The sequence below is a fragment of the Pseudomonas sp. GW821-FHT12A04 genome (assembly GCF_058807755.1).
Genome location: NZ_JBXAQZ010000009.1, coordinates 224,062 through 279,336 on the forward strand (window position 1 = coordinate 224,062; position 55,275 = coordinate 279,336).

The 55,275-nt window shown below is 61.6% G+C and carries 45 protein-coding genes (1 of these 45 only partly in view); 17 read left to right on the forward strand and 28 right to left on the reverse strand.

Annotated elements, in window-relative coordinates:
* Together AC1RS8_RS16225 and AC1RS8_RS16230 are read right to left on the reverse strand one after the other, a co-directional pair.
* A protein-coding gene (locus AC1RS8_RS16225) for a sensor histidine kinase (protein WP_057713846.1) crosses the window boundary here: on the reverse strand, positions 1–602 show its 5' portion. 292 nt of this gene lie to the left of the window's left edge; the window shows 602 of its 894 coding nt (coding positions 1–602); its start codon is at positions 600–602; the stop codon falls past the left edge of the window.
* A gap of 399 nt (positions 603–1,001) precedes the next feature.
* Positions 1,002–1,472 carry a hypothetical protein gene (locus tag AC1RS8_RS16230; RefSeq protein ID WP_057713847.1) on the reverse strand — a complete coding sequence of 157 codons (471 nt, stop codon included), beginning with the start codon at positions 1,470–1,472 and terminating at the stop codon, positions 1,002–1,004.
* A gap of 463 nt (positions 1,473–1,935) precedes the next feature.
* On the opposite strand from AC1RS8_RS16230, the gene AC1RS8_RS16235 reads away from it, so the two are divergent.
* A complete protein-coding gene (locus AC1RS8_RS16235) occupies positions 1,936–2,871 on the forward strand; it encodes a chemotaxis protein CheV (protein ID WP_007973464.1) in 936 nt (311 codons plus the stop codon).
* A 192-nt stretch (positions 2,872–3,063) separates the two neighbouring features.
* Entirely contained in the window at positions 3,064–3,870 is an 807-nt protein-coding gene (locus tag AC1RS8_RS16240) for an MOSC domain-containing protein (RefSeq protein ID WP_090457032.1), read from the forward strand.
* A gap of 71 nt (positions 3,871–3,941) precedes the next feature.
* On the opposite strand, the gene ppnP is transcribed toward AC1RS8_RS16240, so the two are convergent.
* From ppnP to AC1RS8_RS16280, 8 genes are all read right to left on the reverse strand, one after another.
* Complete coding sequence (gene ppnP, locus AC1RS8_RS16245; protein WP_007940055.1) at positions 3,942–4,226, reverse strand: pyrimidine/purine nucleoside phosphorylase; 285 nt, start codon at positions 4,224–4,226, stop codon at positions 3,942–3,944.
* A gap of 69 nt (positions 4,227–4,295) precedes the next feature.
* Positions 4,296–4,838 (reverse strand): 3'-5' exonuclease, encoded by a 543-nt coding sequence (locus AC1RS8_RS16250; RefSeq protein WP_057713849.1) that lies wholly within the window; start codon positions 4,836–4,838, stop codon positions 4,296–4,298.
* 70 nt (positions 4,839–4,908) lie between these two features.
* On the reverse strand, positions 4,909–6,870 hold the full coding sequence (locus tag AC1RS8_RS16255) for an acetyl/propionyl/methylcrotonyl-CoA carboxylase subunit alpha (protein ID WP_489339011.1): 1,962 nt from the start codon (positions 6,868–6,870) through the stop codon (positions 4,909–4,911).
* A gap of 119 nt (positions 6,871–6,989) precedes the next feature.
* Positions 6,990–7,787, reverse strand: a complete 798-nt coding sequence (locus tag AC1RS8_RS16260) for an enoyl-CoA hydratase/isomerase family protein (protein ID WP_090457028.1) — start codon at positions 7,785–7,787, stop codon at positions 6,990–6,992.
* Complete coding sequence (gene atuD, locus AC1RS8_RS16265) at positions 7,784–8,941, reverse strand: citronellyl-CoA dehydrogenase (RefSeq protein WP_057713852.1); 1,158 nt, start codon at positions 8,939–8,941, stop codon at positions 7,784–7,786. The genes AC1RS8_RS16260 and atuD overlap by 4 nt, the downstream gene beginning before the upstream one ends.
* Positions 8,942–8,966: 25 nt before the next feature.
* On the reverse strand, positions 8,967–10,583 hold the full coding sequence (gene atuC, locus AC1RS8_RS16270) for a geranyl-CoA carboxylase subunit beta (protein WP_057713853.1): 1,617 nt from the start codon (positions 10,581–10,583) through the stop codon (positions 8,967–8,969).
* Between the two features lie 3 nt (positions 10,584–10,586).
* Positions 10,587–11,456, reverse strand: coding sequence for an SDR family oxidoreductase (locus tag AC1RS8_RS16275; protein ID WP_489339010.1), 870 nt, complete (start codon positions 11,454–11,456; stop codon positions 10,587–10,589).
* Positions 11,457–11,468: 12 nt separating this feature from the next.
* A complete protein-coding gene (locus AC1RS8_RS16280) occupies positions 11,469–13,271 on the reverse strand; it encodes an acyclic terpene utilization AtuA family protein (RefSeq protein ID WP_489339009.1) in 1,803 nt (600 codons plus the stop codon).
* Positions 13,272–13,449: 178 nt separating this feature from the next.
* Here AC1RS8_RS16280 and AC1RS8_RS16285 point away from each other — a divergent pair, with 178 nt between their 5' ends.
* The 3 genes from AC1RS8_RS16285 to AC1RS8_RS16295 all read left to right on the forward strand — a co-directional run bounded on the left by AC1RS8_RS16285 (position 13,450) and on the right by AC1RS8_RS16295 (position 16,078).
* Positions 13,450–14,076 carry a TetR/AcrR family transcriptional regulator gene (locus tag AC1RS8_RS16285; RefSeq protein ID WP_218494478.1) on the forward strand — a complete coding sequence of 209 codons (627 nt, stop codon included), beginning with the start codon at positions 13,450–13,452 and terminating at the stop codon, positions 14,074–14,076.
* Between the two features lie 94 nt (positions 14,077–14,170).
* Positions 14,171–14,989 (forward strand): substrate-binding periplasmic protein, encoded by an 819-nt coding sequence (locus AC1RS8_RS16290; protein ID WP_349734900.1) that lies wholly within the window; start codon positions 14,171–14,173, stop codon positions 14,987–14,989.
* Between the two features lie 75 nt (positions 14,990–15,064).
* Positions 15,065–16,078, forward strand: a complete 1,014-nt coding sequence (locus tag AC1RS8_RS16295) for a GNAT family N-acetyltransferase (RefSeq protein WP_489339008.1) — start codon at positions 15,065–15,067, stop codon at positions 16,076–16,078.
* Positions 16,079–16,209: 131 nt separating this feature from the next.
* Here AC1RS8_RS16295 and AC1RS8_RS16300 read toward each other — a convergent pair whose 3' ends face one another.
* Positions 16,210–16,758: an RNA polymerase factor sigma-70 gene (locus tag AC1RS8_RS16300; RefSeq protein WP_057713859.1), complete on the reverse strand. Its 549-nt coding sequence runs from the start codon at positions 16,756–16,758 to the stop codon at positions 16,210–16,212.
* Positions 16,759–17,135: 377 nt separating this feature from the next.
* Between AC1RS8_RS16300 and AC1RS8_RS16305 the strand changes: the two genes are divergently transcribed.
* Together AC1RS8_RS16305 and AC1RS8_RS16310 are read left to right on the forward strand one after the other, a co-directional pair.
* On the forward strand, positions 17,136–30,134 hold the full coding sequence (locus AC1RS8_RS16305; RefSeq protein ID WP_489339007.1) for a non-ribosomal peptide synthetase: 12,999 nt from the start codon (positions 17,136–17,138) through the stop codon (positions 30,132–30,134).
* A gap of 219 nt (positions 30,135–30,353) precedes the next feature.
* Complete coding sequence (locus AC1RS8_RS16310) at positions 30,354–31,166, forward strand: alpha/beta fold hydrolase (protein ID WP_489339006.1); 813 nt, start codon at positions 30,354–30,356, stop codon at positions 31,164–31,166.
* A 94-nt stretch (positions 31,167–31,260) separates the two neighbouring features.
* Here the strand turns inward: AC1RS8_RS16310 and dsbG are convergent, their stop codons facing one another.
* The 3 genes from dsbG to dsbD are packed head-to-tail and all read right to left on the reverse strand — an operon-like array spanning position 31,261 to position 34,594.
* Positions 31,261–32,028: a thiol:disulfide interchange protein DsbG gene (dsbG, locus tag AC1RS8_RS16315; RefSeq protein ID WP_057713862.1), complete on the reverse strand. Its 768-nt coding sequence runs from the start codon at positions 32,026–32,028 to the stop codon at positions 31,261–31,263.
* The gene (locus tag AC1RS8_RS16320) at positions 32,004–32,858 is read right to left on the reverse strand and encodes a TlpA disulfide reductase family protein (protein ID WP_090457015.1); all 855 of its coding nucleotides are present in this window, start codon (positions 32,856–32,858) and stop codon (positions 32,004–32,006) included. Before AC1RS8_RS16320 ends, dsbG begins: the two co-directional genes overlap by 25 nt.
* Positions 32,858–34,594 carry a protein-disulfide reductase DsbD gene (gene dsbD, locus AC1RS8_RS16325; protein ID WP_489339005.1) on the reverse strand — a complete coding sequence of 579 codons (1,737 nt, stop codon included), beginning with the start codon at positions 34,592–34,594 and terminating at the stop codon, positions 32,858–32,860. The genes AC1RS8_RS16320 and dsbD overlap by 1 nt, the downstream gene beginning before the upstream one ends.
* A gap of 154 nt (positions 34,595–34,748) precedes the next feature.
* Between dsbD and AC1RS8_RS16330 the strand changes: the two genes are divergently transcribed.
* From AC1RS8_RS16330 to AC1RS8_RS16345, 4 genes are all read left to right on the forward strand, one after another.
* Positions 34,749–35,429 carry a response regulator gene (locus tag AC1RS8_RS16330; RefSeq protein WP_057713866.1) on the forward strand — a complete coding sequence of 227 codons (681 nt, stop codon included), beginning with the start codon at positions 34,749–34,751 and terminating at the stop codon, positions 35,427–35,429.
* A complete protein-coding gene (locus AC1RS8_RS16335) occupies positions 35,426–36,751 on the forward strand; it encodes an ATP-binding protein (protein WP_057713867.1) in 1,326 nt (441 codons plus the stop codon). The genes AC1RS8_RS16330 and AC1RS8_RS16335 overlap by 4 nt, the downstream gene beginning before the upstream one ends.
* Before the next feature lie 197 nt (positions 36,752–36,948).
* The gene (locus AC1RS8_RS16340; protein ID WP_057713868.1) at positions 36,949–38,349 is read left to right on the forward strand and encodes an aspartate aminotransferase family protein; all 1,401 of its coding nucleotides are present in this window, start codon (positions 36,949–36,951) and stop codon (positions 38,347–38,349) included.
* A gap of 81 nt (positions 38,350–38,430) precedes the next feature.
* Complete coding sequence (locus AC1RS8_RS16345; RefSeq protein WP_218494486.1) at positions 38,431–38,658, forward strand: MbtH family protein; 228 nt, start codon at positions 38,431–38,433, stop codon at positions 38,656–38,658.
* A gap of 185 nt (positions 38,659–38,843) precedes the next feature.
* Here AC1RS8_RS16345 and AC1RS8_RS16350 read toward each other — a convergent pair whose 3' ends face one another.
* The 10 genes from AC1RS8_RS16350 to soxR form a co-directional block, all read right to left on the reverse strand.
* On the reverse strand, positions 38,844–39,746 hold the full coding sequence (locus AC1RS8_RS16350) for a metal ABC transporter substrate-binding protein (protein ID WP_489339004.1): 903 nt from the start codon (positions 39,744–39,746) through the stop codon (positions 38,844–38,846).
* Positions 39,747–40,646: a metal ABC transporter permease gene (locus tag AC1RS8_RS16355; RefSeq protein ID WP_489339003.1), complete on the reverse strand. Its 900-nt coding sequence runs from the start codon at positions 40,644–40,646 to the stop codon at positions 39,747–39,749.
* Complete coding sequence (locus AC1RS8_RS16360) at positions 40,646–41,404, reverse strand: metal ABC transporter ATP-binding protein (RefSeq protein ID WP_489340639.1); 759 nt, start codon at positions 41,402–41,404, stop codon at positions 40,646–40,648. Before AC1RS8_RS16360 ends, AC1RS8_RS16355 begins: the two co-directional genes overlap by 1 nt.
* Positions 41,405–41,487: 83 nt before the next feature.
* Positions 41,488–42,414, reverse strand: coding sequence for a metal ABC transporter substrate-binding protein (locus AC1RS8_RS16365; protein WP_223503904.1), 927 nt, complete (start codon positions 42,412–42,414; stop codon positions 41,488–41,490).
* A 35-nt stretch (positions 42,415–42,449) separates the two neighbouring features.
* Positions 42,450–43,025 carry a DUF6162 family protein gene (locus tag AC1RS8_RS16370; RefSeq protein WP_223503906.1) on the reverse strand — a complete coding sequence of 192 codons (576 nt, stop codon included), beginning with the start codon at positions 43,023–43,025 and terminating at the stop codon, positions 42,450–42,452.
* Entirely contained in the window at positions 43,022–43,351 is a 330-nt protein-coding gene (locus AC1RS8_RS16375; RefSeq protein WP_057713874.1) for a hypothetical protein, read from the reverse strand. Before AC1RS8_RS16375 ends, AC1RS8_RS16370 begins: the two co-directional genes overlap by 4 nt.
* Positions 43,348–43,890: a PA2404 family protein gene (locus AC1RS8_RS16380; RefSeq protein WP_489339002.1), complete on the reverse strand. Its 543-nt coding sequence runs from the start codon at positions 43,888–43,890 to the stop codon at positions 43,348–43,350. Before AC1RS8_RS16380 ends, AC1RS8_RS16375 begins: the two co-directional genes overlap by 4 nt.
* Positions 43,887–45,089, reverse strand: coding sequence for a PepSY-associated TM helix domain-containing protein (locus tag AC1RS8_RS16385; protein ID WP_057713876.1), 1,203 nt, complete (start codon positions 45,087–45,089; stop codon positions 43,887–43,889). The genes AC1RS8_RS16380 and AC1RS8_RS16385 overlap by 4 nt, the downstream gene beginning before the upstream one ends.
* Before the next feature lie 288 nt (positions 45,090–45,377).
* Complete coding sequence (locus tag AC1RS8_RS16390) at positions 45,378–45,836, reverse strand: VOC family protein (RefSeq protein ID WP_057713877.1); 459 nt, start codon at positions 45,834–45,836, stop codon at positions 45,378–45,380.
* Positions 45,837–45,962: 126 nt separating this feature from the next.
* The gene (soxR, locus tag AC1RS8_RS16395) at positions 45,963–46,418 is read right to left on the reverse strand and encodes a redox-sensitive transcriptional activator SoxR (RefSeq protein ID WP_057713878.1); all 456 of its coding nucleotides are present in this window, start codon (positions 46,416–46,418) and stop codon (positions 45,963–45,965) included.
* A gap of 96 nt (positions 46,419–46,514) precedes the next feature.
* Between soxR and AC1RS8_RS16400 the strand changes: the two genes are divergently transcribed.
* The 5 genes from AC1RS8_RS16400 to AC1RS8_RS16420 all read left to right on the forward strand — a co-directional run bounded on the left by AC1RS8_RS16400 (position 46,515) and on the right by AC1RS8_RS16420 (position 51,227).
* Positions 46,515–46,886: an antibiotic biosynthesis monooxygenase gene (locus AC1RS8_RS16400; RefSeq protein ID WP_218494491.1), complete on the forward strand. Its 372-nt coding sequence runs from the start codon at positions 46,515–46,517 to the stop codon at positions 46,884–46,886.
* Positions 46,887–47,003: 117 nt separating this feature from the next.
* The gene (locus AC1RS8_RS16405; RefSeq protein ID WP_057713880.1) at positions 47,004–47,273 is read left to right on the forward strand and encodes a hypothetical protein; all 270 of its coding nucleotides are present in this window, start codon (positions 47,004–47,006) and stop codon (positions 47,271–47,273) included.
* A 101-nt stretch (positions 47,274–47,374) separates the two neighbouring features.
* Positions 47,375–47,989, forward strand: a complete 615-nt coding sequence (locus AC1RS8_RS16410) for a LysE family translocator (protein ID WP_090456994.1) — start codon at positions 47,375–47,377, stop codon at positions 47,987–47,989.
* Positions 47,990–48,195: 206 nt separating this feature from the next.
* Positions 48,196–49,353 (forward strand): cysteine desulfurase family protein, encoded by a 1,158-nt coding sequence (locus AC1RS8_RS16415; RefSeq protein ID WP_489339001.1) that lies wholly within the window; start codon positions 48,196–48,198, stop codon positions 49,351–49,353.
* Between the two features lie 65 nt (positions 49,354–49,418).
* Entirely contained in the window at positions 49,419–51,227 is a 1,809-nt protein-coding gene (locus tag AC1RS8_RS16420) for a M24 family metallopeptidase (protein ID WP_489339000.1), read from the forward strand.
* A 108-nt stretch (positions 51,228–51,335) separates the two neighbouring features.
* Here AC1RS8_RS16420 and AC1RS8_RS16425 read toward each other — a convergent pair whose 3' ends face one another.
* Together AC1RS8_RS16425 and AC1RS8_RS16430 are read right to left on the reverse strand one after the other, a co-directional pair.
* The gene (locus AC1RS8_RS16425; protein ID WP_057713884.1) at positions 51,336–51,926 is read right to left on the reverse strand and encodes a 2-hydroxychromene-2-carboxylate isomerase; all 591 of its coding nucleotides are present in this window, start codon (positions 51,924–51,926) and stop codon (positions 51,336–51,338) included.
* 38 nt (positions 51,927–51,964) lie between these two features.
* Positions 51,965–52,693: an SDR family oxidoreductase gene (locus AC1RS8_RS16430; RefSeq protein ID WP_057713885.1), complete on the reverse strand. Its 729-nt coding sequence runs from the start codon at positions 52,691–52,693 to the stop codon at positions 51,965–51,967.
* A gap of 93 nt (positions 52,694–52,786) precedes the next feature.
* Between AC1RS8_RS16430 and AC1RS8_RS16435 the strand changes: the two genes are divergently transcribed.
* The gene (locus AC1RS8_RS16435; RefSeq protein WP_057713886.1) at positions 52,787–53,347 is read left to right on the forward strand and encodes a TetR/AcrR family transcriptional regulator; all 561 of its coding nucleotides are present in this window, start codon (positions 52,787–52,789) and stop codon (positions 53,345–53,347) included.
* A gap of 14 nt (positions 53,348–53,361) precedes the next feature.
* Here the strand turns inward: AC1RS8_RS16435 and AC1RS8_RS16440 are convergent, their stop codons facing one another.
* Together AC1RS8_RS16440 and rhtA are read right to left on the reverse strand one after the other, a co-directional pair.
* On the reverse strand, positions 53,362–53,643 hold the full coding sequence (locus tag AC1RS8_RS16440) for a hypothetical protein (RefSeq protein WP_090456987.1): 282 nt from the start codon (positions 53,641–53,643) through the stop codon (positions 53,362–53,364).
* 169 nt (positions 53,644–53,812) lie between these two features.
* A complete protein-coding gene (rhtA, locus tag AC1RS8_RS16445; RefSeq protein ID WP_150812337.1) occupies positions 53,813–54,700 on the reverse strand; it encodes a threonine/homoserine exporter RhtA in 888 nt (295 codons plus the stop codon).
* Positions 54,701–55,275: the final 575 nt, after the last annotated feature.

Below are 55,275 nucleotides of genomic sequence, written 5' to 3' on the forward strand. Positions count from 1 at the left end.
GCTTCCTGGGTAATACGGAAAGCCGCCACGGCCATTTCCTCCGGTATGCCGGTCAGGCGCTGCTGGCATTCCAGGCTCCAGTGCACCGGGGTGTTGGCCAGGGTCTTGAGCAGGTGTGCCCGCAGACTGGCTTCCAGCCCAAGGCTGGTCAACTGCCGGGGATTAAGAATGGCGGATACGTCACGAACTTTGGCCAGGGTTTCTTCCAGCGTGTCGCAGAGGACCGCGCATTGTCCCTGGAGCTCTTCGGGCATCCGGCGTTTGAGCCAGTCGCTTTGCAGTTTGGCAGCGGTCAGCAATTGACCGATGTCGTCATGCAGTTCGCGGCTCAGCCGGTGACGCTCGTTTTCCTGGACCTGCAACAGCCGGTCCGCCAGTTCCTGAGGCTGGAATTTGATCGATTTGCGCGAGAGGCAGTACTGCACGGCAACACTGGTCAGCGCCGCAACGTTGAGCACCAGCAATGACAGGGGCAACGGAATGGACAAGCCATGGACCAGCAAGCTGCCGAGGGTCGAGCAGGCACATAGCAACAGCGTGAATAGGCGTGCATTTGCTCGGGAGGGTGGCCACGTGGCGATTGACTTGAGGCTGGCGTGCATAGCGGATGGAGCCAATGGATGTTCGCTGCGGGCTGACCGGTCATGCTGGCTGACAGGCCCCTGTTTTTTTAATGTGGAGCGCCGAGGAGTTCAGCTGCGAACTGCAGCGAGCTGTATTCGGCTGCGATCACACTGCCATTAATTGGCGTCAACTAACAGGCGGCATAGTAGCACTTAAGATACCGTTGGTCGCGTCCGTATGTATGTCCGAAAAGTCAGGAATCCAGTCGTTTTGACGATGCTTCCATAATGGAACAAGTGGGTTGTTACCGTCGAAAAATGCCGGTTGTTTAAATGCGTCGCTTATAGCTACGAAATATTCATTTGCGACATGTGCGCACTCAAGTTACAGCGCGGTATTGATAACCAAAACACGCCATGCGGCATGGTTTGGCAAGTTCAGGCCTGTCGCTCTGAATAGGATACGAGGGTGAAGGGCCTGGAGTTGACAGGTGGTTGAAACCGGCTTTGCCCGACCTGAAAGGCAAAGGCTTCGATCAGGGTGACCTGCTCGCTGTCGTCGAGACTGAGCTGTCCGGTGGTCTGGTCGATGAGCTCGAGTTGCCAGGCAACCAGGGTCAGGCAGTCTTTCAGGGCACTCAGCGCCTCGTCGTGCAGACACATGGTGTTCTGTGCGTGGTTCAGCAGGCCATGAATATGCAGAGAAAATTCAGACACGGCCGCCAACGCCAGGGCATCAGCCTTGTTGGCCAGCTTGAGCAGTGTGCTGAGCAAACAGTCGATGGCGTCCTTGTCATTGCTGATCAACTGCAGATGACTCAGGCATTCCTCGGTTTTAGCCAGGAGTGTTTCAGCCTCGACAAGAAACCCCGTGAGACGCTGGGCCCACTCTTTACGGTCGTTCGGCATACTTATCTCCACAACGTCATGTCAAATGAGGGGATATCGTGTGTGTCGACGAGGGCGGTCGGAACTCCGGCATTACCGAGTCGTCGGATGAACGAGTAGCGGCTGGCCCGGAAGCAGGCTGGGGAACACGAGAGGGTGGTTGGCCACTGACTTGCGATCGCACACAAAAGCCTGACTCCGTTCATGCAATGAGAATGGCGTCACATTAATGGCTATCGGATATTGCGAATATCAGGTTGCGCCTGATTATTGATAGGGGAATCCCTTACGCAGTGGAACTTTTCGCTCGAACAATGGTCGCGGGGCGCAGAAGTGCAGCAGATGTAATCACCGCGCCAGTAAAGCATGATGTTAATGTGACATCAATGGCCGGGCGTGGCATTTTAGAGAGGGTCAAGCTTCGGCAAAAACAGCCGATAACCTTCCTTGAGTGAATTCATCCGAACAAGACCTGGAGTCATTGATGGCCGGCATTCTCGACACGGTAGACCAACGCACGCAACTGGTGGGTGAGAATCGCCTGGAAATTCTCATGTTCCGGCTCGCCGGACGGCAATTGTTCGCGATCAACGTCTTTAAAGTACAGGAAGTCCTGCAGCTGCCAAAGTTGACGCTGATGCCGCAGCGGCATCCTTTTGTGTGCGGCGTGGTCAACCTGCGTGGCCAGACCCTGCCGGTGATCGACCTTTCCCAGGCCATTGGCATGCGCCCGCTGGTGCCGGGGCCTGGCAGCACGATTATCGTCACCGAATACAACCGTTCGGTTCAGGCCTTCCTGGTCGGTGGCGTGGACCGGATCGTCAACATGAACTGGGAAGCCATCCTGCCGCCCCCGAGCAGCGCCGGCCGCCAGCACTACCTGACGGCCATCAGCAAGGTCGATGATCAACTGGTGGAAATCATCGACGTCGAAAAGGTTCTGGCCGAAATCGTCCCGTACAACGCCAAAGTCTCCCGCGACAAGCTCGAAGATCCGGTGCTGGAACGTGCCCGTGGCCGTGAGGTGCTGCTGGTGGATGACTCGAACGTGGCCCTGGCGCAATTGCGCGATACCCTGGGACAGCTGGGCGTGAAGATGCATATTGCCAGCGACGGGTTGAAGGCCTTGAACATGCTCAAGGCCTGGGCTGATACCGGCGTGGACATGACCGAAAAACTGCTGATGGTCTTCACCGATGCGGAAATGCCGGAAATGGATGGCTATCGCCTGACCACCGAGATCCGTAACGACCCGCGCCTGCGCGGCTTGTACGTGGTGCTGCACACCTCGCTGTCCGGCAGCTTCAACGACTCGATGGTGAAGAAGGTCGGCTGCGACAATTTCCTCTCCAAATTCCAGCCGGACAAACTCGTCGACGTGGTGCGCCAGCGTTTGATGCTCGACGAAGTACCGGCCTGATCAGGCCATGGTCAACCTGTAGGATGTAGGAGCGAGCTCGCTCGCGATGGTCTTGAACGATAACGCGTAAACCGGAGCCCAGCGGCGTCCTTGGGTTTTTCGCGAGCGAGCTCGCTCCTGCAGGGTTTTTGCACTTTGATTCGCTGACCAAGCTCGTATAGGGTGGCGTTTTTACCTACCAGGGAGCTGGCCATGTTGCGTCTGAGCGCGCTGTATCGTTATCCGTTGAAATCCGGCAAAGGCGAGGTCTTGCAGCAAGTCGGCCTCGACAAGCTGGGGCTGGACGGCGATCGACGCTGGATGCTGGTGGATGAGGCCAGCGGGCGTTTCCTGACCCAGCGTGCGGTGGCGCAGATGAGCCAGTTGTCGGCGCTGTGGAATGCCGAAGGTGGCTTGACCCTCAGCGCGCCCGGCCAATCGCCGATCGACATTGCTGTGCCCGGTAACGATGCAGAACTGCGTGGCGTAACCATCTGGCGCGATACCTTGCGCGTCCCCGATGCAGGCGATGAAGCAGGGGCCTGGGTCAGCCAGTTCATCGGCAAACCGACACGCCTGGTGCAAGTGCCACTGGATCGGGCGCGGATGACGGAAGCTGGCTACGGCAAGGATGACGACCAGGTGGCGTTCGCCGACGGCTATCCGCTGTTGCTGATTGGTCAGGCCTCCCTCGAGGACTTGTCGCAACGGGTCGGGCGTCCGTTGGAGATGCTGCGTTTCCGGCCAAATCTGGTGATCGAAGGCAGTGCAGCCTTCGCCGAGGACGGCTGGAAGCGTATCCGTATCGGCGAGGTCGAGTTCCGCGTGGTCAAGTCCTGTTCACGCTGCATCCTGACCACCATTGACCCGCAAACCGGGGAGCGCAGCGACGATCGCGAACCCTTGGCCACCTTGCAGAAGTATCGCTCGCAGGCAGACGGTGCAATGTTCGGCCAGAACCTGGTCAACGACGGCAACGGACGACTCGAAGTCGGCATGCCGGTGGAGATCCTCGAGTAATTTTGCGCAGAATAAAAAATGCCCGTGTCGAAAAACACGGGCATTTTTTATTGCAGTGAAGCCTGCGGGTTTTAGCCGCGGTATTCGCACAGGTAGGCGGTGTCGACGGCGACTTTCAGCTGGAACTTGCTGTTGGCCGGCACGTTGAACTGGCTGCCGGCGGCGAAGGTTTCCCAGTCGCTGCTGTCGGGCAGTTTGACGGTCAATGCGCCGCTGACCACGTGCATGATTTCACGCTGGCTGGTGCCGAATTCGTACTCGCCCGGAGCCATGACGCCGATGGTCGCTGGACCTTCTGCGGTGCCAAAGGCGATCGACTTGACGGTGCCGTCGAAGTACTCGTTGACTTTAAACATGGGCGATTCCTCGAAAAGGGCTAAAAAGGGCCGGCCAGTATGCACAAGGCCCTTGGCGTCGTCACCTGTCTAAAGCGGCAGAACCAGCGGCAGCAGGCGTGCGGTATTGCGCGCATCTTCCAGCGCCCGGTGTTGTTGGCCGTTGAACTGCAAGCCGGCCAGTTGCAACGCGCCGTTTAATCCCAACGGACGTTCCAGGCGCCTGGCCTTGGCAAAACGCTGTTTGAGGTTCATGTGCGGTACGTTGGCCAGCATGCTGGCGAGTCCCAGTTGCTGCCAATCCTGAAGCAGTTGCTTGCGATCGTAATCGCCCCAACTGGCCCAGCCCTCAAGTCGCGTGTGGTGTTGGCCGAGCCAACGTTCGAACGCCGGCCAGACTTCGCCCAGCGGTTGCGCGGCATCGATGTTGGCTTGGGTGATGTGCGTCAGCTCGCGGCAAAACGGCGTCAGCAACGGCCGCCGAACAGGGCGGACGAAGCGCTGGAACTGGTCCAGTTCACGCCCCTTGCGGTCCACCAGAGTGGCGCCGATTTCAATGATTTCCATATCTGTTACGGGCCATCCACCCTCATCGGTGGTGGCCTCCAGATCAATGACCAGCCAATGAGGCATTGCAGGGTTCCTGGTATCCGCATCCTGATAGCTTTGAGCGTAGCCAAACCCGGCGGTTCCGCCTAGCGCCTTATTCGACCTCCAATAGAATCTGCCGGTTTTTCACCTGATCCCCGACTTTCACTTGCAAGCGCTTGAGAACACCGTCGATGCCCGATTTCAATGGGTGCTCCATTTTCATCGCCTCCAGTACCACCAGCAGTTGGCCCTTGGTCACCTGGCTGCCTTCGTTGACCAGGACGTCGACAATCGCCCCGTCCATCGGTGCCTTGAGGGTGCCGGAGCTGACACTGGCCTGGCCGGTAACCTGCGCCTGGGTGCGATCCACGAACTGCAGACTGCCCGGTCGGGTGAACAGCCAAAGACGCCCGGCCTCCAGGCGATAAGCGTGGCGTTGGCGAACGCCTTCGATATCCAGGGTGGCCCAGCGTCCGTCGCTGTGGATGATCTTCAGTTCGAGGCTGCGCTCGGCGACCTGAATGCGTAACGGCTCGCCCGGGATCGCCTGCAACGCTACCGGCCAGTCCTGATCCTCAAGGCCGATGCGATAGTGCAGCGGCACGCTGGCGTTGTTGCGCCAACCGCCAAGCGGGGACAGGTGAGCCTGCGCCGCAGCCTGATAGAACAGGGCGGCGGCGATGGCCAAGTGGTGCGCGCCAGGGGTTTCGGGATGCAGGCAGGTGTGATCGGTGAAGTGCTGCGCGATGAACCCGGTACTGAAATCACCGCTGGCGAACTGCGGATGTTCCAGCAGGCTGGCAAGCAGGCGTTGATTGCTTTGCAGGCCCAGCAGCACGCTGTCCTGGACCGTCCGCAGCAATTTGCGACGGGCTTCTTCACGGGTGGCACCGTGGGCGATGAGCTTGCCGAGCATCGGGTCGTAGAAAGGGCTGATGACCTGGCCTTCGATCAGGCCGTGGTCGATCCGCACGCCGTCCTGCAATGCCGGTTCCCAGGCCACGATGCGCCCGGTTTGCGGCAGGAAACCCTGGGCCGGGTCTTCGGCATACAGGCGCACTTCCATGGCGTGGCCCGTGAGTTGCACCTGTTCCTGACGCAAAGGCAGCGGTTGCCCTTCGGCGATGCTCAACTGCCAGGCCACCAGATCCAGCCCGGTGATCAGTTCGGTCACCGGGTGCTCCACTTGCAGCCGGGTGTTCATCTCCAGGAAGTAGAACTGCCCGCGCGCATCCAGCAGAAACTCCACGGTGCCCGCGCCGACGTACTTTACCGCTCGCCCGGCCTTGAGCGCCGCTTCGCCCATGGCCTGGCGCAGCTCGGCGGTCATCACCGGGCAGGGCGCTTCCTCGATGACTTTCTGATGCCGGCGCTGCACTGAACAATCGCGCTCGCCGAGGTAAATCAGGTTGCCATGCCGGTCACCGAACAGCTGGACCTCGACGTGACGGGGTTCGACCAGTGCCTGTTCGAGGATCAGTTCACCGCTGCCAAAACCGTTCAGGGCTTCGGAGCGCGCGGTGCGAATCTGTTCCAGCAAGTCGCTGGCGTCGTGCACCAGGCGCATACCGCGTCCCCCGCCGCCGGCGCTGGCCTTGATCATCAACGGATAGCCGATGCGCTCGGCTTCACGGCCCAGGGTGGCATCATCCTGCCCGGCGCCTTGATAGCCGTTGATGCACGGCACACCGGCTTCGATCATGGCGATTTTCGACAGGCGCTTGCTGCCCATCAGCTCAATAGCCTCGGGGCTGGGGCCGATGAAGGTGATGCCAGCGTCCCTGCACGCGAGGGCAAAACCGGCGTTTTCCGAGAGGAAACCGTAGCCCGGATGGATTGCATCCGCGCCCGTGCGCCGGGCTGCGTCGAGGATGGCCTGGATGTTCAGGTAAGACTGTTGCACCGGGGCCGGACCGATGTTGACCGCCTCGTCGGCTATCCGCACATGCAGTGCATCGGCGTCCGCGTCGCTGAACACGGCGACCGTGCGATAGCCCAGCGCCTGGGCCGTGCGCTGGATGCGGCAGGCGATTTCACCGCGGTTGGCGATGAGGATTTTTTTGAGTCCGGGCATGGGTAGGCTCTCTGATTTTTAGCGGTGTCTGGTCGGGCCTCATCGCGAGCAAGCTCGCTCCCACAGGGTTTATAAACGACATAAATCCAAGGTGGGAGCGAGCTTGCTCGCGATGCTTTTCAGGAGGCCCACCCCGGTTTGCGTTTTTGCACGAAGGCCATCGTTCCCTCGATGCCTTCGGCTCCGGTCACCGCTTCGCTGAACCATTCGGCAGCCTGATCCAGTAGGGCATCGGAGGGCTGACCCGCACTTGCGAGCAAGAGTTTCTTGGTCGCCGCATTCGCCCCCGGCGCGCAACACAACACATGGGCCAACACCTCATCGAGACGCTCGGCCAGGGCCTGCGGATCATGTTCGACAAAATGCACCAGGCCCATGCGCCGTGCCTGGTGGCCATCAAAACGCGCCGCCGTCAGGGCCAGGCGCCGGGTCTGGGTCAAGCCGATGCGTTGCACCACGAACGGTACGATCTGGGCCGGCAACAGGCCGAGACTGGTTTCCGGCAGGCCGAATTGCGCCTGGTGATCGGCCAGGGCGATATCGCTGACACAGGCCAGGCCGAGACCGCCGCCGAGCACCGCGCCCTGCAGCACGGTAATCACCACTTGCGGAGCGTGTTGCACTTCTTGCAATAGCGTGCCGAACACCCGGTTCAGATCCCGGTGCGCAGTTGGGCCTTGAGCGCGGGCGTTGGCCATGTCCTTAATGTCACCGCCGGCACAGAAGTGCCCGCCGACGCCGCCGATCACCAGTGCGCGAACCCCTGGTTTATCGCGTACCGCGGCCAGCACCGAGCGCAACTCGGCGACCATTTGCAAGCTCATCGCATTGCGGCTTTCGGGGCGGTTGAGGGTGATGTGCAACACGCCGTTGTGCAGCTCCAGCAGCAAAGTCTGGCAAACCGGCAGGCTGTTCATTTCTTTTTCCCCGGCAGAATGCCCATGAGTTTGCAGATGATTCCCAGCATGATTTCGTCGGCGCCGCCGCCGATCGACACCAGCCGTACATCGCGGTAAGCCCGGGCTACCGGGTTGTCCCACATGAAGCCCATGCCGCCCCAGTATTGCAGGCAACTGTCACTGACTTCGCGGCCCAGCCGCCCGGCCTTGAGCTTGGCCATGGAGGCCAGGCGCGTGACGTCCTGGCCTTTGATGTATTGCTCGGTGGCTTGATAGACCAGCGCCCGCAGGCATTCGATTTCGGTTTGCAGTTCCGCCAGGCGGAAGTGGATCACCTGATTGTCGATCAGCGCGTTGCCGAAGGTTTTGCGCTCCTTGCAGTATTCGATGGTGCTGTCGACGCAGTACTCCAGGCCCTTGATCATGTTGGCCGCGCCGAACAGGCGTTCCTCCTGGAACTGCAGCATCTGCATCATGAACCCCGCACCTTCATGGCCGATGCGGTTGCGCTGCGGTACGCGCACGTTGTCGAAAAAAACCTGGGCGGTTTCCGAGCTGCGCATGCCGAGCTTGTCCAGGTGCGAACTCAAGCTGATGCCCGGTGTGTTCATCGGCACCATGATCAGCGACTTGTTGATGTGCGGTTTGTCGTCCGAGGTGTTGGCCAGCAGGCAGATGAAGTCGGCGCTCGGCGAGTTGGTGATCCACATCTTGCTGCCGTTGATCACGTAATCGTCGCCGTCTTTGCGCGCGGTGGTTTTCAGCCCGGCGACGTCAGAGCCGGCGCCGACTTCGGAGACGCCGATGCAGCCGACCTGCTCACCGCTGATGGCCGGGCGCAGGAATTCCTCGCGCAGTTCATCGGAACCGAACCGGGCCAGCGCAGGCGTGCACATGTCGGTCTGCACGCCGATGGACATCGGAATGCCGCCGCAATGGATGGTGCCGAACTCTTCGGCGGCGACGATCGAATAGCTGTAGTCGAGCCCCATGCCGCCGAACTTTTCCGGTTTCGAAATACCCAGCAATCCGAGGTCGCCGGCCTTGCGGAAGATATCGTGGATGGGGAAGCGCCCGGCTTTTTCCCATTCCTCGACATGCGGGTTGATCTCGTGCTCGACGAACTGGCGAACGGTGCGGCGCAGTGCTTCGTGTTCCTGGGTGAAGATCATTTTTATTGTTCTCCTGATAGTCGGCTTAGAACCGCGCCACACCGAAACTGTTGGCTTGCAATGGCCGCACCTCGGCCTCGTGACAGATATCCAGCAAGTAACCCAGCAAGGTCCGGGTATCGCGCGGGTCGATCAAACCATCGTCCCAGAGGTTGGCGCTGCCATAGAGCGCCGTGGACTGGCTGTCGAGTTTCTGCGCGGTGACCTGTTCGAGCATGTCGAGCATTTTCGGATCGGGCACCAGGCCGTCCTTGGCCTGTTTGGCCTCGGTGACGATGCGCAGCACCTTGCCCGCTTGCGCGCCGCCCATCACGGCGGTACGGCTGTTGGGCCAGGCGAAGATGAAACGCGGGTCAAGACCGCGACCGCACATCGCATAGTTGCCCGCGCCGTAGGAGCCGCCAACCACGATGGTCAGCTTCGGCACCCGGGCGTTGGCCACCGCCTGAATCATCTTCGCTCCGTGCTTGATCACGCCTTGCTGTTCCGATTCGGTGCCGACCATGAACCCGGTGGTGTTGTGGAAAAACAGTAGCGGCGTCTGGCTCTGGTCGCACAGCTGGATGAACTGGGCGGCCTTGCTCGCGCCTTTTGGCGTGATCGGGCCGTTGTTGCCGATGAAGCCACAGGCGCGGCCCTGAATTTTCAGATGACCGCACAGAGTCTGCTGATCGAATTCGCCCTTGAATTCAAGAAAGTTCGAAGCGTCGGCGAGGCGGGCGATGATTTCGCGCGCGTCGTAGGGTTTTTTCGGATCATCCGGGATCAGGCCCAGCAGTTCGTCGATGGGGTAGAGCGGCTCCTCCCAGCGACGTTCGGGGAGTGGAGGCAACTGCTCGTTCCACGGCAGCAGGCTGATAATCTCGCGTACCTGTCGCACGCCATCGGCGTCGTTTTCAGCCAGGTATTCGGCGGTGCCGGCGGTTTGTGCGTGCATCTCGGCACCGCCCAATTCTTCATCGGTGGCGACTTCGCCGGTCGCGGCTTTGAGCAGTGGGGGACCTGCGAGAAACAGCTTGGCCTTGCCGCGCACCACCACCACGTAATCCGACAGCCCCGGCTGATAGGCGCCACCCGCCGTGGCGGAGCCGTGCACCACGGTGACCTGGGGCAACCCCATGGCCGACATCCGCGCCTGATTGGCAAAGCTGCGCGCGCCTTCGACGAAAATTTCCGCCGCGTAATTGAGGTTGGCGCCGCCGCTTTCAGCGAGGGTGATCACTGGCAGTTTGTTTTCCATGGCGATCTGTTGCAGGCGCAGGGATTTCTTCAAGCCGCTGGGGGAGATGGTCCCGCCCCTGATCGCGCTGTTGTTCGCCACCACCAGCACGCGCACGCCGGACACGTAGCCGATACCGGCGATCAAGCCGCCACCGGCGGAGCTGCCATCCTTGTCGTCGTGCAGCTTGTAGCCGGCCAGGCTGGCCAGTTCGAGAAACGGTGCGCCGGGGTCCAGCAGCAGATTGAGGCGCTCGCGAGGCAGCAACTGGCCGCGTTTTTCGAACTTCGGCCTGGCTTCGGCAGCCTTGTTCAGCAGGTTCTGTTCGAGCACGCGAACTTGCTCGATGGCGCTCAGCATCGCCGCACGGTTCTGGGCGAACGACTCGCTGTGGGGGTCGAGTTGCGACTGAATCACCGGCATGGGTTATTCCTTGTTCTTCAATACGTCTGGTATGTAGGCGCGGTGGAAACCGTTGTACGACTCGCTGTTGGTCGCCTTGTGGATCGGCCAGGCGCGGCCGCCGAGGCTGGCGGCGCCGTCGATGCGCAAGGTGCTGCCGCTGACAAACGCCGCTGCCGGGCTGAGCAGGAAAACTATCGCCGCGCTGACTTCCGATTCGGTGCCGATGCGCTTGAGCGGCACGTGTTCGCGCAGGGTCGGGATCACCGCCTTGAAGGCGCCTTCGTAGGTGTCCATGCCGCTGGAGGCAATCCAGCCCGGCGCCACGGCATTGACCCGCACCCCGGCATGACCCCATTCGTACGCGGCGGTCTTGGTCAGGTTGTCCATGCCCGAACGTGCCGCGCCGGAGTGGCCCATACCGGGCATGCCGCCCCACATGTCGGCGAGCATGTTGACGATGGCCCCGCCGTGCTTGCTCATGGACTGGTTGAACACTTCCCGGGCCATCAGGAAGCCGCCCACCAGATTGGTACGCATCACGGTTTCGAAACCCTTCTGATTGATCGAGGCCAGGGGCGAGGGGTATTGCCCGCCAGCATTGTTGACCAGGCCGTGGATCGGACCGTGCTTGCGGATAAGCTCGCTGACCAGATGCGTCACCGCTTCTTCCTCGCGGATATCACAGGTGCTCCAGTCGGCCTTGCCGCCGTCGTCGGCGATCTCCGCCGCAACGGTTTTCAGCTTGTCGGCATTGCGCCCGACCAGCAGCACATGGGCGCCGAGGGCCGCCAGTTCGTGGGCAGTACAGCGGCCGATGCCACTGCCGCCACCGGTGACGATGATGTTTTGGCCAGCAAACAAATCGGCTTTGAAAATCGAATCGTAGGCCATGGCGGCAATCCTCTAATTGAACTGGTCGGCGATGCGCTGCGGCACCGGGATCTGGATTTCCAGCAGCTGCTGGGCGAAGGCCTTGCCTTGCGGATCGATTCGCAGGCTGGCGACACCGCCGCCGCCGAGGGCGTTTTCCAGCAGGAAATTCAGGCTGTGGCTGGCGGGCAAGTACCAGCGCTCGACCCGTCCGTGGATTGGATCGAGGACGTGGCCCATCCAGTCGACGATCACTTCCGGGGTCAAGGCTTCTGCAATCCATGGCAGGAATTCCGGCTCGCGGGCCATGACGCCGATGTTGCTGTGGTTGCCCTTGTCGCCCGAGCGGGCGACCGCCAGTTTGACCAGGGCCACGCTGGCGTCGGCGAGGCCAAGCGGTTTCGGCGGGGCGAGCGGGGCTGGCAGGTCCAGCGGGTCGAGTACATCGAGGGCGGGCAGGGCACACGGGTGGCGCTGGCCCATGAAATCAATGTCCAGCGTGCAGGCGGTTTTGTCGATCAGGAACGAGAACAGCCGGATCAGCGGGTACACCGTTGGCCGGCCACCGACAATGCCGGTCAGCCCCGGCGCCATGCCGGTGGCGGCCTGAGCGATTTCCCGGGAGAACACGATCAATGCCTGCTTGTCCGGATGGCGCACCGCGAGTTTGATCACCACTTCGCGGCTGTCCTGACGCTGGCCATGGGGGCCGTAGGTGGCCTCGCTGCCCAGCAACTCGATACTCACGTCGCTGTACGGCGCCCAGCCGCGCTGGCGGAACATTTCCGAGGTCTTGTTGATGATCGCTTCGCCGACACGCCGCGCCTTGTCGACGGCATCGATGCCGGCGATCAGGCAACTGGCGGTGCAGCGAAAACCATCAGGGTACGTGGCGCTGACTTTGTATTGAGCGGTCGGCGGCAGGCCTTTGGCGCCGTGCACCTGCACCGCGTTCTTGCCTTGTTGCAGCAGTTTGACCTGAGTGAAATCGCACACCACGTCGGGCAGCAGATACGCGCGCGGGTCACCGATTTCGTACAGCATCTGTTCGCCCACCGTCAGCGGCGTGACCAGCCCGCCTGTACCTTCGGGTTTGCTGACGATGAACTGGCTGTCGGCGCTGACTTCGACGATGGGAAAACCGATGTGTTCGTAGTCGGGCACGTCGCGCCAGTCGGTGAAATTGCCGCCCGTGCACTGGGCGCCGCATTCGATGATGTGCCCGGCCAATGCCGCCTGGGCGAGCTTGTCATAGTCGTGCCACGACCAGCCGAACTCATGCACCAGCGCGGCGCTGACCACCGCACTGTCGACCACGCGCCCGGTGATCACGATGTCCGCCCCCAGGCGCAGGGCTTCGACAATGCCGGGTGCGCCGAGGTAGGCGTTGATCGAGACGCACATCGATGGCAGGGGCGCGCCGCTGAACATTTCATGAATGCCCAGGTTGCCCGGCTTTTTGAATTGCGGCTGCAGGTCATCACCCAGCAGTACGGCGATCTTCAGCGCTACCCCAGCCTTGTCGCAGGCCGCTTGCAGGGCGGCGGCGCAGGCTTGGGGGTTGACCCCGCCGGCATTACTGATGACCCGGATGTTTTGCTGCGCGAGTTGCCCCAGCAAGGGCGCGAGCACTTCGATGAAGTCGCCCGCATAGCCGGCCTGGGGATCTTTCATCCGCGCGCCGGCCATGATCGACAGGGTGATTTCGGCCAGGTAATCGAAGACCAGATAGTCCAGATGCCCGTGTTCCACCAGTTGCGCGGCAGCGGTCGAGGTATCGCCCCAGAAGGCGCTGGCACAACCGATGCGAATTGTTTCAGGCGCAGTCCATTCCATAGCCACCTCCAACCGAAGTGTGTCGACATTACCAAGCAAGCGCTTGGTTTGTAAATGACTTGATTATCTTCTGCCCAAGCGCTTGCTTGGTTGCATCCATGCGCTTAAATTGCCCGCGCAACCCCGTTGTTTTCGGGGGGATCGGCGTTATTGATTGAACGACTGTAGGAGAGAACGGGTGGACGAGCAAAAAGCCCTGAGGGTGATGCGCCAATTGGTGGACGACGGCCAATTGACCGACCCGGACAGCGCCCGTGGCAAATTGCTGCAAGTGGCGGCCCACCTGTTCCGCAATAAAGGCTATGAGCGCACGACCGTGCGCGACCTGGCCGGCGCCGTGGGCATTCAGTCCGGGAGCATTTTCCATCACTTCAAGAGCAAGGACGAAATCCTGCGCGCCGTGATGGAAGAAACCATACGCTACAACACTGCGTTGATGCGTGCGGCCATCGCCGAGGCCGGAAATGTGCGTGAGCAGGTTCTGGCGCTGATCCGGTGTGAATTGCAGTCGATCATGGGCGGAAGCGGCGAGGCCATGGCCGTGCTGGTCTACGAATGGCGCTCGCTGTCCGAAGAGGGCCAGGCCAAGGTCCTGGCGCTGCGGGACATCTACGAAGACATCTGGCTGCAAGTACTGGGCGAAGCCAAGACCGCCGGGTTTATCCGCGGCGATGTGTTCATCACCCGACGCTTCCTGACTGGCGCATTGTCCTGGACCACCACCTGGTTTCGCGCCGATGGCAGCATGAGTCTCGATCAGTTGGCCGATGAGGCGTTGATTCTGGTGCTGGAAGACCGGCAATAAGCTTGTGTTGGCCAGCATTAAACTGGCTAACTGGACAAAACCGCCTAGCTTGAATGCATTGGTACCGTTTTATTAGGGGAGTGGGGACGTTTTGATGGGTTCGCCAATTCGGTCAGCCTCGCGGCTTTTGCTGACGATGCTTGCGGCGTCAACGATGATGCCGTCCCAGGCTGCGCAACTGGTGCGCATCGGTGCCGCGCACTTTCCGCCCTATACCGTGCGCCCGGAATCCGGGGCCGATACCGGGTTGCTGCCGCAACTGGTCGAGGCCCTGAACGCATCGCAAACTGACTACCAGTTTGTCCTGGTGCCCACTTCCATTCCCCGGCGCTTCGGTGATTTCAAGCAGGGCCGGGTCGACATGGCCATCTTCGAAAATCCCGCCTGGGGTTGGGAAGAGATCCCCCACACAGCCGTCGACATGGGGCTGGAGGACGCCGAAATTTTTGTCGCGCAACGCCTGCCCGATCGACAGCAAAGCTATTTCGCCGACCTGAACGGCAAGCGCCTGGCGCTGTTCAGCGGCTATCACTACGAGTTCGCCAATTTCAATGCCGACCCCCTGTACCTCGCGAAAAACTACAACGCCACGCTGACCTATTCCCATGACAGCAATCTGCTGATGGTATTGCGCGGCCGGGCCGACATCGCCCTGGTCACGCGTTCGTACCTGAGCGACTACTTCCTGCGCAATGAAAAAGTCGCCGGCGAGTTGCTGGCGTCCCAACGCATCGATCAGGTCTATCACCATTACGCCATCCTGCGCCCGACGGCTCCCATCAGCGGCGAGGCATTCGCCAAGGTGCTGCAAGGCTTGCGGGACAATGGCCAGATGCTGAGGATTTTCGATCCGTACAAGATTGCCCTGGTGCCGGTCCAGCGCAACGCAGCGGCGCCACAAGTTGCCAATTGACGGTCTTTGGCTAAATTTCCCGCCCTGGCTCACGTCACTTCGTTGAACTGTCGACGACTATCGTGAGCCCGACCCATGCCCAATCTCAATGACCTGACTGCCCTGTGTCTGCCGACAGGCAGTCGTCTTGCCGCTGATGAAACCGATTGCCGCCTGAGCTTCAGCCTGGAAGGGCAACCGTTGCTTGCCCTGCGGCTGAATCGTGGCCCCGAGTTGCACGTGCAACTGGAGGAGCGTTTCAGTCGCCCTGAAGGACAGGCATTGTGGGCGGCCTGTTACTGGCTGTTCGCTCGCAACCCCGACTGTCAGCGCCTGGTCTGGCAACTGCAGGAGGTGCCGGACGAAGCCGTGTTCAGCGGTCTGCTGATTCCGACTCCCGTCAACGGCCAGTATCACTGCGAGCGCACCTTGTTCTGGCAGTTGCCGCAGCCTTGGCTGGGGCATTCCCTGACCGGCAGCTACCCGCAGCAAATGCTCATCACCGACGGCAAGCGTCATCCACGGCGGCCGGTCAAACCCCGTGGTGAAGTGTATCAACGCTTCGATGCACGGCTGGGTGCCCGGGTTTCCCTGCGCACGCTGGACATCGAGCAAGACCTGGTACGCTTCAACCGCTGGCAGAACAGCCCGCGTGTCGCGAGTTTCTGGCAGGAGGAGGGCAGTCTCGAACAGCATCGCCAATACCTGAGCAAACTCGAAGCCGACCCGCACACGCTGACGCTGATCGGTTGTTTCGACGATCAGCCCTTCGCTTATTTCGAGGCCTACTGGGCCAGGGAAGATCGCATCGCGCCGTTCTACGAGACCGGCGATTACGACCGTGGCATTCACATGCTGGTGGGCGAAGAAAATCACCGCGGTCCGCACAAGGTGGCGAGTTGGTTATCGGCGCTGGTGCATTATCTGTTTCTCGATGACCCGCGCACGCAGCGCGTGGTTGCCGAGCCGCGTGCCGATAACGCGAAGATGATCGGATACATGCAAGAGCAGCGCTTTCACTGCGAGAAAGAGTTCGACTTTCCGCACAAGCGCGCGGCCCTGATGGTGTTGGGGCGGGAGCGGTTTTTTGATCGGTGCGCACTGGCCTGAGGCTTGAGGCTAAATATCTTCGGCGCTCTTGAGTGCCCCATCGCGAGCAGGCTCGCTCCTACATTTTCCTGTGTGCGCTGAACCTGTGGGAGCGAGCTTGCTCGCGATGGGCGCGATGCAGATTTCAGAACTTAGTGGCGAGCAGCCATATCGCCACGCTGGCCCGACACCTTGCGGCAGTGCACCAGCGCATCACGGATCATGAAGTTCACCAGGGTCGGCGAGACGCCAAGTTCCTTGGCAATATCTTTTTGCGGTACGCCGTGCAGGCGGTACATCTCGAAGGCGTAGCGGGTGCGGCTCGGCAACTCGGTCAACGCATCGGCGATGTGCTCCAGCGTCGAGAAATTGATGTGCGACGTTTCCGGTGACGCACCCTGGATCACCACATTCAGCCCTTCCTCTTCAGGGCCGGAATACTTCTGCTCCAGCGCCTGTTTGCGGTAGTGGTCGATCGCCAGGTTGCGCACGATCTGGAACAGGTAGCTGAGCTGAGCCTTGATCGAACTGGTGATGGGCGGGGCCGATTGCAGCCGGAAGAATGCATCCTGCACAACATCTTCGGCACGTGAGCGGCAACCGGTAATTCGGGCTGCGATCTTCACCAGAATCAATCGATTGTCGACGAATGCCTGAAGTAGCGGTGTATCGCACCTGCTTGTGGATACTGGTTCCATCATGGAAATCACCTTGCTGCCAAAAGGTTAGTGGGACGGCGAATGAGCCGGGGGGGCCGTCCTACACATCGAGCGACAAATTAGGCTTAATGATAATGATTGTCAAATGAGAAAAAGAACTAATGCGTTACAAAGGTAAAGAGTGAGAACTGCGACACGCTGACTCACTTCAGTCCGCTTTGCGTTCCAGCCTGGCGACTAATTATTTCCAGACGTCATCCGTTCTCATTGGTGAATTGCACAGCGCAACCCTCATCACCCTGTAGGAGCGAGCTCGCTCGCGATGGTCGTCAACGATGGGCGCCTGACACCCCGCGGCGTTCTTCGGATTTTCGCGAGCAGGCTCGCTCCTACCAAGCCGAATTCAGGCAGGAAACCTCATGACCGACGCGTTCGAACTCCCCAGCACAATGGTCCAAGCCCTTCAGCGCCGAGCGGCGCTGACGCCGGATCGGGTGGCCCTGCGCTTTCTCGCCGAGACCCCGGACCAGGCTGTGGTGCTCAGCTATCGCGAACTGGATCTGCGGGCACGGACGATTGCCGGCGCGTTGCAGGCCCGGACGGATGTTGGCGACCGCGCGGTGTTGCTGTTCCCCAGTGGCCCGGATTACGTCGCGGCGTTCTTCGGTTGCCTGTACGCCGGGGTGATCGCGGTGCCGGCCTACCCGCCGGAGTCGACACGCCGTCATCACCAGGAGCGCCTGTTGTCGATCATCAGCGACGCCCAGCCTCGCTTGCTGTTGACCAGCGCCGGGCTGCGCGATGGGTTGCAGCAGATCGACGGCGCGCCGCCGCTGTTGTGTGTCGATACCCTCGACGGTGCACTGGCCGAGCGCTGGGTCGCGGTGGACTTGCAGGACGATCACATCGCCTTCCTGCAATACACCTCTGGCTCCACCGCGCTGCCCAAAGGCGTGCAAGTCAGCCACGGCAATCTGGTGGCCAACGAATTGCTGATTCGCCACGGTTTCGGCATTGACCTGAACCCCGACGACGTCATCGTCAGCTGGCTGCCGCTGTATCACGACATGGGCCTGATCGGCGGCTTGCTGCAGCCGATTTTCAGCGGCGTGCCTTGCGTGTTGATGTCCCCGGCGTATTTTCTCGGTCGGCCATTGCGCTGGCTGGAGGCGATCAGCGAATACGGCGGCACCATCAGCGGCGGGCCGGATTTTGCCTATCGCTTGTGCAGTGAGCGGGTCAGTGAGTCGGCCCTGGAACGGCTCGACCTGAGTGGCTGGCGCGTGGCGTATTCCGGTTCCGAACCGATTCGCCTCGACACCCTGGAGCGCTTCGCCGGGAAGTTCGCGACCTGCGGCTTCACCGCGGACAGTTTCATGGCCTCCTACGGTCTGGCCGAAGCCACCTTGTTCGTGGCCGGCACAGCGCGTGGCCAGGGCATCGGCAACCTGCGGGTTGACGATCAGGCCCTGGCGCAGAACCGCGTCGAAGCGGGCGAGGGCAGCCCGATCATGAGTTGCGGTATCAGCCAGCCGGCGCACGCGGTGTTGATCTTCGATCCTGTCTCGCTCAGCGAACAGGCCGACAACGTCGTCGGCGAAGTCTGGGCCAGCGGGCCGAGCATCGCCTCAGGCTACTGGCGCAACCCCGAGGCGTCCGCCAAGACCTTCGTCCAGTACGCCGGGCAGACCTGGCTGCGCACCGGTGACCTGGGTTTTCTGCGCAACGGCGAACTGTTTATCACCGGGCGCCTGAAGGACATGCTGATCGTGCGCGGGCACAACCTGTACCCGCAGGACATCGAACAGACTGTCGAGCGCGAAGTGGAAGTGGTGCGCAAAGGACGCGTCGCCGCCTTCGCCGTCACGGTTGACGGTCATGAAGGGATCGGCATCGCCGCTGAAATCAGCCGCAGCGTGCAGAAAATCCTGCCGCCTGAATCCTTGATCAAAGCCATACGCCAGACCGTCGCCGAGGCGTATCAGGAGGCACCGAGCGTGGTGGTGCTGCTCCATCCGGGCGCGCTGCCCAAAACGTCCAGCGGTAAATTGCAGCGCTCGGCGTGTCGCAATCGCCTGGCGGACGGCAGCCTCGACAGCTACGCGGTGTTCCCGTCGGCCAGCAACGAAAGCACGGCCAATAGCGAGTCGGGATCGACGCTGCAAAGCTTGATCGCACGTATCTGGTGTGAGCAGTTGCAAGTGGCGCAGGTGGGCGCCGACGATCATTTCTTCCTGCTTGGCGGCAACTCCATTGCAGCGACGCAAGTGGTGGCGCGTCTGCGGGAAGAGTTGGGTCTGGAGTTGAGCCTGCGCCTGCTGTTCGAAGCGCCGACCCTCGGCGCATTCGCCGATGTCGTGACCCGTCTGCAACAGGACGGTGGTCTGGCCCAGGGCGCGATTACGGCACTGTCGCGCCAGCAACCGATGCCGCAATCCCTGGCACAAAACCGCCTGTGGATCACTTGGCAACTCGACCCACACAGCAGCGCCTACAACATTCCTGGCGGCTTGCGCCTGCGCGGCGAGCTGGATGAGGACGCCTTGCGCGCCAGTTTCCAGCAGTTGATCGAGCGCCACGAATCCCTGCGCACGCGATTCTTCGAGCGTGATGGCGTGGCGCTGCAACAGGTCGATCCGACCGGTGAGTTCAACCTGCAACTGATCGATATCAGCGACCTGCCGGCCGCCGAGCGTGAGGCCCGGGCGCAGCAGATCCGCGAGGACGAAGCACGGACCCGGTTCGATCTGGAGAAAGGCCCGCTGCTGTGGGTGACGCTGGTGCGCCTCGACGACGAAGACCATCAATTGTTGGTGACCCTGCACCACATCATCGCTGACGGCTGGTCGCTGAATGTGCTGATCGACGAGTTCTCGCGCCTGTATGCGACCGCCTCCCAGGGCCTGCAAGCGGTGCTGGCGCCATTGCCGACGCAGTACGCCGACTACGGCAGTTGGCAACGGCAATGGCTGGCGCAAGGGGAAGGCGAGCGGCAACTGGCTTATTGGAAAGACCGCTTGGGTGATGAACATCCAACCCTGAGCCTGGCCACCGACCATCCACGCTCAGCACAACATCTGCACAGCGCCGCTCGCCACACCGTGCGTCTGGGCGCTCCCCTGAGCGATGCGATTCGTCAGACCGCCCAGGCCCATGAATCGACCGTCTTCATGTTGTTGCTGGCTGCGTTCCAGACCTTGTTGCACCGCTACAGCGGCCAACGAGATATCCGCATCGGCGTGCCCAATGCCAACCGTCCACGCCTGGAAACCCAGGGTCTGATCGGCTTCTTCATCAATACCCAGGTGCTGCGTGCCGAAGTGGACTCAAGTCTGCCATTCGTTGAGTTGCTGGCGCAGACCCGTCAGGCGGCGTTGGGTGCGCAAGCGCATCAGGACTTGCCGTTCGAGCAACTGCTCGAGGCCTTCCCGCAGGCCCGTGAACAGGGCCTGTTCCAGGTCATGTTCAACCATCAGCAACGGGACCTTGGCGCCTTGAAGCGCCTGCCGGGGCTGTTGGCCGAAGAGTTGCCGTGGCATAGCCGCGAAGCCAAGTTCGATGTGCAGCTGCACAGCGAAGAAGACCGCAACGGTCGCCTGACCTTGTCCTTCGACTACGCCAACGAACTGTTTGACGCCGCGACCATCGAGCGCCTGGCCGACCATTTCAGCAACCTGCTGCGGGCTGTCTGCGAGCAAACGGACATCGCCATCGGTGACCTGCCGCTGTTGACGGCCGCCGAGCAGCATCAGCAATCGGACTGGGCCAGCGCACCCTGCGCAGCGGCCAGTCAATGGCTGCCCGAATCGCTCAACCAACAAGCCCGGCTGACACCTGGGCGCCCGGCGTTGATCTGGGAGGGCGGCCAGATGGACTTCGCCGAACTCCACATCCAGGCCAACCGTCTGGCCCATTACCTGCGCGACAAAGGCGTCGGCCCGGACGTCTGCGTGGCCATCGCCTGCGAGCGTTCGCCGCAACTGCTGATCGGCCTGCTGGCGATCATCAAGGCCGGTGGCGCCTACGTGCCGCTGGACCCGGATTACCCCGCCGAACGCCTGGCCTACATGCTCAGCGACAGCGGTGTTCAATTGCTGCTGACGCATACCCGACTGCTCGAGCACTTGCCGGCCAGCGAGGGTGTCAGTGTGATCGCCATGGACACCCTGCACCTGGACAGTTGGCCAAGCCATGCGCCGGGGCTGCATCTGCACGGCGACAATCTTGCCTATGTGATTTACACCTCCGGTTCCACCGGCCAGCCCAAAGGCGTCGGCAACACCCACGCGGCGCTGGCCGAGCGCCTGCAATGGATGCAGGACACTTATCGCCTGAACGAAACCGACGTGCTGATGCAAAAGGCGCCGATCAGTTTCGACGTGTCAGTGTGGGAGTGCTTCTGGCCGCTGATCACAGGCGCACGTCTGTTGATCGCCGGTCCCGGCGAACACCGCGATCCACATCGCATCGCGCAGCTGGTGCAAGCGTACGGCGTGACCACGTTGCACTTCGTGCCGCCGCTGCTTTCGCTGTTCATCGACGAACCGCTCAGTGCTGAATGCACCAGCCTGCGCCGGCTGTTCTCCGGGGGCGAAGCCTTGCCCGCGGAGCTGCGCAACCGGGTGCTGGCGCAGCTGCCGGCGGTGCAACTGCACAACCGTTACGGACCGACCGAAACCGCGATCAACGTCACCCACTGGCAATGCTCCAGCACCGATGGCGAACGCTCGCCGATTGGCCGGCCGCTGGGCAATGTGATCTGCCGCGTGCTCGACAGCGATCTGCATCCCGTTCCGGTCGGTGTGCCGGGTGAGTTGTGCATCGGCGGCGTTGGCTTGGCCCGTGGTTACCTCGGTCGCCCGGCGTTGACCGCCGAACGATTCGTGGTCGATCCGTTGGGCGAGCCGGGTGCACGCCTGTATCGCACCGGCGACCGGGCACGCTGGACGGCGGATGGCGTGATCGAATACCTCGGCCGTCTCGATCAACAGGTCAAGTTGCGCGGGTTCCGGGTCGAGCCGGAGGAAATCCAGGCACGGCTGCTGGCCCAGGATGGCATTGCGCAAGCCGTGGTGCTGGTGCGCGACACCGTGGCCGGGGCGCAGTTGATCGGTTACTACACCGCTGCGGACAATGCCGGGGACGAGGTCGAACAAACCGCGCGCCTGAAAAGCGCATTGGCCGCCGAACTGCCGGAATACATGGTGCCGGCGCAACTGATGCGCCTGGACCAAATGCCCCTCGGCCCGAGCGGCAAGCTCGACCGCCGCGCGTTGCCGGAACCGCAGTGGCAGGTTCGCGAGCACGTCGAGCCTGTGACAGAACTGGAACAACACATCGCCGGCATCTGGCGCGAAGTGCTGGGTTTGACGCAAGTCGGTTTGCGCGATGATTTTTTTGCCCTCGGCGGTCACTCGCTGCTGGCCACACAAATCATCTCCCGCACCCGCCAGGCCTGCGACGTCGAGTTGCCGCTGCGGGCGCTGTTCGAGCACAGCGAACTCGGTGCGTTTGCCGAACAGGTTCGCCTGATCCAGGCCAGTGGCAGCACCAACAAACAGCCGCCGATTGAAAAAGTCGACCGCGGGCAGCCGGTGCCGCTGTCCTATTCCCAGCAGCGCATGTGGTTCCTCTGGCAGATGGAGCCCGACAGCCCGGCCTACAACGTCGGCGGCATGGCGCGGCTGCGTGGCGTGCTTGACGTGGCGCGCTTCGAGGCCGCGCTGCAAGTCCTGATCCTGCGTCACGAAACCCTGCGCACCACGTTCCCGAGCATCGACGGCGTCGCCCGCCAGCAAGTACACGCGCAAACCGGCGTGCGCATGGCGTGGAAGGATTTCACCGCGCTGGATGCCGAGGTCCGCGAGTGGCAGGTCCAGCAACTGGCCGACGACGAAGCGCACCAGCCGTTCGATCTGGAGACCGGACCCTTGCTGCGCGCCTGTCTGGTCAAGACCGCCGAACAGGAACACTACTTCGTTCTGACCCTGCACCACATCGTCACCGAAGGCTGGGCGATGGACATTTTTGCCCGGGAGCTCAGCGCGCTGTACGAAGCGTTCGTCGATGACCGTGAATCACCGCTGGCGCCGTTGCCGGTGCAGTACCTGGATTACAGCGTGTGGCAGCGTCAGTGGCTGGAGTCCGGCGAGCGTCAGCGCCAGCTCGATTACTGGACAACGCAACTGGGCAGCGAACACCCGCTGCTGGAGTTGCCGGCCGACCGTCCGCGTCCGCCGGTGCAAAGCCATCAGGGTGAGTTGTATCGCTTTGACCTGAGCGACGACCTCGCGGCACGGGTCCGCGCCTTCAATGCGCGACACGGCCTGACCCTGTTCATGACCATGACCGCCGCCCTGGCTACGCTGCTGTACCGCTACAGCGGCCAGACCGATCTGCGCATCGGCGCGCCGGTGGCCAACCGCATTCGCCCGGAAAGCGAAGGGCTGATCGGCGCGTTCCTCAACACACAGGTGCTGCGCTGCCAGCTCGACGGGCAGATGTCCGTGGGCGAATTGTTCGAGCAGGTGCGCCACACGGTGATCGAAGGCCAGTCCCATCAGGACCTGCCGTTCGATCATCTGGTGGAAGCCTTGCAACCACCCCGCAGCGCGGCCTACAACCCATTGTTCCAGGTGATGTGCAACGTGCAGCGCTGGGAGTTCCAGCAAAGCCGCACCCTGGCCGGCATGACGGTCGAGTACCTGGCCAACGATGCCCGCGCGACCAAGTTCGACCTCAACCTGGAAGTCACCGACCTGGACCATCGCCTGGGTTGCTGCCTGACCTACAGCACCGATCTGTTCGACGAGCCGCGCATTGCGCGCATGGCCGAGCATTGGCGCAACCTGCTGGAGGCGCTGATTGCCGATCCGCAGCAGCGCTTGAGCGAACTGCCGCTGCTGGCGTGTGGCGAACAACAACATCTGCTCGACAGTCTCGGCGTCGAGCCGGGCGAGCATCGGCTGGACCAGTGCATCCATCACCTGTTCGCCGAGCAAGCCTTGATGCGCCAGGACGCTCCGGCCCTGACCTTCGCCGGGCAAACCCTGAGCTATGCCGAACTCGACGGCCGGGCCAATCGCCTGGCCTGGATGCTGCGCGAGCGAGGCGTCGGACCGCAGGTTCGTGTGGGGCTGGCACTGGAGCGCTCGCTGGAGATGGTCGTCGGCCTGCTGGCGATCCTCAAGGCTGGCGGCGCCTATGTGCCGCTGGATCCGGAATACCCGCTGGACCGCTTGCATTACATGATTAAAGACAGCGGTATCGGTTTGCTGCTCAGCGACGCGGCGATGTTCAAGGCCCTGGGCGAGTTGCCGGCGACCGTCGGCCGCTGGTGTCTTGAAGAAGACGCCGCTGCACTGGCCAACTACCCGGCCACCGAGTTGCCGTTGATCAGCCTGCCGCAGCATCAGGCCTACCTGATTTACACCTCGGGCTCGACCGGCAAACCGAAAGGCGTGGTGGTATCCCACGGCGAAATCGCCATGCACTGCCGCGCGGTGATCGAGCGTTTCACCATGCGCCCTGACGATTGCGAACTGCACTTCTATTCGATCAACTTCGACGCCGCCACCGAGCGTTTGCTGGTGCCGCTGCTCAGCGGTGCGCAAGTGGTGCTGCGGGCTCAAGGGCAGTGGGACGCGGAAGAAATCTGTGGCCTGATCCGTCGTCATCAGATCAACGTCCTCGGATTCACGCCGAGCTATGGCAGCCAGTTGGCGCAATGGCTGGCAACGCAAAATGAAACCCTGGCGGTGCGCATGATCATTACCGGCGGCGAAGCACTGACCGGTGAACACCTGGCGCGCATTCGCGCAGCCTTCAAGCCGAGCCTGTTCTTCAACGCCTACGGCCCGACCGAAACCGTGGTCATGCCGCTGGCCAGTCTCGCCCCTGAAGTGCTGGAAGAGGGCGCCGGCAGCGTGCCGATCGGCAGCATCATCGGCGACCGCGTGGCCTACATTCTCGACGCCGACCTGGCGTTGGTGCCGCAAGGCGCGACGGGCGAGTTGTACGTCGGTGGCGCGGGTCTGGCCCAGGGTTATCACCAGCGTCCGGGCATGACCGCGGAGCGCTTTGTGGCCGATCCGTTTGCCGCCAACGGCGGACGTATCTACCGCACCGGCGACCTGGTGCGCCAGCGCGCCGACGGCCTGGTGGAATACCTCGGACGCATCGACCATCAAGTGAAGATTCGTGGTTTTCGCATCGAACTGGGCGAGATCGAAACCCGTCTGCTGGAGCACGAATCGATTCGTGAAGCCGTTGTGCTGGCGCTCGATGCACCGAGTGGCAAGCAACTGGTCGGCTATCTGGTGACTGACGTCGCCGAACAGAACGAAGCACAGCAATCGGTTTTGCGCGAGGCCCTCAAGGCGCATCTGAAATCGCAACTGCCAGACTACATGGTGCCCACGCACCTGATCCTGCTGGGCCGCATGCCGCTAACCGCCAACGGCAAGCTCGACCGCCGCGCGCTGCCGGCGCCGGACCCGGAGCTGAATCGCCATCACTACGTAGCGCCGAGCAACGAGCTTGAAGTCAGCCTCGCGCAGATCTGGTGCGAAGTGCTGAACGTTGGACAGGTCGGCCTCAACGACAACTTCTTCGAGTTGGGCGGTGACTCGATCCTGTCGATCCAGGTGGTCAGCCGGGCACGGCAGCAGGGCATTCACTTCAGCCCTCGCGACCTGTTCCAGCACCAGACCGTGCAGACCCTCGCCGCCGTGGCCAGCCGCAGCGAGCAGGTCAGTGCCGAGCAGGGCTTGATCATGGGTGAGTCGCATCTGACGCCGATCCAGCACTGGTTCTTCGACACCGACATCCCGCAGCGCCAGCACTGGAACCAGGCGTTGTTGCTGCAACCGACCGCACCTCTGGAGCCCCATCGACTGGAGCAAGCGCTGCTGGCGGTAATCGAACAGCACGACGCCTTGCGTCTGCGCTTCAGCAAGGTCGCCGGTCAGTGGCAAGCACAGCATCAGCCGATTTCCGAGGCGCCGGTGCTGTGGCAGGTACGCGTTTCGTCGATGGACAAATGCGCGGCCTTGTTCGCCGATGCCCAGCGCAGCCTCGACCTCGAAGAGGGACCGCTAATACGCGTGTTGCTGGTCGATGGTCCCGAGGGCCAGCAACGACTGTTCATCGCGATTCACCACTTGGTCGTCGACGGTGTTTCATGGCGCGTATTGCTGGACGACCTGCAAACCGTGTACCGCCAACTGGACGCGCAGCAGTCGGTGAAACTGCCGGCGAAAACCAGCGCCTTCAAGGACTGGGCCGCACGGCTGCAAGCCTACGCCGGCAGTGAGTCCCTGCGCGAAGAACTGGGCTGGTGGCAGGCGCACCTGGCCGGGCCCACTGCCGATTTGCCCTGTGATCACCCCGCAGGCGGGCGGCAGAACCGACATGCGCAAACCGTCAGCGTGCGCCTCGACAGCGAGCGTACCCGGCAGTTGCTGCAACAGGCACCGAGTGCCTATCGCACCCAGGTCAACGACTTGCTGCTGACCGCATTGGCCCGCGTGCTGTGCCGCTGGAGCGGTCAGCCATCGGCGCTGATTCAACTGGAAGGCCACGGCCGCGAAGCGCTGTTCGACGAGATCGACCTGACCCGCACCGTCGGCTGGTTCACCAGCGCCTACCCACTGCGCCTGACGCCGCTGAACATCGAAGAAGCCGCCGGGCAGGGCGTGTCGATCAAGGCGATCAAGGAGCAATTGCGTGCCGTGCCGCACAAAGGCCTGGGCTATGGCGTGCTGCGTTACCTGGCCGATGACCTGAGCCGTCACAGCATGGCGCAGTTGCCGGTGGCGCCGATCACCTTCAACTACCTCGGCCAGTTCGACCAGAGCTTCGGGGCAGACGCGCTGTTCCATCCACTGGATGAAGCCATTGGTGCGGCCCACGATGCCAATGCCCCGTTGCCCAACGAGCTGAGCGTCGACGGTCAGGTGTATGGCGGTGAACTGGTACTGCGCTGGACTTTCAGCGCCGAACGCTTCGATGGGCAAACCATCGACGAGTTGGCCGATGCCTACCTCGGTGAGTTGAACAGCCTGATCGAGCATTGCCTGCGCGACGACGCGGGTGGCCTGACGCCGTCGGACTTCCCGCTGGCGAATCTCAGCCAGACTCAACTGGATGCGCTGCCGGTCCCGGCCGCCGTCATCGAAGACGTCTACCCGCTGACCCCGATGCAGGAAGGCATGCTGTTGCACACCTTGCTGGAACCGGGCACCGGCCTGTACTACATGCAGGACCGCTACCGCATCAACAGCGAACTCGACCCGCAGCGTTTCGCCCAGGCCTGGCAAGCGGTGATCGCCCGCCACGAAGCGTTGCGCGCGTCGTTCTGCTGGAACGTTGGCGAAGACATGCTGCAAGTGATCCACAAACCGGGCAGTACGCCGATCGAATACCTCGACTGGAGCGCTATCAGCGAAGCCGAGCAAGAGCCGAAGCTGCAAACCTTGCTCAAGACCGAACGCGAGGCGGGGTTCGATCTGCTCAACCAAGCGCCGTTCCACTTGCGTTTGATCCGTGTGGGCGCGGCGCGCTACTGGTTCATGATGAGCAACCACCACATCCTCATCGATGCCTGGTGCCGTTCGCTGCTGATGAATGATTTCTTCGAGATCTACAGCGCCCTCGGCGAAGGCCGGGAAGCGCAGCTGGAGGTACCACCACGTTATCGCGACTACATCGGTTGGCTGCAGCATCAGAGCCTGGCCGAAGCACGGCAGTGGTGGAAAACCAACCTGCAGGGGTTCGAACGGACCACGCCGATCCCGAGCGACCGGCCATTGCTGCGTGAACATGCCGGCGACAGCGGTGGCATGATCGTCGGCGACCGCTATGCAAGGCTCGATGCCCGTGACGGTGCGCAATTGCGCGAACTGGCCCAGGCCCATCAGTTGACCATCAACACCTTTGCCCAGGCGGCGTGGGCGCTGGTGCTGCGGCGCTTGAGCGGTGATCGCGACGTGCTGTTCGGCGTCACCGTGGCCGGGCGTCCGGTGGACATGCCGCAGATGCAGCGCACCGTCGGCCTGTTCATCAACAGCATCGCGCTGCGGGTGAAAATGCCTGAGGACGGCCAGCGATGCAGCGTGCGCCAGTGGCTCACCGGTCTGCTCGACAACAATATGCAACTGCGTGAATACGAATACCTGCCACTGGTGAACATCCAGGAGCAAAGCGAACTGCCCAAAGGCCAGCCGCTGTTCGACAGCCTGTTCGTGTTCGAAAACGCCCCGGTGGAAGTCTCGGTGCTCGACCGTGCGCAGAGCCTCAACGCGACCTCGGACTCGGGCCGAACCCATACCAACTTCCCGCTCACGGCCGTGTGCTATCCGGGCGATGACCTGGGTTTGCACCTGTCCTACGACCAACGCTACTTCGATGAGGCCACGGTCGAGCGCATGCTCGCTGAGTTCAAGCGTCTGCTGCTGGCATTGGTGGAAGGTTTCCATGGCGACATGGCCGACCTGCCGTTGCTGGGGACTGAGGAGCAGGACTTCCTCATCCATGGCTGCAACCAGAGCGAACACGATTACCCGCTGGAGCAGAGCTACGTTTCATTGTTCGAAACGCAGGTCGCCCGGCATCCACTGCGAATTGCCGCCAGTTGTCTGGACCGGCAATACAGTTATCTGGAGCTGAACCAGCGCAGCAACCGCCTCGGTCATGCATTGATCGCCGCCGGTGTCGGGCGCGATCAACCGGTGGCCTTGCTGGCCGAACGCAGCCTCGATTTGCTGGGCATGATCATCGGCAGCTTCAAGGCAGGGGCGGGTTACCTGCCGCTGGATCCGGGTTTGCCGGGTCAGCGTCTGAGCCGGATCATCGATCTGAGCCGCACGCCATTGCTGGTGTGCACGCAAGCCTGTCGTGAGCAGGCGCAAGCCTTGCTCGAGGAGTTCGGCTGCTCCAGCCGGCCACGGCTGCTGGTCTGGGAAGAAGTCCAGGCCCTTGCGCTGTCGGCGGACAATCCTGGTGTCTACAGTGGTCCGGACAACCTCGCCTATGTGATCTACACCTCTGGTTCCACCGGTTTGCCCAAAGGCGTGATGGTCGAACAGCGCGGCATGCTCAACAACCAGTTGAGCAAGGTGCCGTACCTGAACCTGAGCGACGCCGACGTGATCGCGCAAACCGCGTCGCAAAGCTTCGACATTTCCGTGTGGCAGTTCCTCGCCGCGCCGTTGTTCGGCGCCCGGGTGGACATCGTGCCGAACACCATTGCCCACGATCCCCAGGGTTTGCTGGCCCATGTGCAAAGCCAGGGCATCACCGTACTGGAAAGCGTGCCTTCGCTGATCCAGGGCATGCTCGCCCAGGAACGCATGAGCCTCGATGGCCTGCGCTGGATGTTGCCGACGGGGGAGGCGATGCCGCCGGAACTGGCGCATCAATGGTTGCTGCGCTATCCGCAGATCGGCCTGGTGAATGCCTATGGCCCGGCGGAGTGCTCGGATGACGTGGCGTTCTTCCGCGTCGATATGGCTTCGACTCGCGGCAGCTACCTGCCGATTGGTACGCCGACTGACAACAACAAATTGTACCTGCTCGACGGAGCGCTGGAACTGGTGCCGCTGGGCGCGGTGGGTGAACTGTGCGTGGCGGGGACCGGGGTCGGTCGCGGCTATGTCAGCGATCCGCTGCGCACGGCACCGGTGTTTGTGCCGAACCCGTTTGGCGCACCGGGTGAGCGCCTGTATCGCACCGGCGACCTGGCCCGCCGTCGTAGTGACGGCGTTCTGGAATATGTCGGCCGGGTCGACCATCAGGTGAAGATCCGCGGTTACCGCATCGAGCTCGGTGAAATCGAAGCTCACCTGCACGAACAACCGCAAGTCCGCGATGCGGCGGTGGGTGTGCAGGAAGGGGCGAACGGCAAGCACCTGGTGGGCTATCTGGTCGCGGCGGATGTTGCGCTCGATCCGGCTGAACGCCTGGAGCGCATCAAGCAACGCCTGCGCGCCGAACTGCCGGAATACATGGTGCCGCTGCACTGGTTATGGCTGGACAAGCTGCCGCTCAACGCCAACGGTAAACTGGACCGCAAGGCCCTGCCGACGCTGGAGATCGGTCAATTGCAATGCCAGGATTACCAGGCGCCGCGCAATGAGCTGGAGCAGACCCTGGCAGACATTTGGGCCGAGGTACTGAAGGTCGAGAGAGTGGGCGTTCGCGACAATTTCTTCGAGTTGGGCGGGCATTCGCTGCTGGCCACGCAAATCGCCTCGCGGGTGCAGAAATCCCTGCAACGGGATGTGCCGCTGCGGGCGATGTTCGAATGCAGCACGGTGGAAGAACTGGCCCGGTACATCGACGGGTTGGCGGCCAGCGAGCTCACCGAGGAGAAAGTGGATCGCTTGAATGACCTGATGGCGGAGCTGGAGGGGCTTTGATTCCCTGGCGTCAGTACTGGCCCCATCGCAAGCAAGCTCGCTCCTACAGTGGGTGGTGAACACATCATTTGTGATCAGCATGAATCCCTGTGGGAGCGGCGGTGCGGCGATCCGACTTGCCCGCGATGGCGGTTGTACAAACGCATACATTCTCGCGATTGACTGCGATCCGTCAGCCGCTCAGTCTTCGGGCTCCCTTTTTGCTCGTGGAGACAGCCGATGCCCTTCGTAACGATAGACGGACAAGCCCTCCACTACATCGATCAAGGTACCGGCCCGGCGGTACTGCTGGCCGGTAGTTACCTGTGGGACCAGGCCATGTGGGCGCCGCAGATTGCCGCGCTCTCGCAACAGTATCGTGTGATAGCCCTGGAGCTGTGGGGGCACGGCCAATCCGGGCCGTTGCCTGTCGGTACGACGTCGCTGGATGACCTGGCGCGTCAGGCATTGGTCCTGCTCGACCATCTGGACATCGAGCGGGTCACGCTGGTCGGCCTGTCGGTCGGCGGCATGTGGGGCGCGCGCCTGGCGTTGTCGGCAGCGCAGCGGATCAACGGACTGGTGCTGATGGACACCTACGCCGGCGCCGAACCGGAGCCGACTCGCCAGTATTACTTTTCACTGTTGAAGCAGATCGAAGAGGCGGGTGTCATCACGCCAGCGCTGCTGGATATCGTGGTGCCGATTTTCTTCCGGCCGGGCATTGATCCGCAATCGGCGCTCTACCGGGATTTTCGTGCTTCCCTCGCGGCTCTACCCGCGGATCGCCTGCGTGAAAGCATCGCGCCGATGGGGCGGATTACATTTGGGCGCGATGACCAGTTATCGCGTCTGGGCGAACTGGACGCAGCGACCACACTGGTGATGTGCGGCGATCAGGACAAGCCTCGGCCACCGGGTGAAGCCCGTGAAATGGCTGAGCTGATTGGCTGCCCGTGGGTGCTGGTGCCGGAGGCGGGGCATATTTCCAATCTGGAGAACCCTGGGTTTGTGACTGAAACCTTGTTGGCATTTTTGGCCGACAGAAATTAGTCGAATCTACCGACGCCATCGCAAGCAAGCTCGCTCCCACAGGTGATCACCTTTCCCTGTGGGAGCGAGCTTGCTCGCGATGGGGGCGCTGAACTCACTTCGGCCCGAGAATCTTCGCCAACTTATCCGGCGACGGAGCGCCTTGCTGCTGTTGCAGATTGCCCTTGTCATCCATGTAGAAAATCGCCGGCGTCGCCTGCAACTCCAGCTCTTCCATCAATTGCATGTTGGCCGCGAACTTTGCCTGAATCGCCGGCGGCACTTCCTTCAAGGCCTTGAGCGAACTCTCCTTGCCAGCGGCTTCGTGATCCTGCAGGGCTTTTTCCGGGTCTTTGGCGGCGAGCAGCGCGGCGGATTTTCCGGGGCTGTCTTCGCGGATGATGCCCACCATGATGTGGCGCAACTGCACTTTGCCGGCCTTGACCCATGGCCGGGCCTGTTCCCAGAACATGTTGCAGTACGGGCAGTTCGGGTCACTGAACAGGTACACCACGCGCGGCGCATCCTTCTTGCCGTCGCCGATCCAGTTGCTGGTTTCGAACTTGGCCCAGACTTCCTTGGCCATCGGTGCGTACACCAGTTTCTGCAAAGGTGCGCTGCTCAGGTCATTGCCCTCGGCGTCATACAGGTTGCCCAGCAACACGTGTTTGCCATCCGGGGTCAGGTACAGCGCCATGCCGCGGTTCTGGTATTGCGCGGCATAACCACGCAAGCCGTCGGGGGCGTCGAACTGGCCGACGATTTTCGCGCCTTTGGCCTCGATTTTCTTGATGGCATCGGGCAACTCTTCGGCCTGCACCGATGGCAGGTGCAGCAGGGCAGCACCGAGGCTCAGGGTCAGCAGGTGGCGGAGGCGGGGCATGGCAGTTTCCTTGAAGAGGTGGCGGGTACGGTGTCGAAGTTTTCCAGCGCGCGGGCCAGGCTGGCTTCCGACAACTCGCCCAGATGGCTGCCCAGCAGGCGACCCTCGGGGTTGTAGAACAGCGTAGTCGGCAATGCCATGGAACCGACGGCCTGGCTCAGACGCCCACTGCCGTCGAACAGCACGTTGGACAGGCTCAGGCCCTGGGTTTCCAGAAAGATCGCGACGCTTTGCATGCTTTCTGACTGATTGACGAACAGGAACGTCAGGTCCGGCCGTTGTTGCTGGGCGTTTTCCAGCACCGGCATTTCCCGGCGGCATGGCGGACACCAGGTGGCCCAGAGATTGATCACCAACGGGCCTCCCTTGTAGTCGGCCAGTTGCACGGTTTCGCCGGCGGCGTTGCGCAGGGTGATTTCCGGCAGGCGTGTGCCTTGTTCATAAATCGACAGGGAGAACGTCGCCAACAGCCAGAACGCCAGGCCACTGGCCACGCCAAAGCCCAATGGACGGCGCAGACCCGGGCGACGCCAGCCGCGATACAGCGTGGCGAGCAAAACGACCACTACCCCCGGCCAGGCGAGGAAACCGCCATCGCGCAGGTCAATGACCTGCCACGGATCGTTGCGATAGTGCACCCAATAGGCCGCCACGAAACTGATTCGGGCTGCCAGCATGCCCATCAGAAACAGGCTGAACAGCACCGACTCAGGATTTTCACCACCACGCTTGGCGACCCGCCAGCCGACAAAAGTGGCCAGCGCCAGCGCACTGATCAACAGCAGGTGATTGAGCGCGATGGCAAAGGTGCCGAGGGTGAAAGTCAGCATTAACGGGCGTCTCGGGTGGTGGTCCAGCGTTGCAGGAATGTATCGGCATCGACCTCGCCGGTGATGCGCTGGCTGCGCCGCTCTTCACCGTCCACGCCAATCCATAGCAGGCTCGGTGGCCCTGGCACTTGGTAACGGCCGAGCAGTTCACGGCTGGCGGCATTGTCGGCGGTGACGTCCAGTCGCAGCAAGCGCACATCGCTCAAGGCTTCGAGGACACGGGTTTTGCCGAAGACCTGTTTTTCCATGACCTTGCACGACACGCACCAGTCGGCGTAGTAGTCCAGCAGCACCCACTGGCCCTGAGCCTGTGCGGCGTCGAGTTCCCGTTGCAGTGCTTGCGGATCCTTGATGGTGATGAAGGCATCGTGGCCAACCGGCGCGGCGGCCACAGCCTGGTTCGAGGCGCGGTAGACCTGCAATGGCTTGAACGGATCATCGCCGCCACCGGCTGCACCGATCACCAACAGGCCACCCCATAAACCGAGCAGTAACGAACTGGCGCCAAACAGGTGCGCGATACGGCCAAAACCTTCCGACTGTTTCCAGGCGCTGTAGGCCGCGATCAACAGCAGCGCACCGCACAAGCCGACCCACAGGGATTCGTCGAGCACCGGACGCAGCATCAACAATGCGGTGGCGAGGAACAGGAAGCCGAAAATGCCTTTGACCAGGTTCATCCAGGCGCCTGGCTTGGGCATGAAACGATTGCCGACGGTCACCAGCAGCAACAGCGGCACACCGATGCCGATGCCCATGGCAAACAGAATCAATCCGCCATGCAGCGCGTTACCGCTTTGCGCGATGTAGAGCAGGGCGCCGGCCAGTGGCGCGGTCATGCAGGGACCAACCAGCAGACCGGACAGCGCCCCCAGCACCCCGGCGCCGATCAGACTGCCGCCGCGTTGATTGCGCGAGACGTTTTCCAGGCGATCACGCACGGCCACCGGCAGTTGCAGTTCGAAGAAACCGAACATCGGCAGCGCCAGCAACACGAAAATCGCCGCGAAACTGCCCAGCAGCCATGGGTTCTGCAACCAGGCTTGCAGGTTCGCCCCGAGGGAGGCGGCCAGGACACCCATCGCCGCATACACCAGCGCCATGCTGACCACATAACTACTGGCCAGGGCGAATCCGCGTCTGGGCGTGGCGCCACTGCCGACGATCAACCCGGCCAGAATCGGCAGCATCGGCAATGAACAAGGCGTGAAGGCCAGCAACAGGCCCAGGCCGAAGAACAGCACAAGGCTCCAGCCCAGCGCCCGTTGTTGCAGGCTGCTGGCCAGCGCCTGGTCCGGCGCTTCAGTGGCCGCATTCAATGCATTGGTATTGCCCAGGTCCACGACTCTGGTTTGTGGCGGATAACACAAACCGGCATCGGCGCAGCCCTGGTAACTGACCTTGACCTGACCGCTGGCACCCGCCGGAATTTTCAGTTCCAGGCCCTGACGGTAGACTTGCTGTTCACCGAAAAACTCGTCGCTGTGGGCTTCACCTTCCGGTAGCGGGGGATGTTGCCCGACAGGTAATCCATCGAACTTCAAGCGTTTCTGATACAGGTAATAGCCGTCGGTGATCTGCCAATAGAGCTGGGTTTCACCGGATTCCAGGCGTTCAGAGGTAAACGCGAAGGCTTTATCAACCGGGAGGAATTCAGGTTTGGTGTCGAACGGATTGGTTCCCGCCTGGGCCAGGCCCACGATCAAGAGAGTAAAAAGTAAAAACAGACGACGCATGGATAAGCCTTTGTCCTGTGCTAATGAGGTGCACAGTGGCGGGTGGCGATTAACCGATGATTAACCGCCCCGGCCTTGTGGCGGTGGCGCTTGCGGCATAATGTCGACTTAATCGGTCAACGGCTTAATAGGCTTTATTTCTACGAGGCTCCCCATGCACGTACTGGTTTGCGAAGACGATGAATTGATCGCCAGCGGTATCGTCGCCGGCCTGACCGCCCAGGGCCTGACCGTGGAACACGTCGCCACGGCGTCCGCCGCCCGGGCGATGCTCAAGGTGGCGGAGTTCGACGTGATGGTGCTCGACCTTGGGTTGCCGGACGAGGATGGCCTCAAGCTGCTGCAGCAGTTGCGCCATCAAGGCCTGGAGTTGCCGGTTTTGATCCTCACTGCCCGGGACTCGGTCACTGATCGCGTCGATGGCCTGCAAGCCGGTGCCGACGACTATCTGCTCAAACCGTTCGACTTGCGCGAACTCGCTGCACGCTTGCACACGCTGTTGCGGCGGGTGGCGGGGCGCAGCGTCAACCTGATCGAGCATGGTGCCCTGACCTACGACCCGAGCAGCCGCGAAACCACGCTCGCGGGGCAACCGGTGGACCTGTCGCGCCGTGAACAGTCATTGCTGCAAGCCTTGCTGCATAACCGTGGCCGTGTGTTGTCCACCGAGCAACTCAAGGACAGCGTCTACGGTTTCAACGACGAACTGGAAAGCAACGCCCTTAACGTCCATATCCATCACCTGCGGCGCAAGCTCGGCAACGGCATTGTCGAGACCGTGCGCGGCCTGGGCTATCGCCTGGGGCCGGCTGATGGCGGAGAAAAATCGAAGTGATGAGTTTGCGTTTGCGCCTGAGTCTGACGCTCGGCGCCGCATTTGCCTTGATCTGGGCCCTGGCCGCGGCCTGGATGCTCAGCGATCTGCGCAATCAAATGATGTTTTCCCTCGACCAGCGCCTGGTGGCCTCGGCACGCATGGTCGCCGGCCTGATGGAGCAACTGCCGCCCGTGCCGAGCAAGGGCGAGGGCACCCACTTCAGTGCCGAACAGCTGAACATTCCGGGTGGCATGGCTTGCCAGGTCAGCTCGTTGCGCGGCGAAATCCTTGCCCGCAGTCACACCGATCCGCAGCAGACCCTGGAGGCCGAGAAACTCGGGTTTCACGATCAGATGATCGACGGCGCGCCGTGGCGCAGTTTCACATTGGCCCGGGGCGATCTGCGCATCACCACCGCCGACCGGCAGATCGAGCGTGAGGCGTTGAACATGTCGATCCTGCTGGCCGCTTCGGTGCCGGTGGGCGTGGCGCTGCTCGGTTGCCTGTGTTTGCTCTGGCTGGGTATCGGCCAGGGGCTGGCGCCGCTCAACCGCATGCGCGATGCCTTGATGCGCCGTAGCGCCGACTCCCTCGAACCCTTGCAGATCCAGCCACTGCCCAGCGAGCTGCAACCCTTGCTGGAAACCCAGAACCAGTTGCTCCAGCGCATCGGCAAGACCATCGAGCGCGAACGTCGCCTGACCGGAGACGCGGCCCACGAACTGCGCAGCCCGTTGACCGCGATCAAGACCCACCTGCAAGTGGCGCGGATGACGCAAGGCAGCGCCCGGGACCAGTCCCTGGCCCGGGCCGAAGAGGGCGCCGACCGCATGCACCGGACCCTCGAACAATTACTGTTGTTGGCGCGCGTCGAGGGCAGCCTGTCATTCGACGACGGTGTGCAGTGCAACGCCGAACAAGTGGCGAAACTGGCGATCCAGGACGCGGCAAGCGGCGATCGCCAGCGCATCAGGTTTCAGGCGCCGGGCAAGGTTTCCGCCGCGCCGGTACAAATGCCCGCCGTGCTGTCGATTGCCGCGCTGCGCAACTTGCTCGACAACGCACTGCGCCATACTCCCGCCGACAAAGCGGTGGAGTTGAGCCTGGAAACCACCGGCAATCGTGTGCAGTTTGTGGTGCGCGACCATGGGCCGGGGATTGCCGAAGAAGATCTGCAACACCTGACCCAGCGCTTCTGGCGCAACGGTCAGAGCACCGGATGTGGTCTGGGGCTGGCGATTGTGCAGGCCATCGTTCAGCGTTGCGGTTGCACGCTGCATTTCGATAGCCGGCCGGACGGCTTGCGGGTTGAGCTGACGATGCCGCTGCAACCGGTCTGAAAAACACCACCTCCCCTGTAGCAGCGAGCTTGCTCGCGATGGTCGATAACGATAACGCGTGCTTTCTGAATGCACGCGCTGTTCTTGAGTCCATCGCGAGCAGAGCTCGCTCCTGCAAAGGTTTCCGGGTTACCGCCTAAATCCCTCAAGCGCTGATGCGTTTCCAGAACAGGAAAACCTTATTGAGGGGTCGAGAGATGTCAGTCGCTACCAACCTTATCGAAGAGCAGCCGGCGACGTCCGCCGAGACGCTTTATCAATTCAACGAATCGCCATTGCTCGCCCGTCAGAGCCGGCAGGAATCCAACGCCCGCAGCTATCCGCGACGCATTCCCCTGGCACTCAAGCGCGCCAAGGGCATCTACGTCGAAGATGTCGAAGGCCGCACCTTCATCGATTGCCTGGCCGGAGCCGGAACCCTGGCCCTGGGGCACAACCACCCGGTGGTGATCGAAGCCATCCAGCAAGTGCTGGCCGATGAGCTGCCGCTGCACACCCTGGACCTGACCACGCCGGTCAAGGACCGGTTCGTCCAGGATCTGTTCGGGCTGCTGCCGCCTGCCCTGGCCGCTGAAGCGAAGATCCAGTTTTGCGGCCCGACCGGCACCGACGCCGTGGAAGCGGCACTGAAACTGGTGCGTACCGCCACTGGTCGCAGCACCGTGATCTCGTTCCAGGGTGGCTATCACGGCATGAGTCAGGGCGCGTTGAGCCTGATGGGCAGTCTGGGGCCGAAAAAGCCCTTGGGCGCCTTGCTCGGCAGCGGCGTGCAGTTCATGCCGTACCCCTACGATTACCGCTGCCCGTTCGGGCTCGGCGGCGCGCAAGGGGTCAAAGCCAACCTGAGTTACCTGGAAAACCTGCTCAATGATCCCGAGGCTGGTGTGCAATTGCCGGCGGCGGTGATCGTGGAAGTGGTGCAGGGCGAGGGCGGGGTGATTCCGGCGGATCTGGACTGGTTGCGCGGTGTGCGGCGGATCACTGAACAGGCGGGTGTCGCGCTGATCGTCGATGAAATCCAGAGTGGCTTCGCCCGCACCGGCAAGATGTTCGCTTTCGAGCATGCCGGGATCATTCCCGATGTCGTGGTGATGTCCAAGGCCATCGGTGGCAGCCTGCCGCTGGCGGTGGTGGTCTATCGCGACTGGCTCGACACCTGGCTGCCGGGCGCCCATGCCGGGACGTTCCGTGGCAACCAGATGGCCATGGCCGCCGGTTGCGCGGTGATGCGTTATCTGGTCGAACACAAGGTCTGCGAGCATGCCGCCGCGATGGGCGAGCGTCTGGCCGAGCACCTGCGCATCCTGCAGAGGGACTTCCCGCAACTGGGGGACATTCGCGGACGTGGCTTGATGCTCGGCGTCGAACTGGTGGACCCGACGGGCGCGCTGGATGCCCAAGGCCATCCACCGGCTTTCGCCCGTCTGGCACCCCTGGTGCAGCGCGAATGCCTCAAGCGTGGCTTGATCCTGGAACTCGGTGGCCGTCACGGCGCGGTGGTGCGCTTCCTGCCGCCACTGGTGATTACCGCTGCGCAAATCGATCGCGTGGCCGAGATTTTCGGGCGAGCCCTGGCCGCCGCCACGGCCAATCCTTAAATTTTCCGCCCTGCGGATCGTTCCTTCTACATAACGGTTGCGTGCACAACGCAACTCGCCCGATAACGATGGAGAGACAGCATGACGTCAGTATTCGACCGCGAGGACATCCTCTTTCAGGTCGTGGTCAACCACGAAGAGCAATACTCGATCTGGCCCGACTACAAAGCCGTGCCACAAGGCTGGCGCACCGTGGGTAAAAGCGGGCTGAAAAAGGAATGCCTGGCCTACATCGAAGAAACCTGGACCGACATGCGTCCATTGAGCCTGCGGCAGAAAATGGACGAGCAGGCGGTTGTGGCGCACTGATCCGTCATGCAAAAAGAAGCCCGCTGGACTGGTGACAGTCAGCGGGCTTTTTCAGGTCTGGAGTCTTGTGTCGCCTATCAGGCCGCTATCGCGAGCAAGCTCGCTCCCACAGTGATCTGCGGCATGGCACAAATCCTGTGGGAGCGAGCTTGCTCGCGATGAACGATAACGCGGTCGTACTGACCTTAAACGCCGCTCAACCCCTTGATCAGCAAATCCACATTCCCCTCCAGTTCCGCGACCGGATCCTCGGCATCGGTACTCAGCACCAGTAACCGGCTCCCCGACCCGGCAATCACCGCTTTCAGCGCATCCGACGGCTGCCGGTGATGCAGCACCACCGTCACGTCATTATCCTTGAGCGTTGCGCCCAATTGCTTCAGCGCCTCCGGTGTCCACTCGGCATCGGCGCGTGCATCCTGGCCGATCAATTCCAGATTGAGACCGCCGATCAGGTAGCCGAAGTGATCGCTGAGACTCATCACACAGAGGTTGTCCACATTGGCCAACCGCGCTTCGCTGTCGGCACTGAGCTTGAGCAAACGCTGCTTGAGCGATGCCAGGTTGGCGTCGATCTTCGGCTTGGCCTTGGGGGCCAGACGCACCAGGTCCGCCGCCATCACATCGGCCATGCGCCCCATGTTATTGCTGGAGAACCACGGCTGACTGTTCAGCCCGTCGACCTTGTTGTCGGGCTGTACGGCTATGCCGGGCAGGGCGCCGTCCACGGGGCGAGCGGCGTCGACTTCGACGATGCGGATATTGCTGCGCCGGGCGATCGGGTACAGCGGGTCATCCGGCCACAGTGAGCGCAGGCCGATCACCGCATCGGCGTCGCTTGCCAGTTTGGCCAGCGCCGGGGCGCCACGGCCGGTGAAGTAGGCGGTCTGGCGGCTGCCGGGCAGGTTGGCCGGGGTCGCGCGTTCGAGGCTGACATCGGTGCCCTTGAGCAAGACCTCACCCAGGCCATAGGTAATCGGCAAGGAGGCCAGCACACGCAGCGGTTTGCCGTTGTCGGCGGCCATGGTCGTTGTCGCCAGCCCGCACAGGGCGACGGCGAGGGTCAGTTGGCGCAGTGAAAAAATCATTTATCCAAGGTTCCCTTTCAGGCTGGGGACGACGCCGCGCGCGATGGCGGCCAGGGCGAAGGCGATACCGGCCACGAGGATGATCGCGGCGCCGGACGGGATCGGCAGGTCGAAGACAATCGGTGCAAGAATCCCGCACAGTGTGCTGACTGTGGCGATCAGCACCGAACACCAGAAAAAGCCCTTCAGCGATTGGCTGAGCAGGCGTGCCGCGGCGGCCGGAATCACCAGCAGGGCGCCCACCAGAATCGCGCCGATGACCTTCACGGCGGCGACGGTGATCAGCGTCACCAGAATCACGAACAGATAATCCAGGGTTTTCACCGCCACCCCGCGCACCGCCGCCAACTGCGGGTTGAAACTGGCGAGCATGATGCGGTTGTACAAAGGCAAGGCCAGGGCCATGACCAGCGAACCGACGATGGCCAGCACCTGCAGGTCATTGCCATTGACCGTCAGCACCGAGCCGAACAGCACGTTTTCCAGAATGTGCACGTTGATCTTGCCCGCCAGAATCAGCAGCAGGCTCGCGCCCAAGGCGAGCGACACCGAGAGAAACACGCCGATCAGGGTATCTGGCGCCAGACCGGTGCGGTTGCGCAGGTAATTGAGCAGGATGCCGAACAGCAGGCAGTAGCCGAACAGGCTGCCGTAGGGGCCGGTGTAGGGTTCGCCGAGCAGGATGCCGATGGCCACGCCGGTCAGGGCGGCGTGACCGACCGCCTCGGAGAAAAACGCGAAGCGCTTGACCACCACCAACGTGCCCAGGCCTCCCAGTACCGGGCCGATCAACAGGCCGGCGAGCAGGGCGTTGACCACGAATCCATAGGCCAGCGCCTCGGGCAGATAACCCGACGACGCCCAGCCCTGGACCATCAGGCGAAAAGCTTCGTAACTCATCAGGCAAGGCTCCGTGGGTGGGTCGAGAACAGGTTCAACAGACGCTCCGGTGTCAGCGCCTGTTGCGGCGTGGCGTCGAACAGCACCCGGCGATTGAGCCCGGTGACGTGATCGGCCAGGCGCCCGACCGCTTCCAGGTCGTGCTCGATCCACAGTACGGTGATGCCCGCCGCTCGCCAGTCGCCGAGCAAGCGTTCGAACACCCGGATACCGGCCTCATCGAGGGCCGACATCGGTTCGTCGAGTACCAGCAATTGCGGAGGCGGAATCAGCCCCTGGGCGAGCAACACCCGTTGCCGTTCGCCGCCGGATAGCGCGCCCATGCGGCGCTTGCGTTTGTCCTGCATGCCGACCCGCTCCAGCGCCTCGCCAATCGCCGTCGCGTAGTGTTTGCTCAAGCCGAGAAAGGCCGGGCGACGCTGGCACATGGCGGCCATGAAATCGTCGACGGTCATTGGCAAGCCCCGGTCGAACTCCATTGCCTGTGGCACATAGCCGATGGTCCCCGGCTCGGCTGGCCAATGCAGGCTCAAGCGGCCCTGGTGAGGCATTTGCCCGAGCAGGGTCTTGATCAGCGAACTCTTGCCTCCACCGTTGGGGCCGACCAGTGCGTGCACGCTGCCGGGGCGGACTTGAAATGTCACGTTGTCGAGGATCGTCGTGCGCCCGAGGGTCAGGCTGACGCCTGCAAAATCCAATGTCGGCCCCGAAACCTGTGGGAGCGAGCTTGCTCGCGATGGCGGTGTATCAGGCAACATGGTGGTCGACTGACACGACGCTTTCGCGAGCAAGCCCGCTCCCACAGGGGATTCTGCATCGGCCAGGATGGTTTCTTTCGATGTCATTGGCCGGACTCCTGAATCGCCCGCACCACGGTGTCGAGGTTGCCGGTCATTTCCTTTTCGTACTTGTCGGCGGTGTATTCGCCGTAGGAAATATGCGACAGCGGATACAGCTTCACGCCGGATTCGCGCTGGATGGTGTCGACGTAAGTGGAAGGAAAGTCCATCTCCGAGAAGATCACCTTCACGTCCAGTTCACGCAGTTGATCGATGGTTTTTTTCAGCTGGCTCGGGCTTGGCTCGATACCGTGGGCCGGCTCGACCACGGCCGTCACTTCGAGGCCGAATTCGCGCAGCAGATAGTCGTAGGCCGCGTGTACCGTGGCCACCCGCAGTTCCGCGTTCGGTGCCTGGGTCAGTTTGGCCAGGGCGTCGGCGCGCATCTTGCGCAGGCGCTTGCCGTAGGCGCGGGCGTTCTCGGTGTAGGTTTTGGCATTGGCGGGATCGAACTTGCCTAGCTCCCGGGCAATGTTGTTGACCTGGGCAATCGAGGCGCTGATCGACAGGAAGGTGTGCGGGTTCACCACCTTGCCGGCACCGCGTGCGGCCACGCCGGTGGCGGCCAGTAGCGGTACGTTCTCGTTGGCTTCGATTACCGGCACGTTCGGGGTTTCGCTGGCGGCGATCATGCGGTCGGCGAAGTCGTCATGGCCGACACCGTTGAGCACAATCACGTCCAGCCCGCTGATGCGCTTGATGTCTTCGGCGCGGGGCTCGTAGGCATGTGGGTTGAACCCGGCCGGAATCAGCGGCACCACCTCGGCCTTGTCGCCGACGATGTTCGCCACGTAGCTGTAGTAGGGATGCAGGGTGATGCCGATACGCAGGCGCTTGGCTTCGTCGGCGCTGGCCAGGGATGGCAGCAGGCAGGCGAGCAAGCCGACCAGCAGCAGGCGCAAAAAAGAACATTGAGATGAATTGGGCATGGGAAAGCGGTCTTCTCTCGGAAAAAGGCGAGGGTTCAGTGCCGGTGCTGGCGGGTCACACCGGCATCGAATTGCGCGATGACCTGCTGCCAGCCGGCGCTTTCGAGCGCGACGTCGCTGAGGTCGGCCGGTGCCGTGAGCGTGCTGGCGCGGTTGAGCCAGATGTCCGGTGCAGCGTCGGCGGTTGCGCTCAGGCGCAGCAGAAACGAACCGGCGACCGTCGGCTTCTGGCTCTGGCCGAAATAGGCCTTGGCGTCGAGCATTTGCCAGGCATGGCCACCCCGGCTGACGGAGCTGGCGTCCCGGGCAAACGGGGCAAACCCTTCCTCGGCCAGCAACTCGGGTGTCGGCAGCGCTTGCTGTTCCTGGCGCAGCAAATGGATCTCGTCCAGCGTCACCCGCAAATCGGCGTAGATACCTTGCTCGGATGCACTGAGGTCACGGCGCGCATCCAGTTGATGGCTGCTGACGCTGCTCACCTCATGGGATTCACCGCGCCAGAGCACCACCGAGCCGGCCACCGCCAGGATCGTCAGGCACAGCAGCAGAACATAGAGGGTTTCGTGACCGGCCCCGGCCGGGCGCACGACTTGGGTCGTTGGAGTGCTCATGGTGCCTCGATGTCCGCTTGGTCGATTTCCACGACGTGACCGGGGCCGGCATCGAACAGCACATAGAACTCGGCGCCGGGCTTCTTGAAGGTCAGGGTCGAATCAGGCCCGAGCTTGCCCGGCACCAGGATGGTTTCGTCGTAGCCGATCACATCGAGGGTCACGCCAGGAGCGCCGCTGCCGTCGGAAAAACCGCCGGTGCACTTGATCTGCTCCGCGTCGATGGCCTTGCATTCGCACATCGGATTGTGGGCCAGGGCGGCGGCGCTGAAGCCGGCGCAGAGCACCAGCAACACGGCGTTGAGCGGGCGAAGAGGGGTGATCATGGTTTGCCTCCTTGTTTGTTCAGCCAGGCGATGGTGGCGGGGGAGGCCTGGGTCAAAGGAATGGATGCCTGATGCATGGCGCCGTCCCAGCCTTCCATGGTGATCCACAGTTCGGCGTCGGCCGTGGTCTTTTCCGGGACGGGCAGCGAGGCGCCCATGCGGTACGGGGTGCCGAAGAAAATCACCCCGGCGGCGCGCAGGCTGCGGGGCTTGCCGATACGCAGGTAAGTGGCCTTGACCTGGCCGATACAGGCCTCGCACAACGCGGCGTTGAAACCTTTCATGTAACCGGCCGGGCCGTCGAGCATGGGCGCGGCGTTGCGCAATTCCGCCAGGCGCAGGCTCCAGGGACCGACCCGGACTTCGCCGACCTCCCGTTCGCCAAGGCCACTGTCGCCGCGCATCAATGCCTCGTCGGCGAAGTACTTGGGCATGAAACCCAGGGGAATCAGCAGTAACAGGACGTTCAGATGAAAGCGCCATTTGTGCCAGAACACGTGCAGGCGCGAGGGTTGCGAGGCCGCAGTGACTTTGCTCACAGGTGGGCCTCCGAGGGTTCGTTGTTCGTGACCGGTTGCGCCGCGGTGCCACGCTGTTTTTTGTTGCTGCGCTTGAAGGCATTGGCCGTGGCCAGTGCCGTGCGTTTGGTCCAGATCAGCAGACCGCTGAGCACCATCATGCTCAGCAACAGGCCGAAGAACGCCCAGATCAGCTTGATCCACAGGCCGCCGAAATCGCCGGTGTGCAGCGGGCGCATGGACTCGGTGACGAACTCCAGGGTCGAACGGTCCGAGATCAGGCGCGAGGCGGCGATTTCGCCGTTGTACGGGTTTATCGTGGCGGTCTGGAACATCAACGGATACCAACCGCGTCCGCCGACATCCAGGTGGCTGTAGGCATTGCCCGGCAAGCTGACAAAGCTGGCCTCCAGCCCGGAGATTTTCTGCGTGGCGATTTCAATCGCGCGATCAAGGTCGATACGCGGCGGGGGCGAGCCATCGGCTGACAGCGGCACCGCTTCGCGGGACATCGCCGGGATGATCTTTTCCGTGGAAATGGAAATCTGGTTATCGAACAGCAATGCCTGGATCAGGAACCAGGTGCCGGTGATGGAAATCACCGCGATGAACCAGATCGACCAGATGCCGCTCAAGCGGTGAAAGTCGCCCCAGAAAATCCGCGCGCCGTGGCGAATACGCAGGGTTGGCCGAAAAAAGCCTTTCCAGAAGCGTTTGTAGACCACCAGCCCGGTGACCAGCGACGCCAGTAGCGGTAAGCCGAGAAACGACACCAGGTACCAGCCCCAGCTGTAACCGTTGGTGAACGGCACCAGCCACCAGCCGTGCAGCGCCCGGGTGAAGGCGCGGAAGTTGAACTCCGGCGCGACACCCTGGATCACGCCGCTGTACGGATTGACATAAATCACCACCGAGCGCCCGTCGGGGTAGCTGACTTCGACATCCAGGGCGAAATGCGACTCGTCGGGGCGGCTGATGCTCTGCACCACGGTCTGCGGTTCGGCCTTGTTGATGGCCTCGATGACCTGCTGATAACTGAGTAGCGGGGCGTCGTCCGAGGGCTGGCTGGCGCGCATTGGCGGGTTGGCCAGCCAGACGATCTCCTGACTGATGACGGCCAGGGTTCCGGTTACACAGACGATCAGCACGAAAAACCAGATCGGCAATGCCAGCCAGCTATGGACCAGGAACCAGATTTTTGAACGGGACTTCTTTGACATGTTGGAGGTCTTGCCTGGATGAGAGGCAGCTCGGCTGCGGGCTTCGCAGGGATGAGCGCCCAGAAGGTCCGGTCGTGGCTTTTGCCTACGCGAAAGGACTGCATCTAAGTAGGACGGATGAGCAGGGGAAATCCCGAAAGGGGAAATGAAAGAAAATGTTTCTCATTGTCGACAGGTCGCGGGCGGGCTTGCTTGCGCAAGTGATGGCATGTCGGCGGTGCTGCTGAAGACGGGACCCTTGTGGGAGCGAGCCTGCTCGCGAAGAGGCCCGCTCCATCACCAGGGATTTCAACCCTGGGCAAACATCTCCTTGGCCCGTTGCTCGATCTGTTCCTGAGTCAGGTCTTCCTTGTGCGTGGCCAGGAACCACAGGTGCCCGTAGGGATCCTTCAAGGTCCCTGAACGGTCGCCGTAAAACTGATCCTTGACCTCCGATACAACGGTTGCGCCGGCATCGATCGCCTGTTTGTAGGACTTGTCGACATCCGTCACGTACAAATGCAGACCCACGGACGGCGAATTGTCCGGGTTGCTCAGCGGTCCTTGATCGCATGGTGTGCCCAGCATGATCGGGCAATCGCCGATACGCAGTTCCGCGTGGCCGACACCACCATCGGGCATGTCCAGTCGCATGATTTCAATGGCGCCGAAGGCTTTTTTGTAGAAGGCGATGGCTTCGGCGGCTTTGTTGATGCCCAGATAGGGGGTGACGCTGTGATACCCCTCTGGAATGGGTTTGACGCTCATGATGGAACTCCCTGTTGTTGTTTTGTGAATGGAAAGTACTTGTGCCGTTGTACGACCGAATAAATATAGGCCAGCCTCTTTTGCCTCACCGAATGCCCGACGAGCAGCAGCGCCATTCAAGAGCCATCAAGTTGGCTCCAACCAGTGCGCTCCCGGCCCGCGCTCTCCCAGCACATCACCTGCGTTGCGCAATGGACAAGCCTCCATCGACAGGCAACCACACCCGATACAGCCGTTGAGGCGATCGCGCAGCAGGGTCAGTTGGTTGATGCGCTCATCCAGTTCCCGGCTCCATTGCGCCGACAGCATTTTCCAGTCCGCCGCCGTCGGGGCTCGGTTGTCGGGCAGCGACTTGAGGGCTTCGCCGATCTCCGCCAAAGGAATTCCCAGGCGCTGGGCAACCTTGATCAAGGCCACCCGTCGCAGCACTTCCCTGGGATAGCGGCGCTGGTTGCCTTGATTGCGGTTGCTCTTGATCAGCCCCCTGGACTCATAGAAGTGCAGCGCCGTGACTGCCACACCGCTGCGCGCCGCGACTTGGCCGACGGTAAGTTCCTTGTGCAGGTTTTCCGGGGTGATCATTTAAAAAATGCCTCTTGACCTCCAGTTAACTTGAGGTTTTACCCTGCACACCTTCGGATCGCAAGATTCGCCTTACATGTGAGTGGGGGACATTTCATGCAAGCCTCAGAGAAGAATCGCAGCTTTACCCAACTGATCGAATTCCAGATCGAGCCGCATCAACTACCCGCGCTGGTATTGGCATTGTCGGCACAGACCGAACATCTGGCCCGGCAGCACCGCGGCTTTCTCAGTGCCAGCATCCAGGCCAGCGATGATGGCCGGCGGGTACTCAATTATCTGCAATGGCAAACCCGCGAAGCCGGGGAGGCTGCGTTCCGGTCCTTTGAAAACGGCGAAGAGGATTTCTGGCAGTTGATCCGCGCCCATCAGGCGAAGGCCGTGACCTTCGGCTCGTTCCAGGTCCTGCACAGCCTGGAGCGCAGCCACGACAATGCATTGCACTGCAGCCTGGTGGGCTGGCGCTGACAAGGGCAATGATCGCCATTTCTTGATAGCCACTATTGAAAGCGTTGATTTCTGCTGCCCGGGAGGCGCGGGTAGCCTGTGTTCATTGCCTCGAACCCAGTCGCCAGGACGCCAGAAATGAAACCGATGATCGCCACTTTGCTGATGCTCGCCGTCTCCGTACTCGCCGGATGTGCCAGCCATGTTTCCCCTGAGCTTCGGCCTTACACGGCTGAAGAAAGCAAGGAACTGGCGCTGGAAGCGCTGAACCGCCGCGGATTGTCCTTCGACGAATACCACGCGAAAAAAGCCGAGCTGCTCGGTCAGCCGCAAAAGTCGTTCGGTTTCGACAACCAGGGTGAAATGAACGTCGGGCGATCTGTACAGCTTCACGGTCGTCCGAGCTGAGGCGAAACTGTACTGCTCCAAGTTTCGCATAACTGTCCATGGGTTTCGCCGAAGGTGTGCGATAGGGTCAACACCTGACCGACCCTGACGGACTGCCACCCATGACGCTCTCACTCGACCTGCTGCTGGGCTTCGCCCTGTTTGCCCTCGTCACCTCGATCACGCCCGGCCCGAACAACACCATGTTGCTGGCCTCCGGGGTGAACTTCGGCTTCAACCGCACGATTCCGCACATGCTCGGCATCACTTGTGGCTTCTTCATACTGGTGGTGGCGGTCGGCTTTGGCCTTGGCGCGGTGTTCCAGACCTACCCTTTGCTCTACACCGTGCTGCGTTATGTGGGGGCGGCGTATTTGCTGTATCTGGCGTGGAAAATCGCCCATTCCGGGCCAATGTCGGAGAGCCAGCAGGGCGAGGCGAAACCGATCAGCTATCTGGGTGCCGCCGCGTTCCAGTGGGTCAATCCCAAGGCCTGGATCATGGCCATCGGCGCTATCAGCACTTACACGCCGATGCAGGGATACTTCACGAATGTGATCGTGATCGCGGCCGTTTTTGCGATCATCAACCTGCCGAGCGTGGGTGTCTGGGCCGCTTGCGGCACGCTGTTGCGCAATGTTCTGAAGGATCGCCGCTGGCTGCGCCTGTTCAATTGGGGCATGGCCGCGCTGCTTGTGGGTTCGCTGTATCCGCTGATACTCGAAAGCTTTAGCTGACGCATTGCTTCAACCGGTTGCCCGATGCCTGTTAAGCTGACTTTTCAGGAGCGTTCCTACGCACTTTTAAATGAAGTAATTCTTCTTTAACGGCATCCGATCAGGTATTGGTAACGTTCTGAAAACCGCGCGCAGCTCACAAGGCTGCGCTTTGCCGTTTGCAGTCACGAGCTTCCTGATCCCGGAACACGCTCTGCGAGTCTTTTATGAATAAACGTCCGTTGTATTTCGATTACGCCGCCACCACGCCGGTGGATGAGCGGGTCATCAAGGTGATGATCGAGTGTCTGGGCTTTACCGGCAATTTCGGCAACCCTGCTTCCAGTTCCCACGTCTTCGGCCAGCAGGCCCGGCAATCAGTCGAACAGGCGCGACGCCAGGTCGCCGAACTGGTCGGCGCGACACCCGGGCAGATCGTCTGGACCTCCGGCGCCACCGAATCCAACAACCTGGCGCTCAAGGGTGTGGCCCAGGCCCGCGGCATTGGCGGGGGCCATATCATCACCAGCCAGATCGAACACAAGGCCATTCTCGATACCGCCAGGCAACTGGAGGATGCCGGTGTCGCGGTGACCTACCTGGTGCCGGACGCCGAGGGCCTGATCACGGCGCAAGCAGTCAGCGAAGCCATGCGCGAAGACACCTTCCTGGTGTCGCTGATGCTGGTCAACAACGAACTGGGCACCCTCAACGACATTCCCGCCATCGGTCAGATCGTGCGTGATCGCGGGGCGTTGTTCCATGTCGACGCCGCACAGGGCGCGGGCAAAGTGGCGATCGACCTCGCACTGTGGCCGGTGGACCTGATGTCGTTTTCCGCGCACAAGCTCTACGGCCCCAAGGGCATCGGCGCGTTGTACGTCGGTCCGCGTGCACAACAGCGTTTGCAGGCGCAGATCCATGGCGGCGGGCATGAGGGCGGTTTGCGTTCCGGCACGCTGGCGACCCATCAGATCGCGGCCATGGGCGCGGCCTTTGCACTGGCGGCGGCTGCGTTCGATGAAGAGAAAGCCACCATCGTGCGTTTGCGTGAACGCTTGCTCGAGCAATTGCAGAGCGTTCCCGGCGTGCGTCTCAACGGCAGCCCGACCCGGCGCATTCCCCATACCCTGAGCCTGACCTTCGACGAAGGGGAGTTCAACCCGGCGGCGTTGCTGGCTTCGATCGCGTTTTCCGCGACCTCGGCCTGCAATTCCGCGAGCAATACCCCATCCCATGTACTGCTGGCCCTGGGGCACGATGCCCGCTCGGCCGGTCGCACCATCCGCTTGAGCCTCGGGCGTTTCACCACCGAGCAGGACATCGACCAGGCGGTTCAACTGATCAAGGCAGCCTGCGCCAGTGCTCCGGCATTCTGGCAATAGGGCGACGAAGCGCCGACATTGATCGGCACTCAACAATAATGATGAAGTGGTTAGCAGGAGACACGATGAATACGCAGCTTTCGATCAATGGATCGGTGCCCCAGCGCCTGGCGCAAACCCGCGAACTGATGAGCCGGGAGGGCATTCACGCCTTGCTGGTGCCGTCGGCCGACCCGCACCTGTCCGAATACCTGCCGGGTTACTGGCAGGGGCGCCAGTGGTTGTCGGGTTTCCATGGTTCGGTCGGCACCCTGATCGTGACCCCGGATTTTGCAGGCGTCTGGGCCGACAGCCGTTACTGGGAGCAGGCGACCAAGGAACTCAACGGCAGCGGCATTGACCTGGTCAAGCTGCAACCGGGTCAACCCGGACCACTGGAATGGCTGGCCGAGCAAACCCCCGAGGGTGGTGTTGTCGCGGTCGATGGCGCGGTCATGGCCGTGGCTTCGGCACGGACCCTGGGCGGTAAACTGGAAGAGCGTGGCGCTCGCCTGCGCACCGACATCGACCTGCTGAGCGGCGTCTGGAGTGACCGCCCAGGCCTGCCGAACGAACCGATCTATCAGCACTTGCCACCACAGGCGACCGTCAGCCGTGGCGAAAAACTCGCCAAACTGCGTGAAACCCTGCAGGCGCGGGGTGCCGACTGGCATTTCATCGCCACCCTGGATGATATCGCCTGGCTGTTCAACCTGCGTGGCGGCGACGTTTCGTTCAACCCGGTGTTTGTTTCTTTCGCCTTGATCAATCAGCAACAGGCCACGCTGTTTGTCGCCTTGAGCAAAGTCAGCGCCGAACTGCGCGCCATCCTCGAACGGGACGGGGTGACCTTGCGCGATTACAGCGAAGTCGCTACTGCATTGCGTGCCGTACCGAGCGGCGCGAGCCTGCAAGTCGATCCGGCGCGGGTCACGGCAGGGTTGCTGGACAACCTCGACAGTGGGGTGAAACTGATCGAAGGCCTGAACCCGACCACCCTGGCCAAATCGCAAAAAAGCCTGGCCGATGCCGAACACATCCGTCAGGCCATGGAACAGGACGGCGCAGCACTGTGCGAATTCTTTGCCTGGCTGGATTCGGCGCTGGGGCGCGAGCGCATCACCGAACTGACCATCGACGAAAAACTCACCGCGGCCCGTGAACGCCGTCCGGATTATGTGTCTCTGAGTTTCAACACCATTGCCGCGTTCAACGCCAATGGCGCGATGCCGCACTACCATGCCACCGAAGAAGAACACGCGGTGATCGAAGGGGACGGCCTACTGCTGATCGACTCCGGCGGCCAGTATCTGGGCGGCACCACCGACATCACGCGCATGGTTGCTGTGGGCACACCGACCGATGAGCAAAAACGCGATTGCACCCGCGTGCTCAAGGGTGTGATTGCCTTGTCCCGCGCGCAGTTCCCGAAAGGCATTCTGTCGCCGCTGCTCGATTCCATCGCCCGTGCGCCCATCTGGGCGGAAAGTGTCGACTACGGTCACGGCACCGGTCATGGCGTCGGTTACTTCCTGAACGTCCACGAAGGTCCGCAAGTCATTGCTTATCAGGCCGCGCCAGCCCCGCAAACCGCGATGCAACCCGGCATGATCACCTCCATTGAACCGGGCACCTATCGTCCGGGTCGTTGGGGTGTGCGCATTGAAAACCTGGCGATGAACCGTGAGGCGGGCAAAAGCGAATTCGGCGAGTTCCTCAAGTTCGAAACACTGACCCTGTGCCCGATCGACACGCGCTGCCTGGAAACTTCGCTGTTGTCCGAGGACGAGAAGCAGTGGTTCAACGCTTACCACGCCGAAGTGCGCGAGCGCTTGAGTCCGTTGGTCGAAGGTGCCGCGCTGGAGTGGCTCAATACCCGCACGGCGGCTATCTGATCGGGAGCTGCTATTGGTTCCGGCGTAGCTGTTTGTTTATGTGCAGCTCAGGCGCTTTATCCAGCGCCTGAGCCATAGGGCGGCGAAGGGGCGGTTGGTGGTCGAGATTCAGCTCAAGGCTTCGAGCACGAAGTCCAGTCGATCCTGGCCGAAGTACAACTGATTGTCGACAAACATGCTTGGGGCTCCGAATACGCCTCGCTGTACGGCTTTTTCGGTGTTGTCCTTGAGCAGGGCTTTTACTTCTTCATCGGCGGTCAGGGCCAGCACCTCTTGCGGATCGAAAGCGTTTTCGCTGAGCACTGCCGCGACGGTTGCCGGTTCATCCAGGCTGCGCCCCTCGACCCATATGGCCTTGAACAGGCAATCGATGAAAGCTGCAAAGCGTTCAGGGTGGCGCAACTGCATGCCTGTTACGGCGCGCATGAGCATCAAGGTGTTGATCGGGAAGTGGGGATTGAATTTCAGAGGCACGCCGTAGCGTTTGGCGTAGCGGTCCAGATCCTCAAACATGTAGCGGCCTTTGGCCGGGACAGTCGCCGGAGAGGCGTTACCGGTGGCTTTGAACACTCCGCCCAACAAGAGCGGAATGTAGATCAACCGGGTGTCGGTTTGCGCGCAGATCTTCGGTAGCTGGGTGTAGGCCAGATAGGTGGCGGGGCTGCCGAGGTCGAAGTAGAACTCCACGGTTTTGCTCATGTTCAAGGCGCTCGTCTTATTGTTGTGTGTGGGGGGAATTACCAGCGTTCGCTCCAGGGGCGCAGGTCCAGTTCGAAAGTCCAGGCGTCGCGGGGCTGGCTGTGCAGGTACCAGTAATTCTCGGCAATGTGTTCGGGGTTAAGGATGCCGTCCTGATCCTTGGTCGCGTATTTCTCGGGGAAGCTGTCGCGGATGAAATCGGTATCGATGGCGCCGTCGACGACGACATGGGCAACGTGAATATTCATGGGGCCGAGCTCTCGGGCCATGCTTTGCGCCAGCGCACGAATGCCGTGCTTGGCACCGGCAAATGCGGCGAACCCGGCTGCGCCACGCAGGCCTGCAGTGGCGCCGGTGAACAGGATCGTGCCCCGTTGGCGCTTGGCCATGCGTTTGGCCACTTCACGCGCATTGAGAAAACCGGAAAAACAGGCCATTTCCCAGATCTTGAAATACTTGCGGGCGGTTTCTTCGAGAATGCTGCACGGCACGTTCGCGCCGATGTTGAACACGAATGCCTCGATAGGGCCGATCTCGCTTTCTATCTGCTCGACCAGTGCGACCACGTCGTCTTCCTTGCGGGCGTCGCAGGCGAAACCGTGGGCCTCGCCACCATCGGCCTTTATGGCATCCACCAATGGCTGGAGCTTGTCCGCACTGCGGCGGGTAACGCAGGTGACAAAACCTTCCCGGGCAAAACGCTTGGCAATGGCGCCACCCGTGGCATCACCTGCACCGACGATAAGAACGACCTTCTTGTTATTCATGGGTAGATCCCTTTTGGTAAACGATCGTTAACTAAACGAACGTTATGCTATGATTCGACAGACGTCAAGGCGAGCAAGCTAGGGAGAAAGGCAATGCGTTATTCGGCCAGTCACAAGCTGGAAACCAGGCAAAGGCTGCTGGAAAGCAGTGCGGTATCGGCCAAGAAGTCCGGATTTTCAACGGTGGGCGTGGACGGCCTGATGAAAGCGATTGGCTTGAGTGGCGGCGCCTTCTATAGCCATTTCTCGTCGAAAGACGAGTTGTTCGCCAGCATTGTCGAGCGTGAGTTGGGGCAAAGCCTGGCGCGACTGGGGGAGGGAAAGGACCGTGACAAGCTTGAACGCTGCTTGAAGCAGTACCTGAGTATGTCTCACGTCGAGAATCCGGAAACCGGTTGTGCATTGCCGGCATTGGGGGCGGAAATTGCCCGTTCCGACCTGACTGTCCGTCAACAGGCAGAGCACTGGATTTGTCGGCTTCAGGAAAGTTGGGCGGGTATTCTGCAAAGCGACAGCCTGGCGTGGGCGATTCTGTCGCAATGTATTGGCGCGCTGGTCGTAGCGCGCATGCTGGCTAGCCCGGATATCCAGCGCACAGTGCTGAACTCCAGCTACGAGGAAATTGGCCGTCAGATCGCAAGCCCGAGAACCTGACCCGACGGCCCTGCCTATTTGCAGATGACAATCATGCTGCGGCTGGTATAACCCGCAGGATTGAGGCCAAACGGGTAATCGCCGGGCTCTTCCACTGAATCTCCCGACTTGGCAATGACCTTGTATCCCTTGGGGGCGCAGGAATTGGCGGCGCTGGCGTAGCACTTGTCCCAGGACGAAGACAGTCCGGAACAGTTGATGTGCAGCCCTTTCTTACCGTGCTTGATCTGTGTTTCCGAAGTCGCTGCGCAGCCCGCAATTGCAAGTACGGCGATCAGCATCAAAAATCGTTTCATTACTGTCCTTATAGCGTCCCCGGATCTTGTGCCCGGGTTTGGCCGCTTTCACTTTCGCTTGACGCGTACCGATATCCCTATCTGAAATGGTCCATGTCATGACACTGGGGTGCGGGGCTAAACATGGCCTAATTGAGCGGCAAATACCAGAGCCGTTTCATATCTGCTTTCAATCCGCCGCTACGGCTGGTCTGGTGCTAGTGCTCATGGTCATGGTGGCACCGACGGATGCCAGAATGATGCACATGATTGCCATCCATTGTGACAGCGAGAGGTATTCATGAAGGAACAGCAAGCCAGATAGCGCGCCGAAGGCTGGCTCGATACTCATCAGTGTGCCGAAGGTTCTGGCTGGCATGCGGGTCAGCGCGACCATCTCCAGGGTGTAGGGGAGGGCTGTGGACAGGATGGCGACGCCAAGGGCTATAGGGATCAATGCCGGGCTCAGCAGAGCTGAGCCTGCATGGACAATACCGATGGGGGCTACGAAGAGCGCAGCGATCATTACCCCCAGTGCGGCGGTTTGCACGCCATTGTCGGCCCCGGCTTTTTGACCGAACAAAATGTACAGTGCCCAGCAGACCCCTGCGCCCAAGGCATAACCGGCGCCTACAAGATCGATGCCGGTGGTCGTTTCTCCCGTCGGTATCAGTAACAGTAAGCCTGCGGCAGCCAGGGCAATCCACAAAAAGTCGATTGCGCGACGCGAGGCGTAGATCGCCACCGCCAGTGGGCCGGTGAATTCAAGCGCCACCGCGATGCCCAGCGGGACGGTTTGCAACGACATATAGAAGAGGAAGTTCATGCCGCCCAGCGCCATTCCGTAGACGATGACGGTGCGCAGGGACTTTGCAGTGAATTTTGCCCGCCATGGACGCAGTATCAGCATCATGATCACACTGGCAAAAATCAGTCGTAATGTTGTCGTCCCCTGGGGGCCCACAACGGAGAACATGCTTTTGGCCAGGGAGGCTCCGGACTGGATCGATGCCATGGCTATGAGCAGCAGCCCAACCGAGAACAGGGTAGAGGCTAGGCTGCGAGGCTGGTCATTCATTACGTGGCATCGTCCGAAATATAGGAATCAGGGTGTTTCTATTTGTGTTGGGCAATATACTGCGCATTCCTTGCAGGCGCGTCTATATATAAGCCGTGTTTTTGCACATGTCGATAGAAAACCTAAATCAATGCTTGACGGCAGATTCCAGATGTCTATAATTCGCCCCACTTCCGGCGCAGTCGAAACGGAAAACTCCTTGCTAAACAAAGAGTTACGCAGTTTTCGGCAGCAGGTTGCTTCAGTTCATCGAAGCCGAAAGGGAGTTGAAAAAGAGGTGTTGACAGCAGCGTGTAACGCTGTAGAATTCGCCTCCCGCTGACGAGAGATCTGAAGCGCAAGTGGTTGAAGTTGAAAAGGAAACTTGGAAAACTTCTGAAAATAATCACTTGACAGCAAATGAGGCTGCTGTAGAATGCGCGCCTCGGTTGAGACGAAAGATCTTAACCAACCGCTCTTTAACAACTGAATCAAGCAATTCGTGTGGGTGCTTGTGGAGTCAGACTGCTAGTCAACAGATTATCAGCATCACAAGTTACTCCGCGAGAAATCAAAGATGTAACCAACGATTGCTG

Bases quoted from the DNA above. Each gene is read 5' to 3' on its own strand.
- AC1RS8_RS16290 (WP_349734900.1), top strand. From the start codon at position 14,171: ATGGGTTCGCCAATTCGGTCAGCCTCGCGGCTTTTGCTGACGATGCTT.
- AC1RS8_RS16405 (WP_057713880.1), top strand. From the start codon at position 47,004: ATGAAACCGATGATCGCCACTTTGCTGATGCTCGCCGTCTCCGTACTC.
- AC1RS8_RS16300 (WP_057713859.1), bottom strand. From the start codon at position 16,758: ATGATGGAACCAGTATCCACAAGCAGGTGCGATACACCGCTACTTCAG.
- AC1RS8_RS16330 (WP_057713866.1), top strand. From the start codon at position 34,749: ATGCACGTACTGGTTTGCGAAGACGATGAATTGATCGCCAGCGGTATC.
- AC1RS8_RS16385 (WP_057713876.1), bottom strand. From the start codon at position 45,089: ATGTCAAAGAAGTCCCGTTCAAAAATCTGGTTCCTGGTCCATAGCTGG.
- AC1RS8_RS16430 (WP_057713885.1), bottom strand. From the start codon at position 52,693: ATGAATAACAAGAAGGTCGTTCTTATCGTCGGTGCAGGTGATGCCACG.
- AC1RS8_RS16240 (WP_090457032.1), top strand. From the start codon at position 3,064: ATGTTGCGTCTGAGCGCGCTGTATCGTTATCCGTTGAAATCCGGCAAA.
- AC1RS8_RS16420 (WP_489339000.1), top strand. From the start codon at position 49,419: ATGAATACGCAGCTTTCGATCAATGGATCGGTGCCCCAGCGCCTGGCG.
- dsbD (WP_489339005.1), bottom strand. From the start codon at position 34,594: ATGCGTCGTCTGTTTTTACTTTTTACTCTCTTGATCGTGGGCCTGGCC.
- AC1RS8_RS16440 (WP_090456987.1), bottom strand. From the start codon at position 53,643: ATGAAACGATTTTTGATGCTGATCGCCGTACTTGCAATTGCGGGCTGC.
- AC1RS8_RS16390 (WP_057713877.1), bottom strand. From the start codon at position 45,836: ATGAGCGTCAAACCCATTCCAGAGGGGTATCACAGCGTCACCCCCTAT.
- AC1RS8_RS16400 (WP_218494491.1), top strand. From the start codon at position 46,515: ATGCAAGCCTCAGAGAAGAATCGCAGCTTTACCCAACTGATCGAATTC.
- AC1RS8_RS16370 (WP_223503906.1), bottom strand. From the start codon at position 43,025: ATGAGCACTCCAACGACCCAAGTCGTGCGCCCGGCCGGGGCCGGTCAC.
- AC1RS8_RS16250 (WP_057713849.1), bottom strand. From the start codon at position 4,838: ATGCCTCATTGGCTGGTCATTGATCTGGAGGCCACCACCGATGAGGGT.
- AC1RS8_RS16345 (WP_218494486.1), top strand. From the start codon at position 38,431: ATGACGTCAGTATTCGACCGCGAGGACATCCTCTTTCAGGTCGTGGTC.
- AC1RS8_RS16375 (WP_057713874.1), bottom strand. From the start codon at position 43,351: ATGATCACCCCTCTTCGCCCGCTCAACGCCGTGTTGCTGGTGCTCTGC.
- AC1RS8_RS16365 (WP_223503904.1), bottom strand. From the start codon at position 42,414: ATGCCCAATTCATCTCAATGTTCTTTTTTGCGCCTGCTGCTGGTCGGC.
- atuC (WP_057713853.1), bottom strand. From the start codon at position 10,583: ATGCCGGTGATTCAGTCGCAACTCGACCCCCACAGCGAGTCGTTCGCC.
- AC1RS8_RS16275 (WP_489339010.1), bottom strand. From the start codon at position 11,456: ATGGCCTACGATTCGATTTTCAAAGCCGATTTGTTTGCTGGCCAAAAC.
- AC1RS8_RS16230 (WP_057713847.1), bottom strand. From the start codon at position 1,472: ATGCCGAACGACCGTAAAGAGTGGGCCCAGCGTCTCACGGGGTTTCTT.
- AC1RS8_RS16360 (WP_489340639.1), bottom strand. From the start codon at position 41,404: ATGTTGCCTGATACACCGCCATCGCGAGCAAGCTCGCTCCCACAGGTT.
- AC1RS8_RS16310 (WP_489339006.1), top strand. From the start codon at position 30,354: ATGCCCTTCGTAACGATAGACGGACAAGCCCTCCACTACATCGATCAA.
- AC1RS8_RS16235 (WP_007973464.1), top strand. From the start codon at position 1,936: ATGGCCGGCATTCTCGACACGGTAGACCAACGCACGCAACTGGTGGGT.
- AC1RS8_RS16255 (WP_489339011.1), bottom strand. From the start codon at position 6,870: ATGCCCGGACTCAAAAAAATCCTCATCGCCAACCGCGGTGAAATCGCC.
- AC1RS8_RS16320 (WP_090457015.1), bottom strand. From the start codon at position 32,858: ATGCTGACTTTCACCCTCGGCACCTTTGCCATCGCGCTCAATCACCTG.
- AC1RS8_RS16435 (WP_057713886.1), top strand. From the start codon at position 52,787: ATGCGTTATTCGGCCAGTCACAAGCTGGAAACCAGGCAAAGGCTGCTG.
- soxR (WP_057713878.1), bottom strand. From the start codon at position 46,418: ATGATCACCCCGGAAAACCTGCACAAGGAACTTACCGTCGGCCAAGTC.
- AC1RS8_RS16295 (WP_489339008.1), top strand. From the start codon at position 15,065: ATGCCCAATCTCAATGACCTGACTGCCCTGTGTCTGCCGACAGGCAGT.
- ppnP (WP_007940055.1), bottom strand. From the start codon at position 4,226: ATGTTTAAAGTCAACGAGTACTTCGACGGCACCGTCAAGTCGATCGCC.
- AC1RS8_RS16415 (WP_489339001.1), top strand. From the start codon at position 48,196: ATGAATAAACGTCCGTTGTATTTCGATTACGCCGCCACCACGCCGGTG.
- dsbG (WP_057713862.1), bottom strand. From the start codon at position 32,028: ATGCCCCGCCTCCGCCACCTGCTGACCCTGAGCCTCGGTGCTGCCCTG.
- AC1RS8_RS16260 (WP_090457028.1), bottom strand. From the start codon at position 7,787: ATGAACAGCCTGCCGGTTTGCCAGACTTTGCTGCTGGAGCTGCACAAC.
- AC1RS8_RS16425 (WP_057713884.1), bottom strand. From the start codon at position 51,926: ATGAGCAAAACCGTGGAGTTCTACTTCGACCTCGGCAGCCCCGCCACC.
- AC1RS8_RS16410 (WP_090456994.1), top strand. From the start codon at position 47,375: ATGACGCTCTCACTCGACCTGCTGCTGGGCTTCGCCCTGTTTGCCCTC.
- rhtA (WP_150812337.1), bottom strand. From the start codon at position 54,700: ATGAATGACCAGCCTCGCAGCCTAGCCTCTACCCTGTTCTCGGTTGGG.
- AC1RS8_RS16305 (WP_489339007.1), top strand. From the start codon at position 17,136: ATGACCGACGCGTTCGAACTCCCCAGCACAATGGTCCAAGCCCTTCAG.
- AC1RS8_RS16355 (WP_489339003.1), bottom strand. From the start codon at position 40,646: ATGAGTTACGAAGCTTTTCGCCTGATGGTCCAGGGCTGGGCGTCGTCG.
- atuD (WP_057713852.1), bottom strand. From the start codon at position 8,941: ATGATCTTCACCCAGGAACACGAAGCACTGCGCCGCACCGTTCGCCAG.
- AC1RS8_RS16350 (WP_489339004.1), bottom strand. From the start codon at position 39,746: ATGATTTTTTCACTGCGCCAACTGACCCTCGCCGTCGCCCTGTGCGGG.
- AC1RS8_RS16340 (WP_057713868.1), top strand. From the start codon at position 36,949: ATGTCAGTCGCTACCAACCTTATCGAAGAGCAGCCGGCGACGTCCGCC.
- AC1RS8_RS16280 (WP_489339009.1), bottom strand. From the start codon at position 13,271: ATGGAATGGACTGCGCCTGAAACAATTCGCATCGGTTGTGCCAGCGCC.